Origin of the sequence: Caballeronia calidae (assembly GCF_900044055.2) — a bacterium.
GTDB classification, from domain to species: Bacteria; Pseudomonadota; Gammaproteobacteria; order Burkholderiales; family Burkholderiaceae; genus Caballeronia; species Caballeronia calidae.
Genome location: NZ_FCOX02000002.1, coordinates 1 through 57,671, shown reverse-complemented (window position 1 = coordinate 57,671; position 57,671 = coordinate 1). Strand labels below are relative to the sequence as shown.

Here is a 57,671-nt window from a genome sequence, read left to right as displayed (position 1 = left end):
GAGATCGATGCGCCCGCGATATGCCCCGACAGCGTCTCGCTCGCATAGAACGCGGCGTCGCGGAACCATGCGTCCGTTCGTGCGATGAGCGTGGGCGCGAGACGGCTGGGAAACACCACGCTGCCGACGATGCTCGCCGCCATGATGCCGAGCAGAATCTCCTCGGTGCGCGTGATCGCGAGATCGAACACGCTCGCCGGATTGGTCACGGTGGGCAGCGCGATCAGCGGCAGCGTGTAGCCCGCCAGCAGAAACACGTAGCTGCGCGCGGTGCGATCGAACATCGAGAGATAGAGCAGCGTGCCCGTCCACAGCGCGACGATCACGCTGAACAGAAACGGCGATTCGACGAAAGGCGGCACGATGAGCACGGCGCCCGCCGCGCCGATCATCGTGCCGAGCGCGCGATAGAGCGCCTTCGAGCGCGTTGCGCCGACGAACGGATTCGAGACGATATAGACGGTCGCCATCGCCCAATAGGGGCGCGGCAATTCGAGCGCGAGCGCGATATAGAGCGCGATCATCGCGGCGGCGAAGGTCTTCGCGGAAAAGAGCCACTCGCGCGCGGAAGGGAAGGGCATGGCGCTATGCTCCGCGCTTTCCGGCGGACCGGGCCGGCTTCGCGGTTTCGCCGACCGCTTCCAGGGCGGCGAGCAGCTTCGCATCCGGCGACGCGCTGAACGCGTTGAGCACACGCAGCGTCGTTTCCAGATCTTCGCGGGACACGCCCTTCAGGAGCCGCGCGCGCAGCGTGACGAGGCGCTCTTCCATGCGTGCGGTGACGGCACGGCCTTCATCGGTGAGCGTGATGGTCTTGGCGCGCTTGTCTTCGGGATCTTCGTCGCGGCGCACGAGGCCGGCCGCGCAAAGCTGATCGAGCAGCCGCACGAGCGACGGCCCCTCGATGCCGACATGCTCCGCGAGCGTCACCTGACGCACCGCTTCGCCGAGCCGGTTGGCCGTGAGCAATGGCACGGCGCATGCTTCCGACACGCCATAAGAGGCGAGCACGCCGTGGCTCGTGCGACGCCAGCGTCGCGCGGCCAGCACGAGCGTGCTGCTCACGGAGCGGCGCAGTAAGTCGAGTTGAGTCATGCGGCGGGATTATAACGAGAAGCTCATTCGTTAGCATCCTATCGACTTATGTTTTTTCTTTCAGTTTGCGTACGTCGAAGGGCGGCCGGGCACGCAAATTGTCGTGCTATCTTTTCGGCTCGACCATCTCGCGCGCGCTGCCATGCCGATCACCTATCTTCGAGGACTGACCTCGCCGAGCCGCACCGATTCCGCCAACCGGCGCCTGGGCTGCGCGCTCGCCTTCGTCGCGGGCGCGGCCAACGCGGGCGGCTTCCTCGCGGTGGGCCAATATACGTCGCACATGTCGGGGCTCGTCTCGTCGATCGCCGATAACCTCGTGCTCGGCCAGATGGCATTCGTTTTTTCCGCGATCGGCGCGGTCGGCGCGTTTCTGTGCGGCGCGGCGACTTCCGCGATGCTCATCAACTGGGGGCGGCAGCGGCGCGCGCATAGCGTGTTCGCCACGCCGCTTCTGCTCGAAGCGCTGCTGCTGCTCGTCTTCGGCGTGCTCGGCGCGAATCTGGAGGCGCATCGCGTGTGGGACGTGCCGCTGACCGTCGCATTGCTGTGCTTCGTGATGGGCCTGCAAAACGCGATGATCACGAAGATCTCGAAGGCCGAGATCAGAACGACGCACGTGACGGGGCTCGTCACGGATATCGGCATCGAGATCGGCAAGAGTCTGTACTGGAACCGTGGCATCGCGCGCGATGACGCCGGTTATGTGCGTGCCAATCACGCGCGTCTCGCGCTGCTGAGCTCGCTTTTCGCGATGTTCATCGCCGGCGGCTTCGCGGGCGCGATCGGCTTCGCGCATCTGGGCTTCGCGACCACCGTGCCGCTCGCCGCGCTGCTCTTGCTGTTCTCGTCCGTGCCGCTCGCGGACGATCTCGCCGCGGGCAGGCGTCGCGCGCGGCACTAGCCGGCGGTCTCCTTCCAATCAAAGCAAATCAATCAAAGCGAAGGATCGATTCGATGAAGTTTCGTGCGCCGGTTATTTTGGCGGCAGCCATTTTTTCTTTCGGCGTCATGTCCGGCGCCGCGCATGCGGAAGATGCAACGGCGATCAGGGCGACGGTCGATCAGACCATCGAGCCGCTGATGGCGCAGCACGGTATCGCGGGCATGGCGGTGGGCGTCGTCGTGAAGGGCGAGCCTTATGTGTTCGATTACGGCGTGGCGTCGAAGGCGACGAAGCAGCCCGTCACGCGCGATACGCTCTTCGAGCTCGGCTCGATCAGCAAGACATTCACCGCGACGCTCGCGTCCTATGCGCAAATAGAGGGCGATCTCTCGCTGAGCGATCCGGTGAGCAAGCATCTTCCGTCGCTTGCGGGAAGCGAATTCGGCAAGGTGACGCTGCTCGATCTCGGCACGCACACACCGGGCGGTCTGCCGCTGCAAGTCCCCGATGATGTCCGCAACGAAGAAGAACTGATGCAGTATTTCAAGACGTGGCGCGCGGCGCAACCGCCCGGCACGATCCGCACGTATGCGAATCCCGGCATCGGCACGCTCGGTTTGATCACGGCGAAGAGCATGCGGCAGGACTTCGACGCGCTGATAGAGACGCGCCTTTTCCCCGCGCTCGGCCTGAAGCGCAGCTATATGAACGTGCCCGCGTCGAAGCAGCGCGACTATGCGCAAGGCTACGCGAAGGACAATGCACCGATCCGCATGAAAGGCGGCGTGCTGTCCTCGGAGGCTTACGGCGTGCGCTCGACGGCCGCCGACATGACGCGCTTTCTGCAGATCAACATGAACATGGTCCCATCGATCCGGTGTTCCAGCGCGCCGTCGATGCCACGCATACCGGCTATTTCAAGGCCGGTCCGCTGACGCAGGACCTGATCTGGGAGCAGTATCCGTATCCCGTCGCGTTGCAGTCGTTGCTGGATGGAAACGCGTCGTCGATGATCCTGAACGCGACGCCCGTCACGCGTATCGATCCGCCGCAAGCTCCGCGCGATGACGTGTGGATCAACAAGACCGGCTCGACCAACGGCTTCGGTGCGTATGTCGCGTTCGTGCCGAAGGAGCGCGTGGGCATCGTGATGCTGGCGAATCGCAACATCCCGAACGAGGCGCGTGTGAAGGCCGCCTATGCGATCATCACGTCGCTGGCCGGCGCACGATAGATAACGCGCGATGAGAATCGATCCCTACAGTCTCGAGCTCTTCATCTCCGTCGTCGAGGAGGGATCGATCGCGCGCGCCGCGAGCCGCAGCCATATCGCGCCGTCGGCGTTGAGCAGGCGCATCGCCGATCTCGAAGCGGCCATCGGCGTCGCGCTTCTCATTCGCTCGCCTTCGGGCGTGCAACTGACCGAAGCGGGACAGCATGCGTATGCGAGCGCGCGTTCCATTCACGGCCAGCTCGAAAGCATGGCGCGCGAAGTTCAGTCGATGAGCGGGCAGATCGCGGGCGTCGTGCGTCTGCATGCGAATGCATCGGCCATCGTGGGCTTCTTGCCCGAACGGCTCACGTTGTTCAAGGCGCGTTATCCGCTCGTCGAGATTGCGCTGACCGAGCAGATCAGCGATGAAGTGATCCGCGCCTGTCTCGACGATCGCGCGGACGTCGGCATATCGGCGAGCAGCAAGACGCCTGCGGGCCTGGATTCATGGCACTTCGCCGACGATCCGCTGATGGTCGTTCTGCCGCCCGGTCACGAACTCGCGCCAGCCGATGTGTTGAGCTTCGCCGAAGTCACGCGCTTTCCGCTCGTCGCGTTGCAGGCGGGCGGCTCGCTCGATCAGACCTTGAAAGAACGCGCCGACGCCGCGCGCCTGCCGCTCAACATGACGGTCACCGTCAACAGTTTCGACGCGCAGTGCCGCATGGTCGAGGCGGGGCTGGGTATCGGCATCGTGCCGACGAGCGCGGCGTCCGCGTTCGCGGGCTCGCGCAACTTCGTGCGTGTTCCATTAGGCGAGACCTGGGGCAGCGGCCGATGCCTGCATGTGCATGCGCCGCGCAAGTCGTCGCGTCTGAAGGCGGTGCAGGCGTTGATCGATACTCTCGTCGATAACAAGGGTTAACGCGGACATCGCATCTCGCGATACCCCCCGTGTCGAAGCAACACTTCGTGCACGCGCGTGTGTGCGTCTAGATTGACATCGAAGGAGAATACGATGGCCAATCTGGATGTGAGCGGGCGAATCCTGTTTCTGTGCGCCGACCCGGCGAAAGTCGAGCGTCAGCTCGCGGGCGAAGATCTGACGCTCGATGAAGCGGGCGCGCTGCGCGATGACGTTTCCACCGACGAAATCACGCCGATCAGCGTGCTCACGCGCTTCGACGAGCGGCTCGGCCAGTGTCCGTATGTGGGCTTTCATGCGGGCGGCCGCAATCCCATCGCCCATGACGCGGTGCGCGCGGGCGGCTTTCGGGTGACCGTCGCGGGCAATCGCTACGGCAAGGGTTCGTCGCGCGAACATAGTCCGCTCGCCGAATATCGCGCGGGCATTCGCCTCGTGATCGCGCGCAGCTTCGAGCGCATCTATCGGCAGAACGCGGACAATCTCGGGCTGTTCACATCGACGGATTTCGGTTTGATCGAGCGCATCCGATGCGGCGAAGCGATCGATATCGATGAGCTCGTCGCGGGCCGCGATCCGTTGGCCGCCGCGATCCTGAAGAGCGGCGGCCTGCTTCGCTACGGCAAGTTGCATATGCAACGAGTACATGTCGGCGCAGCATCGAGCGATGACACGCCGCGCACGCTCGTCGAAAAGATTCTCGCGCGCCATGCATTGACGACCGATGTGACGAACGCATCGCTGGAACCGGGCAACGGCATCTTCGTGCGCGCGGACTGGCGTTTCGTCCACGAGTACTACACCGGCATGGCGGCGCACATGCTGCACGCGACATTCGGCCGTCCTTTGACGCTGCACGAGCCGCGCAGCATGCTCGCGTTCGAGGATCATCTTTCGTATTCGCATCGCAGCGAACTGCATATCCGGAACGGCCTGCTGCCGAACGTGCGCGAGTTGTCGGAGGCGCATCGCGCATTCGCGCGCGACTATGACGTGCGCAATCACGGCTATCTGAACGAAGCCGAAAGCACGACCGATGAAGGCTCGGAAGGCATCTCGCACGCGATGATGGCCGAGCGTTATGCGTTGCCTGGGCAGGTCGTCGCCGGAACGGATTCGCATACGCCGCATAGCGGCGCGCTGGGCTGCGTCGCGTTCGGCGTCGGCACGACGGACATGGCGAATGCGTTCGTGACCGGTGCGGTGCGCATGACGGTGCCGCAGTCCTTGCGCATCGAGTTGCACGGGCCGATTCCGGCGGACGTGACGGCGAAGGACATCGTGCTGCATCTTCTGGCCGATGCGCGCATTCGCGCCGGCGCGGGCGTGGGCAAAGTATTCGAGTTCGCGGGCACGGCCATCGCGAGCCTTTCGACCGACGAGCGCACGACGCTCACCAACATGACGGCCGAACTCGGCGGCTTCACCGGCATCGTCGCGCCCGACGATGAAACCGTGCGCTTCCTGAAGGAACGTCGCGGCATCGACTTCACGATCGAGCCGTGGATGCGCAGCGACGAAGGCGCGCGCTACGCCGACGTGATCGAGATCGATTGCGCGCGTCTCACGCCGATGCTCGCGGCGCCCGGCGATCCGGGCAACGGCATCGCGCTTCAGTCGCTCGATGACCGGCCGCGCATCGATATCGCGTACGGCGGCTCATGCACGGCGGGCAAGCGCGAGGACTTCGATCACTATCACGACGTGCTTTCGTGGGCCGCCGCGCGTGGCCTGCGCGTGCCGGACAACGTGAAGCTCTATCTGCAATTCGGCACGCAGGACGTGCGCGACTATTGCATCGCGCAAGGCTATGTCGATGCCTTCGAGCGCGTCGGCGCGATCCTGCTTCAGCCTTCGTGCGGTGCGTGCGCGAACTGCGGACCGGGGTCATCGACGGACGCGGCGCAGATCACCATCAGCGCGATCAATCGAAATTTTCCGGGCCGCTCGGGTCCGGGGAAAGTGTGGCTCGCGAGCCCGCCCACCGTCGCGGCGAGCGCGCTTCTGGGCAGCATCGCATCGTTCGAGGAATTGCAGCAGCGCTTCATGAAGTAAGCAGGATCGAGCCGCCATCGATGCGGCATCAAAATACATACAGGAGACAGCAATGGCCATCATGCAGGGCACCTCGCATCTGCACGACGCCGCAGGCGTCGCGCTAACGGACGCGCCCGCCGTCGCGGATACGGCAGGAATCTCGGCACGACTCGACCGGCTTCCCGCGACGCGCGCGGTGTGGAAGCTCGTCTTTCTCTTGAGCCTCGGCTTCTTCTTCGAGCTCTACGATCTGCTCTTCACCGGCTATATCGCGCCGGGGCTCGTGAAGAGCGGCATTCTCACCGCGACGACCGCGGGCCTGTTCGGCACGACGGGCGTTGCCAGCTTCATCGCCGCGTTGTTCTGCGGGCTGTTCATCGGCACGATCGCGTGCGGCTTTCTCGCGGACCGCTATGGACGCCGCGCGATCTTCACGTATTCGCTGCTCTGGTATGTCGCCGCGAATACGGTGATGGCGTTTCAGGACACGGCGCACTGGCTCAACTTCTGGCGCTTCGTCTCGGGGCTCGGCATTGGCGTGGAGCTCGTGACCATCGGCACGTACATGTCGGAACTCGCGCCGAAGCATCTGCGCGGCAGGGCGTTCGCGGTATGTCAGGCGATCGGCTTCTCCGCCGTGCCCGTGGTCGCGTTCCTTTCGTATCTGCTCGTGCCGCGTGCGCCGTTCGGTTTCGACGGCTGGCGCTGGGTCGCGCTGGCGGGCGGCGTGAGCGCGCTTTTCGTCTGGTATTTCCGCCGCAATCTGCCGGAGAGCCCGCGCTGGCTCGCGAGCAAGGGCCGCGTCGATGAGGCCGATGCGGTCCTGCGCAAGCTCGAAGACAAGGTTGCACTTCAATACGGCAAGCCGCTGCCCGCGCCGGGGCCGTCCGATCCCATCGCGAGGAAAGCTGGTTTTGCCGATATGTGGAAGCCGCCGTATCGCAAGCGCACGGTGATGCTGATCATCTTCCATATCTTTCAGACGGTGGGCTTCTACGGCTTCGCGAACTGGGTGCCGACCTTGCTCGTCAAGCAGGGCGTGACGGTGACGTCGAGCCTGCTCTATACGACCGTGATCGGGCTGGCCGCGCCCATCGGACCATTGCTCGGCTACTGGATCGCCGATCGTTTCGAGCGCAAGCATGTGATCGTGTTCATGGCGGGCGTGAATATCGTCGCGGGCTTGCTGTTCAGTCAGACGTCGGCGGCCGCGATGATCGTCGTGCTCGGCATCACGCTCACGCTCGCGGGCAACATCATCTCGTTCACGTATCACACGTATCAGCAGGAGCTTTATCCGACGTCCATACGCGCGCGCGCAGTGGGCTTCGTCTATTCATGGAGCCGCTTGTCGGCGGTGTTCAGTTCGTTCGTGATCGCGTTCGTGCTGAAGGAGGCGGGCGTGACCGGCGTGTTCGGCTTCATCGCCGGCGCGATGCTGCTCGTGATGCTTTCCATCGGTTTGATGGGACCGCGCACGCTCGGCCGATCGCTCGAAAGCATTTCTCATTGATCGAATCTAAGCGCCGCACGCGTGAATCAGGAATTGCTGCACGGCGGTCGCAGGGGCGTCCAGCACGGCGCCCTTGCGCCAGATCATGCCCGCTTCCATATGAGGAATCGCATCGTTGACGGGCCGCGCCTCGATGCGCTTGCCTTCGAGCGACCACGGCCGAAACACCATATCCGATAGCACGGTGACGCCGAAGCCGTGCGCCACCAGTCCACGCAGCGCCTCCATCGAACTCGTGCGAAACGCGATGTTCGGTTCGAGGCGCTTCTTGTGCCAATAGCGCATCGTCGATTGCTCGCCTTCGTCGACCGTAATCAGAATGTACGGATGGGCGGCGATGTCCTTCAGCGACACCGCATGCTGCTGTGCGAGCGGATGCGAAGGCGCGACCCACAATTGCCGCCGCGATCGCATCAACACCTGACTGTCGAAACGCTGCGGACGCTGCAGGTTCGATAGCAGCACGACGCCGATATCGACATCCCCATTCGCGACCGCTTCCTCGATCTGCGGCCGTTCCATATCGCGCAGATCGAAATCGATGAACGGATACGTCGCACGAAAGCGCGCGAGCAGTTCCGGCAAAAAATACCCGAGCACCGTATAGGACGCCGCGATGCGCGCGACGCCGCGCATATCGTGTGCGCGAAACGGCGGCATGTGCATCGCGTCGCGGGCGGCGTCGAGCACGCGGCGCGCGTGGTTATGAAAATCCTGGCCATCGGGCGTGAGCGCGACGCCTTGCGGCATGCGCTCGAACAACTTCGTGCCGAGCGCGCTTTCGAGTGCCTGAACTGCATTCGTGATCGCGGATTGCGATACGTGCTCGTTCGCCGCCGCCATGGAGAACTGGCCGGTTTGCGCGGCGGCCACGAAATAGCGCAATTGCCTGAGCGTGAGATCGAAGGCCATCTGATTTTCGAATACCAGAGTTGTTTATTCATGATTTTACGATGGCAAATCGGCTTCCTATACTCGGCAAAAAACAATTTCCGAATCCTGGAGACATGCCCCTCATGAATGCACCCGATCGCGCCGCGCTATCCGCCGCAGACGTTTCGCTCGACGACAAGTACACGCTGGAGAAAGGCCGCGTCTATATCAGCGGCACGCAGGCGCTCGTGCGCCTGCCGATGCTGCAAAAGGCACGCGACCGTAAGGCCGGGCTGAACACGGCGGGTTTCATTTCGGGCTATCGCGGCTCGCCGCTCGGCGCGCTCGATCAGTCGCTGTGGAAGGCGAAGAAGCATCTGAAGGATAACGACATCGTGTTTCAGCCGGGCGTGAACGAGGATCTCGCGGCGACGTCGATCTGGGGCACGCAGCAAGTGAATCTATGGCCGGGCGCGACGCGCGATGGCGTGTTCGGCATGTGGTACGGCAAGGGGCCGGGCGTGGACCGCACCGGCGATGTCTTCAAGCACGCGAACTCCGCGGGCACCGACAAGCACGGCGGCGTGCTCGTGCTCGCGGGCGACGATCACGCGGCGAAATCGTCGTCGGTTGCGCATCAGTCGGATCATGCGTTCATCGCGGCCGGTATTCCGGTGCTGTATCCGTCGAACGTGCAGGAATATCTCGACTACGGACTGCATGGCTGGGCAATGAGCCGCTATTCCGGCTTGTGGGTCGCGATGAAATGCGTGACCGACGTGGTCGAATCCACTGCGTCGATCGATCTCGATCCGGACCGCGTGGAGATCGTCACGCCCACCGATTACGCGATGCCGGAAAGCGGCCTGAATATCCGCTGGCCGGATTCGCCGCTCGCGCAGGAAGCGCGTCTGCTCGACGAGAAGTGGTACGCCGCATTGGCCTACGTGCGCGCGAACAAGCTGAACCGTGTGGTGATCGATTCGGACAAGCCGCGCTTCGGCATCATCACGGCGGGCAAGGCGTATCTCGACGTGCGTCAGGCTTTGGTCGATCTCGGTCTCGACGATGAAACCTGCGCGCAGATCGGCCTGCGCGTGCTGAAAGTGGGCTGCGTGTGGCCGCTCGATGCGCAAGACGCCCGCGCCTTCGCGACGGGTCTCGAAGAGATTCTCGTCGTCGAAGAGAAGCGGCAGATTCTCGAATATGCGCTGAAGGAAGAGCTGTACAACTGGCGCGAGGACGTGCGCCCACGCATCTACGGCAAGTTCGACGAACGCGACAACGAGGGCGGCGAATGGTCCGTGCCGCGCGGAAACTGGCTCTTGCCCGCGCATTACGAGCTATCGCCCGCGTTGATCGCGAAGGCGATCGCGCGGCGTCTCGCGCGTGCGGATCTTCCTGAGGACGTTCGCGCTCGCATGCTTGCGCGCGTCGAAACGATCGAAGCGAAGGAGCGCGAGGCCGCGAAGCCGCGTGTCGATGTGGAACGCAAGCCGTGGTTCTGCTCCGGTTGTCCGCACAACACGTCGACGCGCGTGCCGGAAGGATCGCGCGCGCTCGCGGGCATCGGCTGCCATTACATGTCGATGTGGATGGATCGCAAGACGGAGACCTTCAGCCAGATGGGCGGCGAAGGCGTCGCGTGGATCGGCCAGATGCATTTCTCCGGCGACAAGCACATGTTCGTCAATCTCGGCGACGGCACGTACTTCCATTCGGGCCTGCTCGCGGTGCGCGCGGCAATCGCGGCGAACGCGAACATCACGTACAAGATTCTTTATAACGATGCGGTCGCGATGACCGGCGGCCAGCCCGTCGACGGCGTGCTGACGGTGCCGCAGATCGCGCATCAGGTCTATGCGGAAGGGGCGAAGCGCATCGTCATCGTGACCGACGAGCCGCAAAAATACGATGCGAATGTCGTATTGCCGCAGGGCGTGAACGTGCATCATCGCGATGAGCTCGACCGCATTCAACGCGAGCTGCGCGACACGCAAGGCACGACCATCCTCATCTACGATCAGACCTGCGCGACCGAAAAGCGCCGCCGCCGCAAGCGCGGCACGTATCCCGATCCGGCGCGCCGCGCGTTCATCAACGATGCCGTGTGCGAAGGCTGCGGCGATTGCTCGGTGCAATCGAATTGCTTGTCCGTCGAGCCGATGGACACGCCGCTCGGCACGAAGCGCAAGATCAATCAGTCGTCGTGCAACAAGGACTTCTCGTGCGTGAAGGGCTTTTGCCCGAGCTTCGTCACAGCCGAAGGCGCGCAGGTTCGCAAGCCGAAAGCGGCCGGCGGCGCGAAGCCCGATTTCGATAAACTGCCTTTGCCTTCTTTGCCCGCGCTTTCGAAGCCTTACGGCATTCTGGTCACGGGTGTCGGCGGCACGGGCGTCGTGACGATCGGCGGCTTGATCGGCATGGCCGCGCATATCGAACGCAAAGGCGTGACCGTGCTCGACATGGCCGGTCTCGCGCAAAAGGGCGGCGCGGTGTTGAGCCACGTGCAGATCGCACCCGAGCCGCAAGCCTTGCATGCGACGCGCATCGCAACGGGCGAAGCACGGCTCGTGATCGGCTGCGATGCGATCGTGTCGGCATCGAACGATGTGCTGTCTCGCACGCGCAACGGCATCACGCAGGCCGCGATCAATAGCGGCGCGACGCCGACCGCCGAGTTCGTCACCAATGCGCAATGGACCTTCCCCGCGAAGCAGACGGAGCAGGCGTTGACGGATAGCATCGGCGCGGGCTGCGCATTCATCGACGCGAATGCGCTCGCCTTGAAGCTGCTCGGCGACACGATCTATTCGAATCCGCTCCTGCTCGGCTTCGCGTGGCAGAAGGGCTGGTTGCCGCTCGAACTGGCGAGCCTGAAGCGCGCGATCGAACTGAACGGCGTGGCAGTGGAGAAGAACCTGCTCGCGTTCGACTGGGGACGATACGTTGCGCAGCACGGCGTGGGCGACATGCTCAAGGCCACGCAGCATGCAATCGTGATGAAGATGCCCGAGTCGCTGGAAAACGTGATCGCAACGCGCGAAGCGCTGTTGACCGCATATCAAAGCGAAGCGTATGCGCGTTCGTATCGCAGCGTGATCGAGCGCGTGCGCGAAAAGGAAAAGCCGTTGAATGCGAAGCTGCCGCTGACGCGCGCGGTCGCCGTGAATCTGGCGAAACTGATGGCTTATAAGGACGAGTACGAAGTCGCGCGCCTTTATGCCGATCCCGCGTATCTCGACAAGCTGCGCGAGCAATTCGAAGGCGAGCCGGGCCGCGATTACAAGCTGATGTTCCATCTCGCGCCGCCGCTCTTCGCCAAGCGCGACGAGCACGGTCATCTCGTGAAGCAGCGCTTCGGCGCATGGATGCTGCCCGCATTCCGCATGCTCGCGAAGATGAAGGGCTTGCGCGGCACATCGCTCGATGTGTTCGGCAAGACGGAAGAGCGCCGCACGGAACGCCAGATGATCGCGGATTACCGCGCGCTCGTCGATGAATTCTGCGCGACGCTCGACGCGGACCGTCTCGACACCGCGTTGCAACTCGCGAAGCTGCCCGACGAAATTCGCGGCTTCGGCCATGTGAAGGAGCGCAACATGGCGGCGGCGGCGAAGAAGCGCGAGCGTCTGATCGAGCGTTATCGCGCGCCGGTGGAAGTGGCGGCGACGGCCTGAGCGCCGTACACATCGCGGGCGGCGGCGCGCAACGCATCGACCATGACTTCGGTCGCGGGCGTGAAGAGCCGGTCCGCCCGCGTGACGATGCCGAAGTCGTCCATCTGGCAATCCATCGGCAACGGCAGCATCGCAACGATGCCGTGCCGCGCGTAATACAGCGCGACATCTTCCGCGACCACGGCGATCATGTCGCTCTGTTCCAGCAATTGCGTGACGAAGAGAATCGCCGCCGTCTCCACGACATTGGACGGCGGCGCGAGGCTCGCACGCTGGAACATCAGTTCGAAGCGATGCCGCAGCACGCTGCCCGCCGGCGGCACGAGCCATGCGGCATCGCGCATATCGCTCAACGTGAGCGCTTTCTCCTTCAGCAACGGATGCCCCGCGCGCACGACCGCGCGCACCGGCTCGCCCGCAAGCTGCTCGTAACGCAACCGCACCTTGTCGTGCTCGGCTGAAAGACGGCCGATCACGATATCGAGCTTCTCTTGCGCGAGCTTTTCGAGCAGCACGTTGCTCGTATCGATCTCGACGGAAATGCGGATATCCGCATGCACGCGCTTCACCGCCGCGACCGCAGCAGGCAATAGCCGCACACCCGGCGATGTGATCGCGCCGATCGCCACATGCCCGAGCCGCCCGGACGCGAGCGCGATGAGCTCTTCCTGCGCCTGATCGAGACTGCCGAGCACGGCGCGCGCATGACGGATGATCGCGTCGCCATACAACGTGGGCCTCACGCCGCGCGGCTCGCGCTCGAACAGCGTGACTCCGAGCGTCTCTTCGAGTTCGCGCAGGAGCTTCGAAGCGGCGGGCTGCGTCATGTTCAGCACCGCCGCCGCGCGATGAACATTGCCTTCTTCCGCAAGCGCCACGACGAGCAGAAGCTGTCGCGTCTTGAGTCGATTGCGCACATACCAGGGGCTTGGATTCAGCATTTAAGGGTTTATACGAATGCTGGTTTGGATATCGATAACGTCCAACTTTTCATTGGTCGATTATCGCGCGGGCTTTTAGACTTCGCCAAATCGAATTTGACGGGGATAAGAACGATGTCCGCATCGAAGCCCAGGCTGCGCTCTGCTCAGTGGTTCGGCACCAACGACAAGAACGGCTTCATGTATCGAAGCTGGATGAAGAATCAAGGCATTCCGGACCACGAGTTCGACGGCAGGCCGATCATCGGCATCTGCAATACATGGTCGGAACTGACGCCCTGCAACGCGCACTTTCGCAAGATCGCGGAGCACGTGAAGCGCGGCGTGTATGAGGCGGGCGGCTTTCCCGTCGAGTTTCCGGTGTTCTCGAATGGCGAATCGAACCTTCGGCCGACCGCGATGCTCACGCGCAATCTCGCGGCGATGGATGTCGAAGAGGCGATACGCGGCAATCCCATCGATGCGGTCGTGCTGCTCACCGGATGCGACAAGACCACGCCCGCGCTCCTGATGGGCGCGGCGAGTTGCGACGTGCCCGCGATCGTCGTCACGGGCGGCCCGATGCTGAACGGCAAGCTCGACGGCAAGAACATCGGCTCGGGCACGGCGGTGTGGCAACTGCACGAATCGCTCAAGGCCGGCGAGATCGATCTGCATCAGTTTCTCTCTGCCGAAGCGGGGATGTCGCGCTCGGCGGGCACATGCAACACGATGGGCACGGCGTCGACCATGGCCTGCATGGCCGAAGCGCTCGGCACGTCGTTGCCGCATAACGCCGCGATTCCCGCCGTCGATTCTCGCCGCTACGTGCTCGCGCATATGTCGGGCATTCGCATCGTGGAGATGGCGCTCGAAGGTCTGACGCTCTCGAAGATTCTCACGCGCGAGGCGTTCGAGAACGCGATCCGCGCGAATGCCGCGATCGGCGGATCGACCAACGCGGTCATCCATCTGAAAGCGATTGCGGGGCGCATCGGCGTGCCGCTGGAACTGGAAGACTGGACGCGCATCGGCCGCGATACGCCGACCATCGTCGATCTGATGCCCTCGGGCCGCTTCCTGATGGAAGAGTTCTATTACGCGGGCGGCCTGCCTGCCGTGCTGCGGCGTCTTGGCGAGGCGAATCTGATTCCGCATCCCGATGCACTGACGGTGAACGGCAAGTCGCTGTGGGAGAACGTGAAGAACGCGCCCATCACCGACGACGAAGTCATTCGCAAGCTAAGCAATCCGCTCATCGACGATGGCGGCATTCGCATCCTGCGCGGCAATCTCGCGCCGCGCGGCGCGGTGCTCAAGCCATCGGCGGCGAGTCCCGAGCTGCTGAAGCATCGCGGCCGCGCGGTCGTGTTCGAGAACCTCGAGCATTACAAGGAGCGCATCGTCGATGAATCGCTCGATGTCGACAAGAACTCCGTGCTCGTGCTGAAGAACTGCGGCCCGAAAGGTTATCCGGGCATGGCCGAAGTCGGCAATATGGGCTTGCCGCCGAAGCTGCTGCGTCAGGGCGTGAAGGACATGGTGCGCATCTCGGACGCGCGCATGAGCGGCACCGCATACGGCACGGTGGTGCTGCACGTCGCGCCGGAAGCGGCGGCGGGCGGGCCGCTTGCCGCTGTGCGCGACGGCGACTGGATCGAGCTCGATTGCGACGCGGGCACCTTGCATCTCGACATCAGCGAAGAGGAACTCACGCGCCGCATGAGCGATCGCGAGCCGCCGCGCAAGCATGGCGAAGGCGGTTATCAGCGGCTCTATGTCGATCACGTATTGCAGGCCGATGAAGGTTGCGATCTGGACTTTCTCGTCGGCAAGCGCGGCGCAGCGGTGCCGAGACATTCGCACTGAGCATGAGCCTTCGATTCAATTCACTTCGGACGACAGCATGACCAGTCTCGCCAATCCACGCTATCGCGGCATCTTTCCGGTCGTGCCGACGACCTTCACCGAATCGGGCGAACTCGATCTCGACAGCCAGAAGCGCGCGGTCGATTTCATGATCGATGCAGGTTCCGATGGCCTCGCGATTCTCGCCAACTTCTCCGAGCAGTTCTCGCTCGCCGACGACGAACGCGACACGCTCACGCGCACGATTCTCGAACACGTGGCGGGCCGCGTGCCGGTGATCGTCACGACATCGCATTACGGCACGCGCGTATGCATCGAGCGCAGCCGGCGCGCGCAGGAACTCGGCGCAGCGATGATCATGGCGATGCCGCCGTATCACGGCGCGACGTTTCGCGTGCCGGAGGCATCGATTCACGAGTTCTATGCGCGCCTCTCGGATGCGTTGACGGTCCCCATCATGATCCAGGACGCGCCGGCTGCGGGCACGCCGCTGTCGGCGGCGTTTCTCGCACGCATGGCTCGCGAGATCGAGCAGGTGTCGTACTTCAAGATCGAAACGCCGGGCGCGGCGAACAAGCTGCGCGAGTTGATCAGGCTCGGCGGCGATGCCATCGAAGGTCCGTGGGATGGCGAGGAAGCGATCACGCTGCTCGCCGATCTCAACGCGGGCGCGTCCGGCTCGATGACGGGCGGCGGTTTTCCCGACGGTATTCGACCGATCATCGAGGCGCATCGCAACGGGCGCATCGATGATGCATTCGATCTGTATCAGCGCTGGCTTCCGCTCATCAATCACGAGAACCGGCAAGCGGGGCTGCTCGCGGCCAAGGCGCTGATGAAAGAGGGCGGTGTTATTGCGTGCGAACTGCCGCGTCATCCGCTGCCCGCGATGGGACGGGAAACGCGCGATGAATTGATCGCGATTGCGCGGCGTCTCGATGCGATGGTGTTGCGTTGGGGGTGATGGGGGTATCCAAGGCGGAGTATCGAAGAGTGAGCATGCGGAGATCTTTTCGTATCGATCCACCGGATTGACTTTCTATGACAATCTAGTTGGGAAGACGAAGTACGCTTATCGTCACATCAACTTTCGATCAAGGATATGCATAAATCGTTGACGTATACGGGGGATGAACCCTCCTTAGATTGGGACGATACGAAAAGGCCACGCGTTGCTGGTTTGTTTGAAGTTCGTCCACACGGTCTATCGTTCAATGCGAGACCCATCTATGATGCCGAGTTGAATATCGTGATCGGCTATCGCGATGAGGTCGCTGGCGTAACCCGCATATATGCGCTGGACGGGAGTATCACGATAAGTGAAAGGCCGCTGGAATCCCCGCTGATCGATCCGTTCGATCTATTGTTCATCGTGGGCGGTCTCTGGAGGGCGGGGTTTAGAGGTTTCACTGAGTGGGGGCAAAGGGTGTAAGCGTGGCTCTAGGGAGAGGCACGTTGTTTGGGGTGCGTAGCCGGTACCGCGCGTTGATGCAATAACCGCTGCGTTTCGCTGCGGCACCACTGGCGCATATGTCGGAGGCAGGGCGTTACGTACCGGTTCACATACTCAGGCTTGCTATCAGACATGGAAAACGTATGCCAGACCCCAAAGGCCACTCGGGAATTCTCCAATATACGTGTCCGATGATGCGTAACGGCACCCGGTATATGCTTGATGTGGTCGTTCGAGAACGTGACTACACAGTGCTTCACTTCGCTTATAAGAGCAACAGATGACGCTGCCCGCCATTTATACCTCGGCACATGTCGATTCCCGTCAGACGGTGGAATGGGATAGCGATAGCTTCACCGTACGTTGCGCGGTCGAGCATGCGTCGCCGTCTTCCTCTGAAACGGGAGGCAGCTTCAGCGAAGAACTCGAGCGGCGTTTCGACATCGTTCCACGCACGTACGTTATTACCGCAGGAACGTTATCGATGCTGCTTGACTCGGAGAAGCGACTCAAAGAACTCGATTTTTATACCAATGCCGAGAAATGGGTCGAATGTGCATTCCCGTATGTCGATGCCCTTTCGGGTACTCCGCATATCGAAGCGATATTCGATGAAAACGGACACGCGACGATGATGGACCCGGATGTGTTCTACGAGCCTCGACGCGGCACGCTTTATCTCTCGTGGAGCAATTCATCGACCTGGTGCGCGGTTGCTCCGCGCATAGCACTGGGCGTAGGGTCCGACCATCGCCTGACGCAAATTCGCCTTGATGGACTTTTTGTCGAAACAACGAAGCAAGGACCTAAAGGGCTCTGGGCAAAGCTGCTTCGGCGTGACGGCGCGGGAACCTGACGCTCTCGCTCGAACAAGAAAGTCCTTGAGCCAAAAGGAGGCATCGCATGAAACCCATCTATAAGCTCGGCGTCGTCGGCATCGGCAAGATCGCGCGCGATCAGCATCTGCCCGCCATCGCCGCGCAGCCAGGATTCGAACTCGTCGCATGCGCGAGCCGCAACGCGAGCGTCGAAGGCGTGCGGAACTATCAGGACATCGACGCGCTGCTCGCCGCCGAGCCCTCGCTCGATGCGATCTCGCTGTGCGCGCCGCCGCAAGTGCGCTACGCGCAGGCGCTGGCCGCGCTCGAAGCCGGCAAGCACGTCATGCTCGAAAAGCCTCCGGGCGCGAGCGTGAGCGAGGTCGAAGCGTTGCATGACATTGCGCGCTCACGCGGCTGCACGCTCTTCGCTTCATGGCATTCGCGTGCGGCAAGCGCCGTCGAGCCTGCGCGCGCATGGCTCGCATCGAAAGATGCAGGCGCAATTCGCGCAGTCGAAGTGCGCTGGAAAGAAGATGTGCGCCGCTGGCATCCGGGACAGCAATGGATCTGGGAGCCGGGCGGTCTCGGCGTGTTCGATCCGGGCATCAACGCGCTGTCGATCGTCACGCGCATCCTGCCGCACGAAATCGCGTTGCGCGCGGCGACGCTCACCACGCCAAGCGATACATCCACGCCCATCGCAGCGGAACTCGATTGCATCGCGACGAACGGCGCGCCGGTGCGTGCGGTATTCGACTGGCGTCATGGTCCCGTCGAGGAATGGGCTATCGATGTCGATACGGATGCGGGCCGTCTTTCGATTCGCGAAGGCGGCAAGCGTTTGTCGATCGCGGGAAAGGACATCGCGCTCGGCCCCGAACGCGAATATCCCGCGCTGTATGAGCGCTTCCACGAACTCATCGAAACGAAGCAGACGGACGTCGACGTGCGCCCGCTGCGTCTCGTCGCCGATGCGTTCCTCACAGGACGTCTCGTCGAGACCGAGGCGTTCGGTCGTTAGCAATGCAACCATCATCACCACAAAAGCCAGCATAAAGGAGACATACGACATGACCAGCACTTTCCGCCGCCTGACCCTGCGCGCCATGATGGCCGCGATGTTCGCCGCGCCGTTCGCGATGCACGGCGCCGCGCAAGCCGATGAGCCGCTCAAGATCGGCTTTCTCGTGAAGATGCCCGAGCAGGCATGGTTCATCAACGAGCAGAAGGCCGCTTCCGCGCTCGGCAAGAAAGAGAACTTCACTTCGGTGAACATCGGCACGCCGGACGGCGAGAAAGTGCTGGCCGCAATCGATAACCTCGGCGCGCAAGGTGCGCAGGGCTTCGTGATCTGCGCGCCGGACGTGCGTCTCGGACCGGCGATTCAGGCGCGTGCGAAGCGCTACAACATGAAGTTCGTATCCGTCGACGATCAGCTCGTCGATTCGTCCGGCAAGCCGCTTTCGAACGTGCCGCATCTGGGCATGTCGGCGTTCAAGATCGGCAATCAGGTCGGCGATGCGATCGCGGGCGAAATGAAACGCCGCGGCTGGAAGCCCGAAGAAGTGGGCGCATTGCGCATCACCGACTATGAATTGCCGACCGCCAAGCTGCGTACCGATGGCGCGACGCAATCGCTCATCGCGGGTGGCTTCAAGAAGGAAAACATCTTCGATGCGCCGCAGAAAACCACGGACGATGAAGGCGGCTTCAACGCGGCATCGCCGGTGCTTGCGCAGCATCCGAACATCAAGAAGTGGGTGATCTTCGCGCTCAACGAAGAAAGCGTGCTGGGCGGCGTGCGCGCCACCGAACAACTGCATATTCCCTCGGCGGATGTGATCGGCGTCGGCATCAACGGTGCGGGCGAGGCGTTCGCGGAGTTCCAGAAGAAAGAGCAGACGGGCTTCTTCGGCACCATCGCGGTGAGCTCGACCAATCACGGCAAGGACAGCGCGCAGAACCTCGTCGAGTGGATTCGCAACGGCAAGCAGCCGGCCGCCGACACGCAAACCACCGGCAAGCTGATGACGCGCGAAAACTGGAAGTCGGTGCGAACCGAACTCGGCATCTAAGGCGTCATGGATACGACGACGCTTGATGAAACGCGCGCGCCGGCGACGTCCGCCGGCTATCTCGAACTCGACGGCATCACGGTGAGCTTCCCCGGCGTGCGCGCACTCGACGGCGTATCGCTGTCGGTGCGCGCGGGCGAAGTGCACGGCTTGATGGGCGAAAACGGCGCCGGCAAATCGACGCTGCTCAAAGTGCTCTCCGGCGTGAACAAGCCTCTTTCGGGCACGCTCAGGCTGAACGGCATCGAGCAACGCTTCACGTCGACGCGCGAGGCGATCGCAGCGGGTATCGCGATCATCTATCAGGAATTGCATCTCGTGCCCGAGCTGACGGTCGCTGAAAACCTCATGCTCGGGCAGTTGCCGAATCGCGGTGGCGTGCTCGATGAACGCGCGCTCGTGCAACGCGCGATGAAGGAGCTGGAGCGGCTCGGAGAACGCATCGATCCGCGCACGCCGGTGAAGAACCTCTCCATCGGCCAGCGTCAGATGATCGAGATCGGCAAGGCGCTGATGCGCGATGCGCGCGTGATCGCGTTCGATGAACCGACGTCTTCGCTGTCCGCGCGCGAGACCGCGCAGCTCTTTCGCATCATCGACGCTTTGCGTGCCGATGGCCGCGCGATCATCTACGTCACGCACCGCATGGACGAAGTGTATGAGCTATGCGATCGCGTGACGGTGTTTCGCGACGGCAAGCGCATCGAGACGTTCGAGTCGGTCGCGGATCTCGAGCGCGATCGCCTGATCGGGTGCATGGTGGGCCGCTCGATCACGGACGTGTACGGGTATCGTCCGCGTGAAGCGGGCGATGTGATGATCGAAGCGAAGGGACTGCTCGGGCCGGGATTGTCCGAGCCGGTCTCCTTCAAGGCGCAGCGCGGGGAGATTCTCGGCTTCTTCGGGCTTGTCGGCGCAGGCCGTTCCGAACTGATGAAGCTCATCTACGGCGCGGCGAAAGCGAGCGCGGGACATGTCGAACTCAAGGGCAAGCGCGTGGCCTTTGCCAGCCCCCGCGATGCGGTGCGCGCCGGCATCGCACTGTGTCCTGAAGATCGCAAGCAGGAAGGCATCGTCGCGATTGCATCGGTGGCGGACAACCTCAATATCAGCGCGCGACGTCATTTCAGTCCCGCCCGCTTTCTGCTCGATGCACGGCGTGAGCGCGCGCTCGCGCAGGAATACATCGCGAAGCTCGCGATCAAGACGAGGAGCGGCGAGACGGCCATCGGCACGCTATCGGGCGGCAATCAGCAAAAGGTGATTCTGTCGCGATGGCTCGCCGAGCGCATCGACGTCTTTCTGATGGACGAGCCCACGCGCGGCATCGATGTCGGCGCGCGTGCCGAAATCTACAACCTGCTGTACGAGCTCGCCGAAGCGGGGCGCACGGTGATCATGGTGTCGAGCGATCTGGCCGAAGTCATCGGCGTGGCGGATCGCATCATCGTGATGAAGGAAGGTCGCATTGCCGGTGAATTGCCCAAGGCGGACGCGACCCCCGACGAACTGATCAAGCTCGCGCTGCCGCGTTGACGGCCGCGCACAGAAGGATGAACACGATATGAGCCAACTGATGCAAACTCCAGGCACTTCTTCGGCGAGCGATAGCGCCGCCCCCGTCACGCCTTCGCAGGCGCGCATGTGGGACCTCATCAACAAGTCGGGCATCGTGGTGGTGTTCCTCGTGCTGTTCGCGGTGCTGTCCGTGACGGTGCCGGGCTTTCTCACGCCGCGCAACATTCAGGGCTTGCTGCTCTCGGTGACACTGATCGGCTCCATCGCCGTGACCATGATGTTCGTGCTCGCGCTGGGCGAAGTGGACCTGTCCGTGGCATCGATCGTCGCGTTCGCCGGCGTGATGGCATCGACGGTGATCACCGCGACGCACAGCGTGACGCTCGGCATCGCGGCGGGCGTGCTCGCGGGCGGCGCGGTGGGACTGGTCAATGGCGTGCTGATCGCGCGCTTCAAGATCAACTCGCTGATCGCCACGCTCGCGATGATGGAAGCGGTGCGCGGCCTCGCGTTCCTCACATCGAACGGCGATGCCGTGATGATCTCCGAGGAAAGCTTCTTCGATCTCGGCGGCGGCTCGTTCCTCGGCATCTCGTTTCCGATCTGGAGCAATATCATCGGCTTCGTGGTGTTCGGCTTTCTGCTGAAGAAGACCGTGTTCGGCAAGAACGTGCTGGCCGTGGGCGGCAATAGCGAAGCGGCCACGCTCGCGGGCCTGCCCGTCACGCGCATCAAGATCACGGTGTTCGTGCTGCAAGGGCTCGTCACGGGCTTCGCGGGCGTGATGCTCGCATCGCGCATGAGTCTCGGCGATCCGAAGACCTCGGTCGGTCTCGAGCTCGGTGTGATCTCGGCGTGCGTGCTCGGCGGCGTGTCGTTGACAGGCGGTGTCGCGACGATTTCAGGCGTGCTCGTCGGCGTGCTGATCATGGGCGCCGTGCAGGACGCGATGAGCCTGCTCAACGTGCCGACGTTCTATCAATATCTGATTCGCGGCGGCATCCTGTTGCTGGCGGTGCTGTTCGATCAGTTCCGGCGCAGCAAGCGCGCGGTATGACGGGCGCTTTTACGAAGCGCGATAAGCCGCGCTGCGCGATGCGTTGACGGCACATACATCGCCCTCGGGCGCGGCGCGCACGTCCGCGTGCCGCGCGACGAGCGGAATGTGCCGCGCGCTGCCCGGCGCGAGATGAAACCAGTCGGTGCGCCCGTAGTAGTTGGGATCGTCCACATGCACCCAGCGCGCGAGCTGCGCCGTCTCGACGATGAGACTCCAGCCTTGCTCGTCCCGTTCGACCGACACGTTCAAGCCGATATCGCGGCGCTCGCTGATCGACGGATCGGGGAAGTGAAATGCTTCCGAGAGCACGTCGCCCGAATCGGCATTGCGCAGCACGACATGCGTCGCGTCATGCGCGCGCGGGCCGAAGCGGTACGCATAAGCGATATCGAAGAACGCGCCGATCAGCGCATTCGACGATACACGCTGCACGCTGCGCGGCTGCAACACGACATCGCGTGAACCGCCCGCGACCTTGACCGAGCCTTCACGCAAACACGCCAGTTCGACGCGTGCGCGAATCTCATGCGCAGTCTCGTTGACGAGATGCACGTCGAGGCCATCGAGTCCTTCATCGAGTATCAATGCCTGCACCGGTTGCAGCACGCGTGCGAGTCCATGCAGCGCGCTCTTCGGCGCACCGAGCACGTCGATGACACCCCAGCCCGCGCCCGGCCGCACATCGAGCAGATTCCACACGATGCCGCCCGCGCACGTCGATCCTTCGCGACGCCATTCGGAGAAGACTGCGCCGATCACATCGGCGACGACGGCCCGCGATAGCTCCAGATAGCGCTCGGGGTTTTCATAGCGCAGGCGCGGCACATCCACGCGATAAAGCGATTGCATGTAGTGCTCGCGCACATCGTCGAAGTCCCACGCAGAGCCGGGATCGCGCGGCACGCCCGCTTTCCAGCGCGGTTCATGCGCGCGCGCATTCGGCAGCGCGCGCAATGCGACATCGTCGGGCACGTTGGCGAACGCGAGGCATTCCGATGCGAAGCGCACTTGCGCGCGGCGCACATCGTCGAATGCACGCTGATACGCGGGCACGCCGTAGTAATGCGTGATGCCGCCGCGCGTGCCGAAGGGCATCGATTCGGTATCACCGGGCGCGGCGCTCGGCGAGTTCACCACGTATGCGACATCGGGACGTTGCGCTGCGACCGCGCCCGGCAACAGCTCGGTGAAGAGGCGCTGCTGATAAGCGTCGAAGGGCAGGCCGAGCATCGCGGCCTGTTGATGCACTTCGCTTCCGCCGCACATCACCGCAAGCGATGCGAAGCGGCGCGTGCGCGCGAGGAATTGTTCGGCTTCGCGTTGCACGCTGCCGCGGAAGGCTTCGTCGTCGGGATAGTCGAAGTTGGCGAATGCGAAGTCTTGCCACACGAGCACGCCGTGTTTATCGGCGAGTTCGTAGAATGTATCGGATTCGTAAAGCGTGATGCCGTTCACGCGAACGATGTTGAGGCCTGCATCGCGGATCAGCCCGAAGATGGCGTCGAGCTTCTTGCGGGGCGCATCGAGCGCGACGATATCCGCCGATGTCCAGCACGCGCCGCGTGCGAAGACGGGCACGCCGTTCACGACGATCTGAAAGCCCTTGCCGTCCGCGCCGCGATCGACTTCGATCGTGCGAAAGCCGACTTCGCCGAGTTCGATATCGCCGAGCTTCACCGCATGAAGCGATGGCTCGCCGTGCGTGTGCGGATACCACAGGCGCACATTCGGCACGCGCACGCGGCCCTTCACTGTATGCGCGTCCTGCCATTGCATCGCGCAGTTTGCGCCGCCGCATTCGAGCGTGAGCGCCATGGGCTCCTGCGCATGAAAGAAGCGCACGGTGACATCGAGCACGCCGTCGCTTCCATCGACGCTCGTGCGCATGTCGATATCGTCGATGCACGCACGCGATTCGCCGATGAGTTCCACCGCGCGCCACGGTCCCGCTGGCTGTATCGTCGGGCACCAGCCCGACATATGCCCGAGCAGGGTCGTGCGCACGTTGCGCAACGTCGCGGGCTGCGCGAGCTTCGGACGCCAGCGCGCGCGTCCGCGTTTCGCCGCGAGCGCGGGCGCAATGGAACGAAAGCACAGATGGAGCGTGTGTTCGCCATCGAGATCGACGTCGAGATCATGCGCGACGAACATGGAGTCCGTGTCGAGCAGCTTGCGACCGTCGAGCCATATCTCGGCGATGGTCGCGAGCCCGTTGAAGCGCAAGCGCCGTTTCCCCTTGCCGGAAAGCCTCACGCGATACCAGTGATCCGCATGCGCGAACGGCTGCGCGAGCGCGTCATCGACGACACCCGACGCGCGCAAGGCCGATGCGATCGTGCCCGGCACGGGCGCGTCGATCCACTGCGTGAAGCTATCGAGCGATGCGGGCGTCGCGCATGCGCCCGCGGGCGTGCTCACGCACTGCCAGCCTTCGGCGAGACGCCGCGGCGCGTGCGCGGTCAGGACGTGCATGCAACTTCCTTGTCGATGAATTCGGAAGAGAGACGCCAAAGCCGCGCATCGAATGCGCGGCTTCGGCGTTCAGAGAAAGCGCGCGGCGAGCGGCTCGATGACCTTGTCGTACGAAGCCTGCATCGATTCGAGGCAATCGTCGCACGGATCGGTGCGTGAACGCATGCGGGCGCGCGCGAGACGGAACTGCATGACCATCGCTTCGCTTGCGATAGCCTGCGCGCTCGTTTGAATCTCGCTCGGCACTTCCACACCGTGACAGTTCAGCCAGCCGAGATACTTCGAGAGCAACTCGAAGTTCGAGCCGAGCTGACGCATCACGTTGAACGTGTAGAGGTGATAGTACGCGGGATCGCGTTCGTGCAATGCGCGCAGATGCTCGGGAAACGCCGCCCGCCATTGCGCGACCGGGTTCGTCGCAGGACGATCCGCGAGGCGCAGCGCGAGCAGTTCGACCGAGCGTTGCACGAGCGCATCGCCTTCGAGCGGAGCACGCGCGCGCTTCACGAACTCCACGTACGGGAAGAGCGCCAGCACATCGCCCGCGAGGTTCGGCATGAGACGGAAGATGCCGTCGTAGTCCTCGCCGGACAACGCGAAGTAGCCCGCGTTATGGAAGTACGTGATGCGCTTCGCGTCGGTGTCGATCCTGTCGATGGCGATGGTCGTCTTCGTATGCGTCTGCCTGTACGCGGTTGCACGCGTATCCGGCAGATAGTACGAATCCACTTCGGCCACCACCATCTGCCCGCGCCGCGTCTGCTCGCGCACGTGCGCTTCCACCGTGTCGTAGATCGCGAGCTCCTGGGCCTGCAGGCCGTAGAGCCGCGCGATATCGTCGAGCGAGAACTTCGGGAACGTGAACTGATCGCCCTCGAACGCCTGCGTCACGGTGAAGTTGAGCGCTGCACGCGGATCGCAGCCGTAATGATGCAGCAGCTCGATCCACAGATCGACGTAGCAGTTCGTCTCCAGCCACACGCGCTCTTCGCGATGCAGCGCGTGCTGGCGGAATGCGTCGTCGTGAGGCGCGGACGTTTCCGCTATGGCTTCCGCCGGCGATCGTGCGTTCATGCGTCGCTTCCCAGTTTCGCGAGGCCTTCTTCGATGAGCGGCGCCTTGTCGCCCCAGAGCAACTGACGAACCTGCTCGGGCCACGCCTTGACATCGAGACCGTGATGACGGAAGAGGGCAAGCGTCGTGCGCTCCATGCCGAAGCCGACACACGCCGTATGCGCCACCTGATCGTCGGCCTGATTGATATGCCAGAGCTCGCCGAAGTGATCCTGGTGATAGTTGAACGAGAGGCACGCGGTCGGGCGATCGGGCGTCGCGACCGGCACGAGCAGTTCGAACTTCAACTGCTGCGCGCGCTGGCTGTCCGCGACGATCATGCCGCCGCGCCCGAAGAACGGATCGTTGGCCAGATCGATCTCGAAGGGCAACTGCAGCAGATTCACGAGCAGCGAGCCGCGCTCGATCCACTTCTGACGGAATGCCATCACCTGTTCGGGGCTGCCGACGCGAATGTACTCGCGCATGCGGAACATCTGCATGCGGCCCGGATCGATGGACGGCTCGTGACGGAAGCAGTACGAGAACGCATCGAAGATCGCGCCTTCTTCCGCGAGCTTGCCGCGCTTCGCGACCAGCGGATAGATCGGATAGCATGCGGCCGGCGTCAGCACGAGGCGCGTGGGCTTCTGCTGATCCATCCAGTCGTCGGAGCGCTCTTCTTCTTCGCCGATATGCACGATCTTGTCGAGTGCTTCGAGCAGGCGATGATGCCCGCGATCGTTGCCCTGGAACGAATGGATCGTGCCCGCGAGATTCGGGAAGCTCTTCAGGTACTCGCTGTCCTCGAAATCGCGGCGGCGCATCGCGGGCGGAAAGCGCAGCACTTCAGCGTGCTGGTCGGCGCCGAGCATCGTGATCGCCTGATTGAGACGCTCGACGACATCCTCGAATACTTCGCTGCGGCCATAGAGACCGTCTTCGCCCGTGTCGAGCAGAATGCCCGCTTCGATGAGGCGATCGCGCAACGTCACGTCCGATTTGTCGTACGGTGCCCGAGTCTCTTGTGATTGTGCTTGTTCGTCGGCCTGCATGATCGCGGCCTGTTCTGTCGGCATGTTCATATCGTCAAAGGGTCCCCGTTGCGGCGCGCTGCGCAAGCAGCAGATTCGCCGTGTTCAATTCGATGCGGTCATTGCTGATCATGAGAGGCGCCGAATGCAGATCGCGCAGATGGCGTCCCACGCTGAACGGCGTGTCGTTCTTGTAGCCCGCCATGCCGCAGATCATCAGCGTCTCTTGCACGACATGCACGGCCGACTGCGAAATCGCCAGCTTGAGCATGTTGAGGTCCGCGTTGATGCCGATCGACGCCGCGAGCGGCGCATCGTCGTCATTGCTCTGGCTCGCCTTGCGTGCCGCGCGTTCGGCGCTCGCCGCCTCGACGTTGGCGAGCGATTCGCGCAGGCGCGCCTGCATCATCTTGATGAGCGTGAGCACTTGCGAGAGCCGTGCGGCCGAAGGCGGCAACGCGGGCTTGCCTCGCGCCTGATTGCGGAAGAACTGATGCGCGCGATTCGCAGCGTCGCTCGCGATGCCGCACCATACCGATGACCACAGGGTATGCGATACGGGCAGCATGCTTTCGTCGGCGATCTTCGAGAACGGCGTGGGCAGAATCTGTTCGGCCACGCCGCTCGCGACGAGCCGATGCCCTTCGCTGCATGTGCCGCGCATGCCGAGCGTGTCCCACGTGCCGCGCTGCTCCAGCGTGAACGTGTCGCGCGGCGCGACGATGAGAACCTGATCCGAAGGCGGCGCATCCGGGTGACGGCGTGCCGTCACGAGAATCGCGTCCGAATACTTGCCGTACGAAATGGTCGGTGCGAGCTTCTCGATGCGGAATGCGTTGTCGACGAGATCGACCGAGCAGGCGCTCGTGCGCATGTTGCCGCCGATGTTCTCTTCCGACGTCGCCGACGCGAGCAGCAGTTGCTCGTTCACCATGCGTGCGAGAAAGTCGCGCTGCCACGGCACGTTCACGCCATGATCGACGATGCACACGACCTGGCTCTGATGCATCGCATAGATCATCGCGGAAGATGCGCAGCCTTGCGCCATCGCCTCGCACAGGCGCGCCACGCCGGTGAGCGAGAGCCCGTCGCCGCCGTGAAGCTTCGGGATCATCGCGGAGAAGAGGCGCTCCTCGCGCATCGCTGCGACCGCTTCAGCGGGAAAGCGCGCTTCCCGGTCGACCGCATCGGCGTGCTTCGCGGCGATGGCGGCGACACGCTTCGCGGCTTCGATCAACTCGCTTTCGCTGCGCGCGCTTACGCTTTGCGCGAGCTCGGCGATTTCCATCTCCTGTGCGGGCGCGTTCATGCTGCCGCCTGCGTGCGACGCAGTTCGTCGACGGCCGACGCGAGCGAATCGACGCTCGAGAAGAGACGCCGCGTGAGCATGTGATCGGGAATCTCGATGCCGAACTCGTCTTCGATCGCAAGCATCACGTGAACCGTGGCGAGCGAGGAAAGACCCGCGGCGTAGAGGTCGTCGCCGTCGGCAAGCGTGTCGATGGGCACGTCGAGACGAGCGGACTCAGCGAGGATACGGCGCAATTCAGTTTTCATTGTCTGTGTTTTCCCTTGTACCCGGCCAGCGGTGCGATTGATCCGGAGCGCGACGAAGAATTTTTTGTCGAATGTCGCATTGCTCCGGTGCGAATTGACAGCGGTGTTTTTCTATTCGTGAAGACCATTTCACGAAAGTCCTCGCACTCGCTGCCGTTCTTTTTTGTTTGATCGTATTTAACGGATTGCGAGGGCTACACGTCCGTGCGATGGCGCACGGTATGCTTCGATGAGCGATGCGGCCTTTTGTGCGCTTTCGAGCACGCATCGATTCGCTGTATTCGTTCAAACTCACGCCTGCCGCGGCATCCCGGCCATGCAGGTAACTTATGCCTGTGCCCGCGAATACGCCTTGCAAAAACTATGCTTAAATGAAAGCGTTTTGAAATCTTATCGAATGGAGTGCCGTAATTGGTATTGATCGCTTTACTGGTGGTATTCCTCGCGTTCTTCGTCGTCTGGAAGAAGCGCCGCATCGCAATCGTTCTGGTTGCGGGCACGGTGTTCTGGCTGCTCGGAAGCTTGCTCGCCGGACCGCTCGTACAACTCGCGAGTCATGGTTACGACTCGATGAACGAGCCGCGCTTCGAACCTCGCACGGCGATCATCGTCCTCGGCGGTGGAACCGGTTACGACCGTGACCGGCGTCTCGTGCCCAAGGGCGATTCCATGACGCGCATCGATCTCGCGGCATCGCTTTATAAGCGCTGCATTCAAACAGAGAAGGCGTGCTTCGTCGTCGTGAGCGGAGGCAATCCTCAGCACCATGAACAAAGCGAAGCGGATTTGTATGGAGGCTTGCTCGTGGATGCGGGCGTCAGGCGCTCGGATCTGATCATCGAGAATACGAGTCTCGACACATACGAGAACGCGCGCAATACGGAGAAAATACTACGGTCGCGGCAATACGACACTTCGGTGCTCGTGACATCGTCGCTGCATATGCGCCGCGCGCTGCTAGCGTTCAATGCGTTCGATCTGCATCCGCAGCCGGCGGTCGCGACCGTACGCAAGGCGAGAACGTGGTGGGTGCCGCGTCTGAGAGGCTGGTTCGATTCCAGCAATGCCTTGCATGAACTGGTCGGGATCGTGCGCTTTCATGTGTGGCGATGGATCGGGCTGTATTGAGCCTCGGTCATCGGGGCGAAACGTATACTTCGTGTATTCCACACGAGAGACCATCCGATGAATCAACTGATCCGGGCCATCGCGTTCGCGGCGGACAAGCATCGCAATCAGCGCCGCAAGGACGCGGAGGCGTCGCCGTACATCAATCATCCGATCGCGCTGGCGAACGTGCTCGCCAACGAAGGCGGCATCGACGACGAGCGCGTGCTGCTCGCGGCCGTTCTGCACGACACGATCGAAGATACCGACACATCACGCGATGAACTCGTGCAATGGTTCGGAGAGGATGTCGCGCGCATCGTCGATGAAGTGACGGACGACAAGTCCTTGCCGAAGGCCGAGAGAAAGCGCCTGCAGATCGAGCATGCGGCGCATATCAGTCGTCACGCACAACTCGTGAAGCTCGCGGACAAGATCTGCAATCTGCGCGACATTCTCGCGATGCCGCCTTCGGGCTGGAGCGAGCAAAGAAAGCGTGAGTACTTCGACTGGGCGAAGCGCGTCGTCGATGAACTGCGAGGCGCGCATGCGGGCCTCGAAACCGTGTTCGACGAAGCATATCGGCAAGGCGCGCCTTCAGAGCACGCGGCCTGAATCCAGCGCTTCCTTCAGGTAACGCGCCGTGCGGCTCGCGGCATGATCCGCGATGCGTTGCGGCGTGCCCGCCACGACAATCCGTCCGCCATCCTCGCCCGCGCCAGGGCCGATATCGATCACCCAGTCGGAGAGCGATGCCACGCGCATGTCGTGCTCCACGACGACCACCGTGTTGCCCGCATCGACGAGCCCTTGCAGTTGCGCCATCAGCCGGTCCACATCGGCGGGATGAAGGCCGGTCGTTGGTTCGTCGAGGATATAGAGCGTGTCGCCGCGATGCGCGCGCTGCAGCTCCGTCGCGAGCTTGATGCGCTGCGCTTCGCCGCCCGAGAGCTCCGTGGCGGGCTGTCCGAGCCGCAAATAACCGAGGCCGATGTCGCGCAGCACGGTGAGCGCGCGCATGACGTTCGGCTCGTCGGCGAAGAACTCGCATGCCGTGTCGACGCTCATGCCGAGCACGTCCGCGATGTTCTTGCCGTGCCATTCGATCGCGAGCGTCTGCGGGTTGTAACGCGAGCCGTGACACGTCGCGCAAGACGTATAGACGCTCGGCAGAAACAACAATTCGACGCTCACGAAACCTTCGCCCTCGCAGGTCGGGCAACGCCCTTGCGCCACGTTAAACGAAAAACGCCCCGCGCCGTATCGATGTTTGCGTGCGGCGGGTGTGTCGGCGAACAGCTTGCGCACGTGATCGAAGAGGCCCGTATAGGTCGCGAGGTTCGAACGCGGCGTGCGGCCGATCGGCTTCTGGTCGACGCGCACGAGACGCCGGATCGTCTCCATGCCTTCGACGATGCGTCCGCCCGCCGATGCATCGGCCTGTGCGAAGAGCGGGTCCTGCTCGTCTTCTTCGGCATCATCCAGCGCGCGTCCGAGCCGTTGCGCGACGAGTTCGGGCAACGCCTGACTGACGAGGCTCGACTTGCCCGAGCCTGAGATGCCGGTGACCGTGGTGAAGGCGCCGAGCGGAAAGGCCGCATCGATGCCATGCAGGTTATTGCGCCCGACGCCCTCGATCCGCAGCCAGCCGCGCGGCGCGCGCGCAGCGCGGTCGATGGTCCGCGTCGGCGCGAACAGATGCCTGCGCGTTTGCGATTCCTCCACCGATGCGAGACCTTCGGGCGGCCCGCTGTAGAGCACATGGCCACCTCGTTCGCCGGCAGCCGGGCCGACATCGACGAGCCAGTCTGCGCGCCGCATCGTGTTCAGATCGTGCTCGATGACGAAGAGCGAATTGCCCGCGGCCTTCAGGCGCTGCAACGCGGCGAAGAGCGCTTCGCTATCGGCGGGATGCAGGCCAGCCGATGGCTCGTCGAGCACGTACACGACGCCGAAGAGCTGCGACGCGAGCTGCGTCGCGAGCCGCAGCCGCTGCAGTTCGCCGGACGATAGCGTGGGCGTCGCGCGATCGAGCGACAGATAGCCGAGACCGAGATCGATCAGCGTGGCGAGCCGCTCGAGCAACTCGGCGGCGATGCGCTGGGCGGCTGCGCGTTTCTCATCGGAGAGATTGGCCGTGCGGCGCACGTCGGGTGCTGCCTGGTGTGCCGAGCCGCCTGCCGCGACGCGCTTCGCTGTCGCCGCGACGCGGTGCTTCTTCGCGAGCGCCGCGCCAGGCGCGTCATCATGAGCCGGCCATTCGCCGCGCGCGATGGGCGCGAGCAGATCGGCGACACGGCTCATCGGCAGCCGCGCGAACTCGGCGATATCGAGTCCCGCGAAGGTCACGGACAGCGCTTCTTTCTTGAGCCGCTTGCCGTGACACGCGGAGCAATCGCTGCCGATCATGAAGCGCGACACGCGTTTCTTCATGAGCGCGCTTTGCGTATGCGCGAAGGTGTGCAGCACGTAGCGGCGCGCGCCGGTGAACGTGCCTTGATAACTCGGTTCGGCGCCGCGCTTCAAGGCCGCTTGCGTTTCCTTCGGCGTGAGGCCGGCATAGACCGGCACGGTGGGCTGTTCCTCGGTGAAGAGGATCCAGTCACGGTCTTTCTTCGGCAAGTCGCGCCAGGGCGTATCGACGTCGTAGCCGAGCGTCACGAGGATGTCGCGCAGATTCTGTCCGTGCCACGCGGGCGGCCAGGCCGCGACGGCGCGCTCGCGGATCGTGAGCGAGTCGTCCGGCACCATCGACTTCTCCGTGACTTCGTAGACGCGCCCGAGGCCATGGCACACGGGGCACGCGCCCTGAACCGTGTTCGGCGAGAAATCTTCCGCGTAGAGCATCGGCTGCTTCGGCGGATAGCTGCCCGTTCGCGAGTACAGCATGCGCACGAGGCTCGATAGCGTCGTCACGCTGCCGACCGACGAACGCGCATTCGGCGCGCCGCGCTGCTGTTGAAGCGCGACGGCGGGTGGCAAGCCTTCGATCGAATCGACCTGCGGCACGCCGACCTGCTCGATGAGCCGCCGCGCATACGGCGCGACCGACTCGAAGTAGCGCCGCTGCGCCTCGGCGTAGAGCGTGCCGAACGCCAGCGACGACTTGCCCGAGCCCGATACGCCGGTAAATACGACGAGCGCGTCGCGCGGCACGTCGACATCGACGTTCTTCAGGTTGTGCTCGCGCGCGCCGCGAACGCGCACAAAACCTGCTCGCGATGCGGGCGCGGCATCGTCGCGTGCGGCTGAGTCTGATCGGGTTTTGCGGACATCCATATGCGGGCGGGTAGCGGTCGAAAGGGGCCGGACACGGTGACGGAATCGAAAGGCGTGCATGCAGCATGCCAGATACCAAATGGCATTTTGCGTTATGCTTCTTGCATGCGGAATGCACGAGGACGGTGGTTCAACCGATGGACGAGGAAAACATGAGAACAGCAGGATCGAGGTTCTCACTCGCGCTGACGGCGGGCATGCCGATAGGCGTGTCGGGCGCGGCGATGGCGCAATCGGGCGGCAACGGCAATGGCGGCTCGGGCGGCGGCAACGCGCACGCAGCCGCGACGGCCGGGCCGACCGCGGGCGGTGACAACACGTCCGTGCCCGGCAGCACGCACAAGGGCGGCTCTCACCTCAAGCACAAGAAGAAGGCGAAGCCCGCGATGCCGACGCAGTGACGCACCGAGACGACGGCGCGCGAGCGCCATCGTGTGGACTCCGGGTATCGCAAATCAGGCCGGGGCGCTTTCGACGTCGATATCGTCGGTGCCGAGCCGGGAGAAGATGTCGCATACCGCGCGCATCTCGGCTTCGTCGCGAATGCTGACGATCACGCGTGTGATGCCGCAAGCCGCGTCGGCATCGCCGCCGTCCGCGCCGAACGACGGGAGGATGTCGTCGCCGGAAACGTCGAAGCCGAAGGGGTATTCGTGCGTATCGACCACTCCGAGATGCTCGCCGTGGCCCGCGTATTCCGCCGCGATCCACTGCGTCTGCGAGCTGGCATTCTGTGATTGCGAGGAACGGAAATCGGCAAAGCCGCTCATCCTCGCCAGGCGGACCCGATCGCCCGCGATGCCTTCCGCGCGTAGATCTTCCAGTGCTTCATCCAGCTTACGGGAGCCAAAGAACGCTCCGCTGACTTCACGCATCATTTGCTCGTCTCCTTGCCTGCAACCCTCGATGCCGCGCCTCAGTATCGCCGTGAATCCGACGATTGTGAAGACGGGTCTGCCCCGGCTGCCGCCTGAATGACGATCGAGCGCGATGCGCGCGCCGAATGGCGTGGTCGAGCGCATAGACGCGTGCGGCGACGGCCGGTAAACCGCTGTGCTCAGGCCCGCGACTGCGCGAGAAGATGGCGAATCCAACGGATGCGGCATGGATTCGCGAGCCGGACGATAAAGCGAAGTGCGCTTCTTCCAGACGAACAGCGGCCGCCGGATGCGGCCCGATGCCGTCTGGCTTGCGCGTCTTTACTTCATGCGGTACTTGAACTTTACGCCGCAACAAACGGTTTATCAACGGTTTGTTTTGGCCCCAAACCGATGATTTGCAAGCATGTTTCGATGGCTGATGGCAGGTGTTCCGGCACCGATGATCTGGAGCGAGTGCAGATTCTAAAGATCCCAAACGGGGCGCGAGTTTGGCATTCAAAATACCGGCGGGGTCGATAGTCATCGTACAAGCTGTCGCGCGCCCTATAATGGGCCATCGAGGATACAAAGATCGGCTTTCCCATGTCCCAAGCACTCGCGTCCGGCGCGCTTCGCCGTTCCCGTAATCTCACCGAAGAAGTCGTCGCCGAATTGTCCGAGCGGATTCGCAGCGGCGCGCTGCAGCCTGGTGACAAGCTGCCGACGGAATCGGAGATCATGGCGCAGCTCGGCGTGAGCCGCACGGTCGTTCGCGAGTCGATTTCCCGCCTGCAGGCGGCGCGTCTCGTGCAGACGCGGCACGGTATCGGCACCTTCGTGCTCGAAGCAGGCGATCAGGACCGGTTCCAGATCGATTCCGCGGGCGACCTCACCGTGCGCGACGTCATGGCGATTCTCGAGTTGCGCATCAGCCTGGAAGCGGAGGCTGCCGGTCTCGCCGCCATGCGCCGCACCGATGAAAACCTCGCGCAGATGCGCCGCGCGCTCGACGATTTCGAGCGGCTGGTCGAAGCGGGCGAGGGCAATGCGGTTGCCGCCGATGTCGCGTTCCATCTCGAACTCGCGAAGGCCACGGGCAACCGCTATTTCCACAGCATCCTGAGCCAGCTCGGCAATACGATCATTCCGCGCACGCGCGTCAATTCGGCGGCGCTCGCGCACAACGATCCGGGCAGCTATCTGGATCGCGTGAATCGCGAGCACGAAGATATCTACGATGCGATCGAGCGTCGCGATCCCGAAGCGGCCCGCGCGGCGATGCGCATGCATCTGTCGAACAGCCGCGAGCGCTTGCGGCGCGCGCAGGAAGCGTCGACAAAAACGCAGGACCCTGTCTAGTCCTCGTCGAGCATGACGGCCAGCGTGCCCGCTTCGCTCTGCACGCCGGCATCGAGATCGACTTCATGCGGCGTCATCCTGGCGATCGCGCGTAAAAGACGCGGCGAAAAGCGCGCGCCGAATCGCGCAATCTCGGCTTCGCGCGCGGCGTCGTCGGCATGAGCGAGTGCGCGCAATTCACTCAATGGCAAGCCGACGAATAAATCGAGTGCATAGGGCGGCGCATCGACGTCAGCGATCGTTTGCGCCGAATCCGGCGCGCGAATGCGCAGGCCCGGCTGCAAATGCGATTCGAGTTCCATCGTCACTTCATAGTTCGCTTCCGCTTCCAGCGCCGCATGCGCTTCGCTTTGCAGGAAGGGCGCAACGGATTGCAGGCGAGCCAGTTCTTCATCGGAGAGCAGCATGAGTTTTCTCCCTGGACATCGATTCAAGTTATCACGCTAGTGCGGCACTTGCTGTGCAGGAAGGATTGACCGATGAATCGCTTTGTCATCGCGAAGGAATTTCGGTCCTCGGAGCGTCAGTGGTAAGCGTTACCTGGCGATATTGAAGAAGCGCGTCGACTATCACCAGCATGTATCATGACGCGTCTCTGCTCAGTCTGAACTCAAACGTTTGCACATCTTTGGCATTTCTTATCACCGGCTTAAGCGCCCGCGGTGCGCAGGGATTTGACGCCGGTTCGATCCGCTTCCACGATAAGATCACAAGACCGAAACTGACGAAACCGCCAGTTACGCGTCAACCAATCTCTTTCCTTAGCCGTTAGCTCGTCAGGTCATCCGGTCGCCTTCGGACCACACCAATCGACCTCAAGCGAAACATCGATTGGTCTTGTCGAGCACTGCCGGCAAAGCGCTTTCACCAAGCTTGCGAAGCTGCCATCTCTATCGATAAATCTTCTTTAAGGTTTATCAAATCCCTTGCTTTTTCTTTACGAACGACCAAGGGCAGAAAGGCATTCGAATTATTACCAAAAATTTCCGGCACATCGCTGCCGGAGTGTGGAGACCGGGCATTTGAAGATCTTACATAGCGAGTCGTCGACGGGATGGGGCGGTCAGGAGATTCGCACCCTGAAGGAGATGGTGGCTTTGCGCGAAAGCGGGCATACCGTCGAACTGATTTGCCCGAGCGGCGCGCGGCTCGGACAGCGATGCTCGGAACTCGGTTTCGCGGTTCATCACGCACGCATGCGCGGCGGCGGTGACATGCAGTCGATGCTGCGTATCAAGGCGCTCCTGCGCCGTGGCGCATTCGACGTGCTCAATACGCATAGCGGTCACGACAGTCTCGTCGCCGGCACGGCGGCGCGTCTCGCGCGTACACCGCTCATCGTTCGCACGCGTCATCTCGCATTGCCTATTTCCTCGCTTGCGACTTATACGTGGATTCCGCATCGCGTGATCGCAGTGAGCCACTACGTGCGCCGCTATCTGATTTCCGCGGGCGTCGCGGAGAAGCGCGTGCAAACGATCTATGACGGCATCCCCAAGCCGCAGCCCGTCGCGCATTCGACCTTGCGCGAGGAGCTCGGCCTCGGGCAGGACGCGTTCATCGCGTGCATGGTCGCGATCATGCGCGACAAGAAAGGCCATGAAGATCTGATCGCAGCGGTGCGCCCGCTGCTCGACACGCATCCGAACCTGCATATCGTGATGGCGGGCGATGGTCCGCTCTTCGGGCGCATCAAGGGAATCGTCGATAGCCTCGGACTCGCGCATCGCATTCATGTGCTGGGCTTTCGCACCGACGTGCCGAACATTTTTCGCGGCTCCGATCTGTTCGTGCTGCCGACGCATCAGGAAGCGCTCGGCCAGGCTTTCATCGAAGCGATGGCGGCGGGCTTGCCGGTCATCGGCACCCACGTCGATGGCGTGCCGGAGCTCATCGAAGACAACGTGAACGGACTGCTCGTTCCGCCTCACGACCCGACTGCATTGCGCGCGGCCATCGCTCGCATGATCGACGATCCCGCGTTGCGCCAGCGCCTTCGACGTGAAGGCCTGCGCATCACCGAGCGCGGCTTCACCGTCGGCGACATGGCGCACGAAACGGCGCTGTTTTATCGACGCGCGCTGCACGAGCGAGGACATCGCCGATGAGCACAAGGCAGGCGCGCGCCGTGCCCGTGTTGATGTATCACCACGTCAGCACGTCGCCCGGCATGATCACCGTGACGCCCGAGAATTTCGCCGCGCAAATGGACTACCTCGCGAGCGCGGGCTATCGCACGATCGGCTCGGCCGAGCTCGCTGCTTTCCTGAGCGGCGAGGACGTGCCCGCGAAATCCATCGTCATAACTTTCGACGATGGCTATCTCGACAACTGGGTGCATGCGCATCCGGTATTGAAGCGCCACGGCTTCACCGCGCTGTGCTTTCTCGTGAGCAGTTGGCCCGGCGAAGGCGCTGTGCGTCCGAATGCATCGCATGGAAGTTCGACGCTTCCGCCTTTGCTCGATCATCACGCGGGCGAACGCGCCATCGAGAACGGCCGCGCCGACGACGTCATTCTGCGCTGGTCCGAAATCGAAGCGATGCGCGAAGCCGGCACGTTCGAGTTTCATAGCCACACGCACACGCATGTGCGGTGGGATCGGGTCACGGGAACGTCAGGCGAGAAACGCGAGCGCTTGCGTGAAGACCTGAGCGCGGCGCGTGCCGCATTGCGCACGCGTCTAGGCGAAGTATCCGATCATCTGTGCTGGCCGCAAGGCTATTACGACGACGACTATCGCGAAGTCGCGCTGAACGCGGGCTTCAGGCACTTCTATACCTGCCATGCCGGCACGAATATCGGATCGGATCCGATGGATCGCTCCGCGTCCGTCGGTGCCGAACATAGCATCAAGCGACTGGAAGTGCGCGATCGCCCGGCGTCATGGCTGGCGTCGCGCTTATGGGTGCATACGCGGCCCGCGATCAGCCGCGCTTATCTGAGCATCAAGCGTTGATTCAACGGCGATGCGACTGCATGAAAGCGGCGATCGCATCGTTCACGGCACCGGTCGCATCGCGATGCGGCGAGTGGCGGCACTGGGCGAGTTTGACGAGTTGCGCATGAACGACCGCCGCCTTGATCTCGTCGAGTTGCAGCATCGATGCGTATTCGTCGTCATAACCTTGGATGGCAAGCAAGGGACGCCTGATCGATGCCAACTCTCCCGTGATGTCCCAATGCAGAAACGCGGGATTCAACCACGCATCGTTCCATCCGTAAAAGGCTGAATCAACGTCGTCGTGGTAAGCCTTCAGCTTCTCTTTGAACGACGTGGTCTCATAGGTGACGCGGGCTTTCTCGATGCCTTCGACGGTCATCGGCTCGACGCACACATGCGGCGCCATGACGGCGAGACCGGCGAGCGCTTCAGGAAAGGCGCTTGCATAGAGCAGCGCGATCGTGCCGCCATCGCTATGCCCGATGAGCCACATGCGCGAGCGTTCTTCGGCGTCGATATCGAGCGCATCGAGCAATGCGGGCAGAACAGCTTGTGCCTGCCGATGCAGGAACTCGACCGGCCATTTTTCTCCCTGCTGGCGCGGCGTCGAACGCCCATAACCGGGCCGCGAATAAACGAGGCCCCGGCACTTCAGGCGATCGCACAGTATTTGCGGCCAGTCTTTCCACAGCGCGATCGATCCCAGTCCTTCATGCAGGAATAGCGCGACAGGCGCATCGGCGCGTTCGGCATTCAACCACTGATACTCGACGCGCAGCGGACTGGCGCCGCCATTCAATTCGACGAACCGCGTCGTGTCGCTGCTTGCTGCTGGATTGTTCATGTTGCGGGCGGGCTGAGCATGGAGCGATAGAGATTAACAGACGCAGTGCACGCCGAATTGAAAGCGCGATAAAACCCGACCATCGCATGCATCATTTTCGATGTCAGGCATGCCACGAAATGCTGATCTGTTCAACTGAAAAGGCGCGATCTATTCAACTGATTTTTTTCTCTGGACGTCACCGAACTTTTTCTGCGAAAGTGATTCGTAAGGAACTCGCTGCACTGCAACACAGATGCGGCCCTTTTTGACCCCGGAGAGAAATGCATGAACAAACCGAAACGAATGCTATTGGAAAACATTGCCTGGGCACGCGAGACCGCGCATGCCGATGCGCAATTCTTTCCACGCCTCGCGCAAGGGCAGAGCCCCAAGGTATTGTGGATCGGGTGCGCGGATAGCCGCGTGCCGGCCGAAACCGTGACGAACGCCAATCCGGGTGATCTCTTCGTTCATCGCAACATCGCGAACCTGTTCTCTCCTTCCGATGACAACACGATGAGCGTGCTGGAATACGCGGTGCGCGTGCTGAAAGTCGATCATGTGATCGTATGCGGCCATTACGGTTGCGGCGGCGTGCGCGCCTCGCTCCTGCCGCAATCGAGCGACTTGCCGCACGTGAATCGCCGTATCGCGCCGCTCTGCGCATTGGGCGAACGGCATCGCAAAGAGCTCGATGCGTTCTCGGAACTCGATGCGCGCGCGAATCGCCTTGCTGAGCTGAATGTGCTCGAGCAAGTGCGTCTGTTGCGGCAGAACGCCGTCGTGCGCGACCGCGACGAGCCGCCGCTCGTTCACGGATGGATCTTCGGCCTTCATGACGGCCTCATCAAAGTGCTCGCTTCCGGCTATGCGGAAAAGGGCGAAACGCAAGACGCCGAACGCGTGCAGGCCGCGTCGCTTCAGGCCGCTTAGAGCGGCTCAATTCAATCGATCGCTTCCCAATGCGATGTCGCTTTCGCGACCTTCGCAGGCCCCAACTCGTTCAAAAAATCATGAACTCAAGTAACCGTCTAGCTACTTTTCCGCGCGATGTATTCGCGGGCACTGTCGTGTTTCTCGTCGCCATGCCGCTATGCTTGGGCATCGCCAATGCATCGGGCGTCGCGCCGTTCGCCGGGTTGCTGTCCGGCATCATCGGCGGCCTCGTCGTCGCGTTGCTGAGCGGCTCGCAACTGAGCGTGAGCGGCCCGGCCGCGGGTCTCATCGTGATCGTCGTCGACGGCATCGCGGGACTCGGCAGCTTTTCCGCGTTCCTGCTCGCCGTGCTGCTGTCGGGTGCGATCCAGTTCGGCTTCGGCATGCTGAAGGCAGGGCGCTTTGCCGCTTATGTGCCTTCGTCGGTCATCAAGGGCATGCTCGCCGCGATCGGCCTTTTGCTCGTCATCAAGCAGATTCCGCTGGCTGCCGGATTCGCGAATCACGGCGCGCCGGCGGCGAGCGGTCCGGGCATGTTCGGCACGCCCTTCGGCCCGATATCGATGGCAGCGTGCATGGTGGCCGTCGTATCGCTTGCGATGCTGGCAGGCTGGGAAACGCGCGCGATGCGCCGCTTCGCGCTCGTGCGTGCCGTGCCCGCGCCGCTCGCGGTGGTCGCGTTCGGCATCGGCGTGACGCTGCTGCTCGATCTGCTCGCGCCGGGCTTCGCACCGCCCGCGCAACATCGCGTCGCGCTGCCGTCGCTCGAATCGTTCGGCGCATTCACGGATGCGCTGGCATTGCCGAACTTCTCGCAGTTCGTGAATCCCGATGTGTGGCGGCTTGCGTTGACGCTCGCTATCGTCGCGAGTCTCGAAACGCTGTTGAGCCTCGAAGCCGTGGAGCAACTCGACCCGAAGAAGCGCGCGGCGCATCCGGATCGTGAACTGAAGGCGCAAGGCATCGGCAACATGATGGCCGGTGCGATCGGCGCATTGCCGATCACGTCGGTCATCGTGCGCAGCTCGGCAAACGTGCATGCGGGCGCGCAGAGCCGCTGGTCGTCGTTCGTGCATGGCGCGCTGCTGCTCATGAGCGTGTTCGCGCTGACGAGCGTGATCAACCTGATTCCGCTCGCCTGTCTCGCGGCGATCCTGATCTTCACGGGGCTGAAGCTCGCCAAGCCTTCGTTGTTCGCGGCGGTCGCGAAACAAGGCATCGAACGTTTTGCGCCGTTCATCGTGACCATTGCGGGCGTATTGCTGACGGATCTGCTGATGGGCATCCTGCTCGGCATCGCGTGCAGTCTCCTGCTCGCGATCAGCGCGAATCTGAAGCGTCCGATCACGATTGCGCAGCATGACGATCATTACCTGCTGTCGTTCCGCAAGGACGTGTCGTTTCTCGCGAAGGTCACGCTGAAGCATCATCTGCGCGCGATTCCCGATGGCGCGACGGTGATCTTCGACGCATCGCGCGCGGACTATATCGATCCCGACGTGCGCGAGGAGATCGAGAAGTTCGTGGCGGCGGCGCCTTCGCGCGGCATGCATGTCGAATGCAGGAAGCTGCCGCGTGCGCAGACGCAAGCGGGCGTGCCTGCCGTGCGCGGACGGTGGTTCGGACCGACGAGGCAGGGCATGACGTCCGAGTAGACGAGCGCGGTATCAACCCGGCGTCGATGGCGTCAGTTGTGCATAGACATCGTGCGCGAGCTCGAGCATCACCTTGCGATCGATGCCGCCCGACACCGCATAACCGAAATCGCCATCGATCCAGTAAAAGACGTTCACGGGCCCGTCCTGATACAGCTTGAATGCCGTGGTGTTCGTGCGCGTCTTGCGATGCGAGATGCAGAGCGTCACGCGCTCGCCCTTGGCATCGCGATACATGAACTGCGCGGTCGGGCCGTTTTCGCCGGGGAGAATGCGCCCGCCCATCAGTTCGAAACCGCTCTTCGTGAGCAGAGGCGGATGCATGTCGGTGCCGAGCTTGTTCGACAGATATCGAACGAAGTCCTGATCGCGGTCTCTGCCGATATCGTCGGGACGATCGACAGCGGGCATGTACACGACATGCGCGATCGCGGCCTGACGCGCCATGCCTTCCATGCCCTCGGCGCTCACGTCACGTGTGCTCGATGTATTGAGGCCGGACAGCGGCGCCGCATCGCGCCCCATGTTCGTGCCGATGCCAATGCCGATGCCGATGCCCAGCACGAGCGCCGCCGCCATGCCCGCGAAGTGCGGCCAGTTCGCCGCGCTCAGCCCGCGCCGCTTCTTCAACGTGCGCAAGCGCGCGGGTATCGGTTCGTTGAGCACGCGGTCGTAGCGCTCATGGAACATGTTGTTGAGCGCGAAGTAATCGCTCACGCGCGCGGCCAGCGCGGGATTGAGTTCGATGGCGCGCTCGACCTGTTCGCGACGCTCGGCCGGAAGCGCGCCATCGACATAAGCGTGGAGATCGTCTTCGCTGATCGGGGTTGGTCGATCGCTCATCGCACCACCTTCAGTTTCGCACTGGATTGCGTGCCGGCCATCAACGCGCGCAGGCGCTCGCGTCCGCGCGATAACCGCGACATCACAGTGCCGATGGAGATGTCGAGGGCGCTCGCCACTTCCGCATAACTCATCTCTTCGAGCCCGACGAGCAGAACGACTTCACGCTGCTCGGCGGGCAGACGCTGCAACGCGTAGTCGAGATCGCGCACTTCGAGCGAGCGGATCGGGTTGCCCGGCACGGCGAACTCGCGTTCGCTTGTCTCGTCGTCGTCGTCGTCGATCGAGACATGCATCGCACGCGCCGGCGCCTTGCGCACCTGATTTACGAACACGTTATGCATGATGGTGAATAGCCACGCGCGCAGATCGGTGCCCGCTTCGAACATGTTCGTGCGTGACAGAGCGCGCTCGATCGTGTCCTGCACGAGGTCGTCCGCGAGATCCCGGTTGGTCAGGAGCGCGCGCGCATAGCGGCGCAACCTCGGAAGGTGGTCCATCAATTCGTCGCGGATGCCCATCGCTTTATCCGTCGTCTATCGAATGGCGCGTGCATTCGCGCCGCGTCTATAGAGATATGAACAAAAGCGAGCGCGTTTTATTCCGTCTGCCGGGCCGCGAATGTCAACGCGTCGGCGGCGCGCACGAGTCCGCGGGTGTCCGCGCAACGATGCGCTAATACTCAGGACGAGCGTTTTATTCCATCGGCGATCCGATTATTTTTTCGAAAAAGAAAAAAATCCGGAACCGCCCAGGAATTATTTTTTATTGCCGCTGACGGAAAATCGTTGTAAGCGCCGTTCAGGAAACGATCGAGATCGAGAAACCGTCCCATCCCTTGCTGCCGACGGTCTGAATGGCCGTGGACGATACGTGGGCATCCCTGGCCAGCATATCGAAGAACTGGCGCACGCCGATGACGTCGGGATCGGCGCTGCCGGCGTCCGTGACGCGGCCGCCACGTATCACGTTGTCGGCGACGATCACCGTACCCGGCCGGCTGAGACGCAAGACGAGGCGCAGGTACTCGGGATAGCTTTGCTTGTCGGCATCGAGGAAGATGAAATCGAAAGGCGGAATGCCGTCGCGCGCGAAGTCTTCGAGCGTATCGGCGGCATCGCCGACGATCACCGACACGACGCCCGACAAGCCCGCACGCTCGATATTTTTCCGCGCGACATCCGCATGATGCTGGTCGGCTTCGAGCGTGAGCAGCGTGCCGTCGGCAGGCAGGGCGCGCGCGAGCCAGATCGTGCTGTAGCCGCCGAGCGTGCCGAGTTCCAGAATGCGCCGCGCGCCGCGCAGGCGTGCGAGCATCTGCAGCAGCTTGCCCTGATTCGGCGCGACGTTGATCGCGGGCAATCCCGCTTCCGCGCTGGACTTCAAGGCTGCTTCCAGCGATTCGTCGGGCGTTTGGGTCTGCTCGCACAGGTACTCGTCCATCGCAATCCATTGCTGCTCGATCATCGCATCTCCTTCGCCGTTGCCGTGGTCGCGTCAACGACACGATACAGCACGAATAAGGGCCCGTGATGTGATAAATGATTTAGATGGCCTCGTAAGTCCTTCGCAATCGGGATGACACATTCAGCGTCATAAACTCTTCTGCCCGGCGCGGCGCATGTCATGGCCGAGCTGATCGACGGTCAGACGTATCGCGTCGATCAACGCGCGTGCGGCCGGCGATGGCGTGCCGCCCGCGCGCATCGTGAGGCCGATCTCGCGCCGCGTGTTCTGCAGCGGAATGTCCATCACCACGAGCTGGCCTGATTCGCACTCGTAGTGCAACTGCTGCGCGGATACGGCGGCGAGCATATCCGTGTGCATCAGGAGGCCGCGAATGACCGCGAGATCCGCCGTTTCGACGCTGGGCATGGGCGGCTTGAGCTTCCAGCGCCTGAACTGCGCCTCGAACATGCCGCGCGCAGGCGCCTGGCTGCGCGGCAGGATCCATTGCGCGGCAATGAGATCCTTGAGCGTCAATCCGCTTGCACCGGCAAGCGGATGTCCCCGCCGCGCGATCACGACGATATCCTCCGACATCAACCGTTCGTTGACGAGCCCGCTCGATGCATCGTTCTGACGCAGCGCGCCGAGCACGAAGTCGATATCGCCCGCACGCAGTCCCGCGACGAGCGTTTCGTACGAACTCTCGTCCGTCACGATGCGCACGCCCGGATATTGCGCCGCCACGCGCGCGATTGCGCCAGGCAGGATCAGCGTTCGTCCGAGCGGCAGCGCACCCACCGTGACATAACCTTGAATGGTCCCGCGCAGCGCTGCGAGATCATCGGGAATGTGGCGCAGTTCGTTCAGCGCGCGGCGCACATGCAGGACGAAGGTTTCGCCTTCGCTCGTGAGCAGCAGTCCGCGCGGGCTGCGGTAAAACAATTGCATACCCGCGCCGGTTTCCATGATGCGAATGGCGCTGGATACCGCCGGCTGACTGAGTCCCAGCGTTTGCGCCGCACTCGGCATATGACGATGGCGCGCGAGCGCGGAGAACAGTTGCAGACGTCGCGTGTTGAGCAGAAAGGCGGGAAGCGTGCCGCCGGTCGCGCTGCGGCGGCGCGACTGCCGCGTCGCGCACCATTGCGCCAGCTCCTCCAGTTCGCCGAAGATGCGCTCGCATCTCGACAGCACCGCGCGGCCCGCGGGTGTCGGCAACATGCCCGACGAACGCCGCTCCAGCAAGGTCTCGCCGACCGCCGCTTCGAGTTCCTGCAGCGAACGCGTGACTGCCGACTGCGCGCGGAACAGGGCGGTGGCGGCGCGCGTGGCGCTGCCGGTCTGCGCGACGAGGCGGAATGCGCGCAAGTAGGCGAGGTTGAGCAGTTCGCGATTGTCCATGTGCGAAGGGCGCGTGTATGCGATGGCTATCAGTTTGATTTATCGCATGGTAACGCCTCCCGACGCACGCTCACTAGCGTCAAGCCGATACAACGGGCGTAATGGCCTTTCCGCTTGCAAAGAAGGACACGATGTTATCGATGGTGAGCTGCGCCATCGCGAGGCGCGTTTCATGCGTCGCGCTGCCGATATGCGGGCTCAGCAGGACGTTATCGAAAGCGCATAGTGGCGACGCTCCGAGCGGCTCGCATTCGAACACATCGAGCGCCGCGCCTGCTATGGCTTTACGTTCCAGCGCTTGTACGAGCGCTTTTTCATCGACGACCGAACCGCGCGCGATGTTCACGAGCACGCCCTTCGCACCGAGCGCGTCGAGCACGGCGGCATCGACGAGATGCCGTGTCTCGCTGCCGCCCGGGCACGCCGCGATCAGAATGTCGGACCAGCGTGCGAGTTCGTTCGGATGCGCGAACCATTCATACGATAGCGCCTGCTTCGAGCGTCCGTAGTACGCGATATCGACATCGAAGGGCGCGAGCCGCCGCGCGATCTCCTTGCCGATGCGCCCCATGCCGATGATGCCGACACGCTTGCCCGCAAGGCTCGACCCGAGCGCAAACGCGCCTTGCGACCACGCGCCCGAGCGCACGAAGCGATCCGCCTGCGGCAATTGCCGCAGCAGCGCGAGCATCAGCCCGATGGACAGCTCTGCAACTGCTGCATTGAGCAGATCCGGCGTATTCGCCACGACGATGCCACGCTCGCGCGCGAATTCGATTGGGATGCGATCGAAGCCCACACCGCTCGTCGCGATGATCTTCAACGAAGGCAGCCGCTCGATCAACGCAATGTCGATGTCGTAATTCGAACGCGTGACAATAGCGCCGACGCGCTCGCGCAAAGCGTCGTCCTCGTCGATATCCGCGAGCGAGACGGGCGCGAAGCGCGCTTGCAGCAGCGCATGCGCGTTCGCCGGAAACTCGCCGATGCGCAGCACCGGCGGCACGTTCACTTTCTTGTCGATGTGATCGGACATCGATGCCTCATTTATTGACGAGCCGCGCGGGCACGAACATCAGGATCAGGAGCGCCGACACCGCAAGCGAAGCCGCGACGACGAAGAGCCCCGACGATAGCGAATGCGTGACCGTCTTGAGCCAGCCGATGACAGCAGGACTGATGAAGCCCGCGAGATTGCCCGTGCAATTGATGAGCGCGATGCCCGCGGCTGCGCCCGTGCCACCCAGAAACGCGGTGGGCAGCGCCCAGAACATCGGCAAGGCGGTGATGACGCCCGCCGTCGCGAGCGTGAGCCCGAGCACCGAGATCGCGGACGATGAGCCGAACAGCGCGCACAACACGAAGCCCGATGCTGCGATGAGCGCGGGGATCGCCACATGCCAGCGCCGCTCGCGCGTGTGATCGGCATGCCTGCCTGCCACGATCATCGAAACGAGTGCGACGGAGTAGGGAATCATCGTGAGCAGGCCGATGATGAATGCATCTTCGATGCCGGTGGCACGCAGGATGGTCGGCTGCCAGAAGCCGATCGCATACGAGCCCATCACGATGCCGAAGAGGATCAGGCACATCAGATACACGCGCCCCGACGTGAACACGGCGCGCACGGAACCGTGCGTGTGCGTGGCGGTGTCGGCGGCGATTTCATCGAGGATCACGCTCTTTTCGCGTTCGGAGAGCCACGTTGCGTCGGCGACGCGATCGTCGAGATGACGCAGGATCACGAAGCCCAGCACGATCGAGGGCAGCGCTTCGATGATGAAGAGCCACTGCCAGCCCGCCATGCCCCATGTGCCCTGCATCGCATGCATGATGTAGCCCGACACGGGGCCGCCGACGAGTCCCGACACCGGATTGCCCGCCATCAGCAACGCGATCATCTTGCCGCGCCGATGCGACGGAAACCAGTACGTCAGGTACAGCACCATGCCGGGAAAGAAGCCCGCTTCCGCGACACCGAGCAGAAAGCGCACGGCATAGAACTGCATCGGTGTGGAGACCCATGCGGTGGCCATCGAAAGCAGGGCCCATGTGACCATGATCCGCGCGATCCAGCGTCGCGCGCCGATGCGATGCAAGAGCAGGTTGCTCGGCACCTCGAAGAAGAAATAGCCTACGAAGAAGAGGCCCGCGCCGAAGCCATACACCGCTTCGCTCAAGTGCAAGGTATTGAGCATTTGCAGTTTCGCGAAGCCGACATTCACGCGATCCAGATACGCGACCACATAGCCGACGAACAACAGCGGCATGAAGCGCAACGCGACGCGCTTGAAGATCGAATCGGCATCGTTCGATTCGATCGATGCGGGCAGGGATGTGCTGTTATACAAGTTTGTCTCCTGATTGAGGCAGAGCGTTGTTGTGTTTATGTGCTCGCTTGCTTGCGTATTCAGTGCGCGGCTTCGGTCGATGTTGCGAGTTCCGCCGCATGAGGTATGCGAAAACCGATCGCCGTCAGGGCGCTTTCCAGCTGCATGCGTTGCGATGCATCCAGTTCCACGAGCGGGGCACGCAACGTGGCCCAGCCTTCGTCGCCGGATTGCCATGCGATCGCGGCCTTCATCGCGGCGATCATCGGAAAGCGCTGGAACACTGCGCGCGTTTCGTCGAGACGGCGTTGCTGCGCGGGTGCATCGACGGCTTGCCAGTCGCGCGCGAGACGGGCGATCGCCGCGGCGTTCACATTGCCCGTTGCGGTGATGCAGCCCGCGCCGCCTGCCTGCAACGTGCGCAGGAGGAAGGTCTCGCTGCCCGCGAAGACTTCGAAGCCGGATGAGGAGAACGCGTCGATCAGCGCGGCCGTATTGCTCCAATCGCCGGAGCTGTCCTTGATGCCTGCTATCGAGTGCGGATACGCTTTGAGCAGACGTTCGATCAGGGGCAGACTCAGGCCGACCTGCGCGACAGGCGGAATGTGATAGAGATAGATCTTCAGACGCGCATCGCCGATTGCTTCGATCACGCTTGCATACGCGCGAAAGAGCCCTTCGTCGCTCACGCCTTTGTAGTAGAAGGGCGGCAGCATCAACACGCCCGCGCATCCGTTCGCTACCGCGTGACGCGTCAGTTCGATCGTATCGGGCAGCGCGCACGCACCCGTGCCCGGCATCATGCGCGCCGCTGGCAAACCTGCGTCGAGCAGCGCATCGAGCAGGCCGCGCTTCTCCGCGACATTCAACGAATTGGCTTCCGAATTGGTGCCGAAGACTGCGAGGCCGACGTCGTCATTCAATAGCGCGCGGCAGTGTCGAATGAAGCGCTCGGTCGAAGGCGAGCCGTCTTCGTTGAACGGCGTAAGCACCGGCGACAATGCGCCGTTGAAAGCATGCGGCGAGGTCATGATGAGGCGTCTCCTTTCAGGTTCTTTGCGATGGAGGCCAGTATCGCCGCGAGCAAAAGATGGAAGAACAGGGGGTCGCTTGCTTCAAACTCAAAAATTTTTGATGTCTTGTCTTTCGATGGCGACAGACGAAAAAAAGGCCACTCGAAAGTGGCCTCGATAACGTGATTGTCAGATGGCGTTCATCGGCGCGGCGTCACGCCTTTCGTCTGCGTTGCGCGCAGGAAATCGAAATCGACGCCCTTGTCCGCTTGCGTCACCGTGTCAAAGAACAGCTTGCGATAACCGCGATCGGCACTCGGCACGCTGACCGGCGATGCCTTCGCGCGCGCGGCGAGCTCTTCATCGCTGATCAAGAGGCTGATCTCGCGCTTCGACACGCTGAGTCGAATGCGGTCGCCCGATCGAACATGCGCGAGCGGACCGCCCACCGCCGCCTCCGGTGTCACATGCAGGACGATGGTGCCGAACGCCGTGCCGCTCATGCGTCCATCGGAGATGCGTACGATATCTTTCACGCCCTTCACCGCGAGCTTGCGCGGAATCGGGATATAGCCCGCCTCGGGCATGCCCGGCGCGCCCTTGGGCCCGATGTTCTTCAGCACGAGGATATCGTCGGGCGTGACGTCGAGCTCGTCGGCATCGATGCGCGCCGCGAGATCCGCGCCGTTCTCGAACACGACCGCGCGGCCTTCGTGCTCCATCAGCTTCGCATTCGCCGCCGATTGCTTGATGATCGCGCCGCCCGGCGCGAGATTGCCTTCGAGCACGGCGATGCCGCCTTGCGGATAGATGGGCTTATCGAACGGGCGCACGACGTCCTGCTCGAACGCGGGACCGGCTGCTTCGATCTCTTCACCGAGCGTGCGCCCGGTGACTGTCAGCGTGTTCAGGTTGAGCAGCGGCTTCAACTCGCGCAGCAACGTGGCCATGCCGCCGGCCTTGTGAAAGTCCTCCATGTAATGCGCGCCGGAAGGCTTCAGATCGAGGAGCACGGGCGTCTCGCGTCCCATGCGATCGAGCGCCTTCAGATCGACGTCATAACCCATGCGTCCCGCGATGGCGGTCAGATGCACGATGCCGTTCGTCGAGCCGCCGATCGCGAGCAATACGCGCATCGCGTTTTCGAATGCTTCGGCGGTGAGGATCTTGTCGATGGTGAGGTTATCGCGCGCCATCTGCACGGCTTGCGTGCCCGTCATTTCGGCGATGCGCATGCGATCCGACGTCACCGCCGGTGGCGATGCGCCGCCCGGCACCGTCATGCCGAGCGCTTCGGCGATGCACGCCATCGTGCTTGCCGTGCCCATCACCGAGCATGTGCCGACGCTCGCGACGAGCTGATTGTTGACCGCGGCGATCTCCGCTTCGTCGATTTCCTCCGCGCGGAAACGGCCCCAGTAGCGGCGGCAATCGGTGCATGCGCCCACGCGCTCGCCGCGATGCGAGCCCGTGAGCATCGAGCCGGTGATGAGTTGAATCGCGGGAATGCCCGCCGATGCCGCGCCCATCAGTTGCGCGGGCACGGTCTTGTCGCATCCGCCGATCAGCACGACGGCGTCCATGGGCTGCGCGCGGATCATCTCTTCCGTGTCAATCGACATCAGATTGCGCAGGTACATGCTCGTGGGTTGCGAGAACGATTCGGCGATCGATATCGTGGGGAAGTCCATCGGCAGGCCGCCCGCGAGCATCACGCCGCGCTTCACGGCTTCGATGAGTTGCGGCGCGTTGCCGTGACACGGGTTATACGCGCTGCCCGTGTTGACGATGCCGATGACCGGGCGATCGAGCGCGCTGTCGGTATAACCCGCGCCCTTGATGAACGCCTTGCGCAGAAAGAGGGAGAAGCCGTTGTCTCCATAGCTTGTCAGCGATTTGCGCAGGCCGCTCGGCTGAGTGGAATCGTCGCTGGGCTTTTTCTTGAATGTGTCAGTCATGGTTGCACTGTCGTCCGATGAGCGTTGAATGTCTCCGTGCCTTGATTATCGCGGCTTTGCGATGACTTTGAGCGCGCTCGGCGCTTGCTTCAAACGATAGAGATTTTTGCTTCCGGAAGGGAGTAACGCTAACGGATCATCGGCCATTCAATTTTGTCCGACGGATTCCGCGGCGGCGAGAAACGCTTGCACGAGGCGAAGCCGCGCGGAAGAACGTCCCCACAGCAAACCGACGAGGCGCTTGGGCGCCGCATGCGGCAAGGCCCATCGCTTCAGCGAGAGACCGCTCAATTCCTGCGATGCCCAGTCCGGTATCAGCGATATGCCAAGGCCGCGATCGACGAGCGTCGCGATGGCCGCGAGACCATCGAGCTCGCAGCGCTGATGCGGCTTGATGCCGTGTTGCCGCAGATACGCATCCGCAAGCTGCCCGCCGACGACATTGCGGTCATAACGCACGAACGGCTCGGTTTGCAGCGTGGCGTGCACATCGGTGACGTGCATCGAAGCGGGCGTCAACAGAACGAGGGATTCTTTTCTGAACGTATGCCAGTCGCAACTCTTCGGCAGATTGAAGAGCGGCTGCGCGATCACGGCCGCATCGAGGTCGCCGCTTATCACCTTGCGATAGAGATCGAGCGAGGTGCCCGGCTCCAGATAGAAATCCATCTGCGGATATCGATGCAGAAGAACCGCGAGCGCATCGGGGATGAGGCTGGCCATCATCGTCGCCATGCCGCCGAGGCGCAACTGGCCGCCGAGTTGATCGGTGTTGTCGATATCCGCGCGCAGGTCGCGGATGTCGTGCAGCACGGTGCGCGCACGCGCCAGAATGCGCTCGCCGGCTTCGGTCGCACCGACCGTGCGGCCCGAGCGGCGCACGAGCGTCGCGCCCAGTTCGGCTTCCAGCATCTTCACCCTTTGCGCCACGGCGGCGGGCGTGAGATCCAGCCTGCGCGCGGCTTCGGCAATGGAACCAAGCTCGACGACGAACACGAAACTCTGCAGGTAGCGCGAGTCCATCGATAAAAATTTTTGGGTTTGAAGAAGCCAAAGGATACTTCCTCTTGCGCCCTCGCGCCATCAAACTGATTGCATTCGCAACGAATGAAAATCAACGGAGACGACCTCATGCCCATCATCGAATCGGTCGCGGTTTGCGCGGCAGCGGTGCCGCTCGATCGCGTCACATCGTTTTCCACGCGCACGGTTTCGACGCGTCACTATGGGCTCGTCAAGGTGCGCTCGACGGATGGCGTCGAAGGTATCGGCTTTTGCTATATCGGCAGCGCGGCGGGCGAATTGCTCACGGTCGCGGTCGAGCAATTGCTCGCGCCGGTTTTGATCGGCAAGGATTCGTATGCGGTCGAAGGACTGTGGCAGGCCATGTACGACGAAGCGCTGCTTCAGGGGCGCGCGGGCACCGTGATGCGCGCATTGAGCATTCTCGATATCGCGCTATGGGACTTGAATGCGCGCACGCATGAGCTGCCGCTGCATAAGTATCTCGGCGCGAATGAACTCGCTTCGGTGCCTGCTTATGCGAGCGGCGGTTATTACCTGGATGGCAAGACGCCGGAGAAGCTCGGCGAGGAAATGGCGAGCTATGTCGATAGAGGTTTTCGCGCGGTGAAGATGAAGGGCGGCAGGTTGTCGCCGCAGGAAGAGGAGCGTCGCGTGAAGGCCGCGCGTGCGGCAGTGGGGCCGGACGTCGAACTCATGATCGACATGAACAACGGCTGGACGGACGTGACGCAGGCGCTGCAGCACGTGAGGCGTTTCGAGCAATACGACCCGTACTTCATCGAAGAGCCGTTCTCTCCCGACGATGTCGACAATCACGCGCGTCTCGCGAAAGCGACGCGCATTCCGATCGCCACCGGCGAGATCGGCTATGGCCGTTGGTATCACAAGGAACTGCTCGACAAGGGCGCGGCCGCGATTCTGCAAACGGATGCGGCCGTGTGCGGCGGCATCACCGAATGGCGCAAGATCGCGGCGACCGCGGCAAGTCATGGCGTCGTGATGTGTCCGCACTGGTTCCACGATCTGCACGCGCCGCTCGTCGCCGCGACGCCGAATGCGCGCTACGTCGAGTTCTTCTGGGACGATCAGGTGCTCAATTTCCGCAGGCTGATCGACCGGCAGCTTTCGCATCGCAATGGCCGCGTGCAATTGCACGACGCGCCCGGTCTCGGCTTCTCGTTCGACGAAAAAGAAGTCGCCAAGTATGGTCAATGGAAACGCGTCGCCTGAGTTCGAGCCATGTCAGACACAGTGAACAAAGTCATCGCGGGCCCGGTGATTCGCCTGCATCCCGAAGATAACGTCGTGATCGCGCGCACCGATGTCGCGATCGGCACCGCGGTTCCATCCGAAGACTTCATATGCAGAAGCCAGGTCGCGGCGGGCTACAAGATCGCGGCGCGCGCAATAAAGAAAGGCGATGCCGTGCGCAAGTACAACGTGACGATCGGCTTTGCGAACGCCGATATCGCGCCGGGCACGATGGTGCATAGCCATAACGTCGAGTTCCGCGAGTTCGATCGCGATCATGCGTTCTGCGCGGACTATCGCGCCGTGGAGATGATCGAGGAGCGCGAGCGCGCGACCTTCCAAGGCATCGTGCGCGAGAACGGCGAAGTCGCGACGCGCAATTACATCGGCATCCTGTCGACGGTGAATTGCTCGGCCACCGTCGCGCACAAGATCGCCGAATGGTTCACGCCTGAACGTCTCGCCGAGTATCCGAACGTCGATGGCGTGGTCGCGTTCACGCATGGCATCGGCTGCGGCATGGAGATGAGCGGCGAACCGATGGCGCTTTTACGCCGCACGATGGCCGGTTATGCGCGGCATCCCAATCTCGCGGCGGCGCTCGTCATCGGACTGGGTTGCGAACGCAATCAACTGGCCGGGTTGATGGAGCAGGAAGGCTTGAGCGCGGGTTCGCGTCTGCATACCTTCATCATGCAGGAGAGCGGCGGCACGCGAAGGACCATCGAGGCGGGCATCGAAGCGGTGCGCGCCTTGCTGCCCGATGCGAACCGCGTGCAGCGTACGACGGTCAGCGCGAGTCATCTGAAGATCGGCCTGCAATGCGGCGGCTCGGACGGCTTTTCGTCGATCACGGCGAACCCCGCGCTCGGCGCCGCCGTCGATCTGCTCGTGCGGCATGGCGGCACCGCGATCCTCTCCGAAACGCCTGAGATTTACGGGGTGGAACATACGCTGACGCGACGCGCGGTGAGCCGCGACGTCGGCGAGAAGCTGCTCGGGCGCATTCGCTGGTGGAAGGAAGAGTATTCGGTCGGACGCGACGTGCAGATCAACGGCAAGGTCAGTCCTGGCAATCAGGTGGGCGGGCTCGCGAATATCTTCGAGAAGTCGATCGGCTCGTCGATGAAGGGCGGCACGGGACCGTTGATGGAGGTCTATCGCTATGCCGAGCCGGTGACGCAGCGCGGGCTCGTCTTCATGGACACGCCCGGCTTCGATCCCGTTTCCGCGACCGGACAGATCGCGGGCGGCGCGAATCTCATCGCGTTCACGACGGGGCGCGGCTCGATGTTCGGCGCGAAGCCGGTGCCCTCGCTCAAGCTCGCGACGAATACGCCGATGTACGAGCGGCTCATCGAAGACATGGACCTGAATTGCGGCGGCATTCTCGATGGCGTCGCGTCCGTCGAGAGCACCGGCCGCGCGATCTTCGACGCGATGCTCGCGGCGGCCTCAGGCCAGCGCACGAAGAGCGAGCTGCTCGGTCTCGGCGATCACGAGTTCGTGCCGTGGCAGATCGGCATCATGAGCTGAACGACGATGCATCAGCCGTCGATCGTCTCGTGCACGCCTTGCTCGCCGCGCTTCCAGTACGCGGACGCGCGGATGCGCTTCTTGTCGATGCCGCGCTCTTCGCACAGCAGCTTGCGCACCGCGCGCATCAGCGTGGCTTCGCCCGCGGCCCACACATAGCCCTCGCCATCGGGCAGATAGGTTTCGCGCAACGCGAGCAGCAGCGCACCGCCCGGATGCTCGCTTTCATTGCGATAGCGCCACTGCGCGTAGAGATCGGCACGCGTATGGAAGTCGATGCGCGCCGAGGGATCCGCCACTTCGATCAGCGTCGCGACGCGCGTGCCTTCGGGCAATTCTTCGAGACGCCGCGCGATGGCGGGCAGCGCGGTTTCATCGCCGACCATGAGATGCCAGTCGAACTGCGTGGGAATCACGAACGAGCCGCGCGGCCCGCCGATGCCGAGACACTGGCCCGGCGCGGCTTGCATGGCCCATTCGGTCGCCGGGCCGGCTTCGTGCAGCGCGAATTCGATATCGAGTTCGCGCGTTGCGGCATCGAAACGGCGCGGCGTGAAATCGCGCGCGATCGGACGCGGCTTCGACGGATCGAACACGGGGCCGTCGGGGCCGGCTTGCGGAATCGCGGGCATCGACTCGCCCGGTTGCGGGAAGAACACCTTGATGTGATCGTCGAACGATGCGCTCACGAAATCTTCGAGCGCATCGCCGGTGAAGGTCACGCGAATGAGGTGCGGATTGAGCGCCTCGACGCGCGTGACTTGCAGCAGACGGAACCTGAGCGCGTGGCGCACGCGCGTGACTTCGAGATCGGGCCGGTCTTGCAGGATGGAATCGGTCATCGTGTATGGCTCCTTCTTACGCCTGCTTGGGCGCCGGATTCTGTTCGATTTCCGCCGTCGCGCGGGCCAGGATCGCGGCGATGCGGCGTTGCTCATCCGGCGATGCATCCGTGCGCAACAGCAACGCCTTCTTCAGCGCGCGGCGCGCTGCGATCAACTCGGGCACCCAGCCAGTGTCGCCCGATGTGTCGTCGGCGTCTTCGCCCATGTACGCGCGGCGCACCAGATCCATCTTGCGGGCGAAGTGCGTGAGCTTTGCGAGCATGATGTCCACGCGCTCGCGATTCGACGCGAGATAGTCGCGACCCGCATCGGACAGCGCATACCGCTTGCGATTGCCTTCCAGCTCGACGGTCGTATAGCCCAGCTCTTCGAGATACGTGAGCGCCGGATAGACCATGCCGGGGCTCGGCGCGTAGAAGCCGTTCGAGCGGTCTTCGAGCGCCTTGATGAGTTCATAGCCGTGACGCGGCGCTTCGGCGAGCATCGCGAGCAGCAGCAGTTGCAGATCGTCCGACGAGAACTTGCGGCCGCGCGGCATGCCGTCTTCGCCGCCGAAACCGCCCATGCCGCCCATTCCTCCGGGGCCGCCGCCGAAGCGCCCGCCGCCGCCGTGGCGATGACGGCCGACCATGCCCCAGCGTTCGAAGGCGAAGCGTTCGGCCCATTCGGGGGCGTTGAAGGGAAGATCGAAACCGAATGCGCGGAAACCGGCTTCACGCGCGCGTTGAAAGCATCGGGATTTCATGTGTGCACTCCAGATGTGTCGTAAAACATATCTAAAGATATATATCTTTAGAGTGTCTGTCAAGGCGTTTTCGGCATGGTATCGGCGCACAACATAGTCTGCAGCACGCGGAAAAAACGATTTCGAAGACAACAAAGTGTGCAGGATCGCGGAAATTGCTTGTGCGACGCACAATTTTGGACCGGCTGTTGACGATAAAAGTACCGCCTCTGGCGCCGACGATGAAAGGCTGTCAGGACGTGTGGCTCGGTTGGGGATGAAGCCTGGCAGCGGCAGGGAGCGGCATGGCGACACAGGCCGCTCGAAATAAGGGCTGCAGGGCGCTGAGTGGGAATTGCCGATGGAGAAGCCAGCCAACAACTGGGGTCGGGTCAGGCGAAGGACAAGGACAAGGGCATGTAGATGTTGCTACGATCGATGTATCTTCCGTCGCAGCGGCGTTCTCAATGTGAAGGAGGGCGGTCAAACGCCGGTGAATCCTCGATCATCGGCCATTGCGGACGTTCGTCGATCCACGCTGGGACGGCTGTTGAACGAAGGAGACCGGCCATTCATATCACAGCCGCGTTGAAAGAAAGCGCTCGTTTGCCGGCTGCGCCGAGCAGGTCAGGAAATGAGATAGCGCTACTAACTTGAGCAAAAGTCGATATTTCTCGCCGTTCCGATACAGTCGGCGAGTTCGAATGGACCGAAGCGCTCTGGGTCTATATGGATTCCTAACATACTCTTGAAACAGCCCGACGAACGTCCTCTGAGACATCACTCGCAAGGGGCAACTAGAAGATCGACGTCGGAATCGTTGTTGCACCTGCGGAGCCAATTTGATCAAACAGGTCCGCAGATCGCTGGACAGGACTGAAAAGCTCATCGTACAGCGCATCGGGCCGCGCCTTGAAACGCAAGCCGTCTGCGAGGCGTGTCAACGCGGAAAGGCCGACGATGCCCAGTCCAAAACGCTCTGCCTCTTCGACAAACGGCTCGATCTCCGCATCTGTGTGCTTTGTGACAAGGACGCCGTTCACCTGCACGTTCCCGAGCCGCTGCGCGGCAAAGCCTTCCCTTACACGTAGCACACGTTGCTGTAGTTTGGAAAGCTTCTCAGAGGAGTTGGTTACCGCTGCCGCGCACTCGATCACTACGATCCCTATAGTCGGAGTCTCACAGAAAATATCGGGTGCTTCCTGCAAGTGAGATACCTCGCCGAGATACATACAGTCGAATCCAAGTTCCTCAAGCGCGAGCGCCAAAACCCGCTCGAACGGGTGACCCCGCGAATCGCGAGACAAGAGTTCTCCGCGTAGCTTTGTGAGGTCCTTGTCGAATTGCGCAAGAAATGCCGCGCGTTGAGTGGGCAGTCGCGCTGGATCACCGACCCACCAACGGGAAATGTAGTGTCCGGCGTAACTCAGGAAGACTTGGCAAACCGGTACATCGCCAACATCTTGCTCGAATCGCGCAGCGATCAAGCCGTCATTTTGAGTTGCCCAGTCAAGCGTTGGTCCGCCTATTGCCAAACGCATAGCTTTTTGCGCCTCCGGCACATATTTCACGCCGACCTTGACCAAAGACGGATCAATACGTGGACTAGCTACGACCTTGGCTGAAAGCTTACCGTCACTGATAAACGAATCAGCCAAGACCGTCTCCGCTGGCTTTTCGAGCAAGATCTCGATGGCCGTTTCAGTACGTTGCATGACTGCGATGGACAGCAGATGCTCACTCAACAGGTCAGCCAAGCCATCGTAGGGAGTGTCGAGCGATCGTGTGCGATGCTCAAGATCGCCGGGCATCCGCGGATCCAGGTTTTTCGATCGTCCAGCCGACAACATCAGCGCCGGCGACCTTGCTTGATTTGGCTGGACTTGTGGATGGCTGTCCGGGAAAAAAGTCGCGCTGAGAGAATTCCCGTCAATCTGCGGCAGACCGTAGATCTCGCCATCGATTTCGATCTGCCCTGGCGGAGGATTCGATCAAGGTCGAACTTCACATTCGCGATATCGATTGGCACTCGCCCCACTATGATCCCGTCGAGTGCTACGACGGAAGGTTCGAGCAAAATCGGCTGAACTGTCTCGTAGACGTATCTAACTATCGCCCAGTGAAGCCACTTAGCGCCTTCCTCCTCGATGACCAGATACGACACGATGATCTGCTGCGCAGCATTCGTCCAATGCTCTGTGTATCGGCTCCGGTTGTTTGGACACGCTTTTGCAGCTCAGGCGGCCAACTTCATCAGCCTTTCCTGACGGGCTTC

Annotated in this window: 48 protein-coding genes and 1 pseudogene (1 of these 49 running past the window's edge); 23 read left to right on the top strand and 26 right to left on the bottom strand. The window is 62.6% G+C overall.

What is annotated here, in order from left to right:
• On the bottom strand, positions 1-581 hold the start of the coding sequence (locus AWB78_RS02440; RefSeq protein WP_062601875.1) for an FUSC family protein. 1,528 nt of this gene lie to the left of the window's left edge; 581 of the gene's 2,109 nt are visible here — the first part of the coding sequence; the start codon lies at positions 579-581; its stop codon lies off the left edge, out of view.
• Between the two features lie 4 nt (positions 582-585).
• Positions 586-1,095, bottom strand: coding sequence for a MarR family winged helix-turn-helix transcriptional regulator (locus AWB78_RS02435; protein WP_062601872.1), 510 nt, complete (start codon positions 1,093-1,095; stop codon positions 586-588).
• A 142-nt stretch (positions 1,096-1,237) separates the two neighbouring features.
• Between AWB78_RS02435 and AWB78_RS02430 the strand changes: the two genes are divergently transcribed.
• The 5 genes and pseudogenes from AWB78_RS02430 to AWB78_RS02410 all read left to right on the top strand — a co-directional run bounded on the left by AWB78_RS02430 (position 1,238) and on the right by AWB78_RS02410 (position 7,669).
• The gene (locus AWB78_RS02430; protein ID WP_062601870.1) at positions 1,238-1,999 is read left to right on the top strand and encodes a YoaK family protein; all 762 of its coding nucleotides are present in this window, start codon (positions 1,238-1,240) and stop codon (positions 1,997-1,999) included.
• A 53-nt stretch (positions 2,000-2,052) separates the two neighbouring features.
• Positions 2,053-3,215, top strand: a pseudogene (ampC, locus tag AWB78_RS49675) (class C beta-lactamase).
• Positions 3,216-3,225: 10 nt separating this feature from the next.
• On the top strand, positions 3,226-4,119 hold the full coding sequence (locus tag AWB78_RS02420; protein WP_062601868.1) for a LysR family transcriptional regulator: 894 nt from the start codon (positions 3,226-3,228) through the stop codon (positions 4,117-4,119).
• 93 nt (positions 4,120-4,212) lie between these two features.
• Positions 4,213-6,174 (top strand): aconitase family protein, encoded by a 1,962-nt coding sequence (locus tag AWB78_RS02415; RefSeq protein WP_062601866.1) that lies wholly within the window; start codon positions 4,213-4,215, stop codon positions 6,172-6,174.
• A 52-nt stretch (positions 6,175-6,226) separates the two neighbouring features.
• Positions 6,227-7,669 (top strand): MFS transporter, encoded by a 1,443-nt coding sequence (locus AWB78_RS02410; RefSeq protein WP_062601864.1) that lies wholly within the window; start codon positions 6,227-6,229, stop codon positions 7,667-7,669.
• 6 nt (positions 7,670-7,675) lie between these two features.
• On the opposite strand, the gene AWB78_RS02405 is transcribed toward AWB78_RS02410, so the two are convergent.
• A complete protein-coding gene (locus AWB78_RS02405; protein ID WP_062601857.1) occupies positions 7,676-8,581 on the bottom strand; it encodes a LysR family transcriptional regulator in 906 nt (301 codons plus the stop codon).
• A gap of 104 nt (positions 8,582-8,685) precedes the next feature.
• Here AWB78_RS02405 and AWB78_RS02400 point away from each other — a divergent pair, with 104 nt between their 5' ends.
• A complete protein-coding gene (locus tag AWB78_RS02400) occupies positions 8,686-12,222 on the top strand; it encodes an indolepyruvate ferredoxin oxidoreductase family protein (protein WP_062601855.1) in 3,537 nt (1,178 codons plus the stop codon).
• On the opposite strand, the gene AWB78_RS02395 is transcribed toward AWB78_RS02400, so the two are convergent.
• Positions 12,186-13,163 carry a LysR substrate-binding domain-containing protein gene (locus AWB78_RS02395; protein ID WP_062601853.1) on the bottom strand — a complete coding sequence of 326 codons (978 nt, stop codon included), beginning with the start codon at positions 13,161-13,163 and terminating at the stop codon, positions 12,186-12,188. The genes AWB78_RS02400 and AWB78_RS02395 overlap by 37 nt on opposite strands.
• Before the next feature lie 114 nt (positions 13,164-13,277).
• Here AWB78_RS02395 and AWB78_RS02390 point away from each other — a divergent pair, with 114 nt between their 5' ends.
• From AWB78_RS02390 to araH, 7 genes are all read left to right on the top strand, one after another.
• Positions 13,278-15,011, top strand: a complete 1,734-nt coding sequence (locus AWB78_RS02390; protein WP_062601851.1) for an IlvD/Edd family dehydratase — start codon at positions 13,278-13,280, stop codon at positions 15,009-15,011.
• A 37-nt stretch (positions 15,012-15,048) separates the two neighbouring features.
• The gene (locus tag AWB78_RS02385; protein WP_062601849.1) at positions 15,049-15,975 is read left to right on the top strand and encodes a dihydrodipicolinate synthase family protein; all 927 of its coding nucleotides are present in this window, start codon (positions 15,049-15,051) and stop codon (positions 15,973-15,975) included.
• 769 nt (positions 15,976-16,744) lie between these two features.
• Positions 16,745-17,320 (top strand): hypothetical protein, encoded by a 576-nt coding sequence (locus AWB78_RS45150; protein ID WP_198399193.1) that lies wholly within the window; start codon positions 16,745-16,747, stop codon positions 17,318-17,320.
• A gap of 47 nt (positions 17,321-17,367) precedes the next feature.
• On the top strand, positions 17,368-18,306 hold the full coding sequence (locus tag AWB78_RS02370; protein WP_062601847.1) for a Gfo/Idh/MocA family protein: 939 nt from the start codon (positions 17,368-17,370) through the stop codon (positions 18,304-18,306).
• A gap of 49 nt (positions 18,307-18,355) precedes the next feature.
• Positions 18,356-19,360: an arabinose ABC transporter substrate-binding protein gene (locus AWB78_RS02365; RefSeq protein ID WP_062601845.1), complete on the top strand. Its 1,005-nt coding sequence runs from the start codon at positions 18,356-18,358 to the stop codon at positions 19,358-19,360.
• A gap of 6 nt (positions 19,361-19,366) precedes the next feature.
• Positions 19,367-20,896 (top strand): L-arabinose ABC transporter ATP-binding protein AraG, encoded by a 1,530-nt coding sequence (gene araG, locus AWB78_RS02360; protein WP_062601843.1) that lies wholly within the window; start codon positions 19,367-19,369, stop codon positions 20,894-20,896.
• Positions 20,897-20,924: 28 nt separating this feature from the next.
• Positions 20,925-21,935 (top strand): L-arabinose ABC transporter permease AraH, encoded by a 1,011-nt coding sequence (araH, locus tag AWB78_RS02355; protein WP_198399192.1) that lies wholly within the window; start codon positions 20,925-20,927, stop codon positions 21,933-21,935.
• A 9-nt stretch (positions 21,936-21,944) separates the two neighbouring features.
• On the opposite strand, the gene AWB78_RS02350 is transcribed toward araH, so the two are convergent.
• From AWB78_RS02350 to AWB78_RS02330, 5 genes are all read right to left on the bottom strand, one after another.
• Positions 21,945-24,410, bottom strand: a complete 2,466-nt coding sequence (locus AWB78_RS02350; protein WP_062601841.1) for a glycosyl hydrolase 2 galactose-binding domain-containing protein — start codon at positions 24,408-24,410, stop codon at positions 21,945-21,947.
• A 69-nt stretch (positions 24,411-24,479) separates the two neighbouring features.
• A complete protein-coding gene (locus AWB78_RS02345) occupies positions 24,480-25,484 on the bottom strand; it encodes a DUF1839 family protein (protein WP_062601839.1) in 1,005 nt (334 codons plus the stop codon).
• Complete coding sequence (locus AWB78_RS02340; RefSeq protein WP_374729442.1) at positions 25,481-26,548, bottom strand: amino acid--[acyl-carrier-protein] ligase; 1,068 nt, start codon at positions 26,546-26,548, stop codon at positions 25,481-25,483. The genes AWB78_RS02345 and AWB78_RS02340 overlap by 4 nt, the downstream gene beginning before the upstream one ends.
• Positions 26,549-26,552: 4 nt before the next feature.
• Entirely contained in the window at positions 26,553-27,806 is a 1,254-nt protein-coding gene (locus AWB78_RS02335) for an acyl-CoA dehydrogenase family protein (protein WP_062601837.1), read from the bottom strand.
• The gene (locus AWB78_RS02330) at positions 27,803-28,054 is read right to left on the bottom strand and encodes an acyl carrier protein (protein WP_061159162.1); all 252 of its coding nucleotides are present in this window, start codon (positions 28,052-28,054) and stop codon (positions 27,803-27,805) included. Before AWB78_RS02330 ends, AWB78_RS02335 begins: the two co-directional genes overlap by 4 nt.
• Positions 28,055-28,465: 411 nt before the next feature.
• On the opposite strand from AWB78_RS02330, the gene AWB78_RS02325 reads away from it, so the two are divergent.
• Both AWB78_RS02325 and AWB78_RS02320 read left to right on the top strand, forming a co-directional pair.
• Positions 28,466-29,182 carry a YdcF family protein gene (locus AWB78_RS02325; RefSeq protein WP_062601835.1) on the top strand — a complete coding sequence of 239 codons (717 nt, stop codon included), beginning with the start codon at positions 28,466-28,468 and terminating at the stop codon, positions 29,180-29,182.
• 57 nt (positions 29,183-29,239) lie between these two features.
• The gene (locus AWB78_RS02320; protein ID WP_062601833.1) at positions 29,240-29,776 is read left to right on the top strand and encodes an HD domain-containing protein; all 537 of its coding nucleotides are present in this window, start codon (positions 29,240-29,242) and stop codon (positions 29,774-29,776) included.
• Here the strand turns inward: AWB78_RS02320 and AWB78_RS02315 are convergent.
• Positions 29,759-32,440, bottom strand: a complete 2,682-nt coding sequence (locus AWB78_RS02315; protein ID WP_062601831.1) for an excinuclease ABC subunit UvrA — start codon at positions 32,438-32,440, stop codon at positions 29,759-29,761. The genes AWB78_RS02320 and AWB78_RS02315 overlap by 18 nt on opposite strands.
• Before the next feature lie 152 nt (positions 32,441-32,592).
• Between AWB78_RS02315 and AWB78_RS02310 the strand changes: the two genes are divergently transcribed.
• Entirely contained in the window at positions 32,593-32,841 is a 249-nt protein-coding gene (locus AWB78_RS02310; protein ID WP_062602385.1) for a hypothetical protein, read from the top strand.
• A gap of 54 nt (positions 32,842-32,895) precedes the next feature.
• Here AWB78_RS02310 and AWB78_RS02305 read toward each other — a convergent pair whose 3' ends face one another.
• A complete protein-coding gene (locus AWB78_RS02305) occupies positions 32,896-33,318 on the bottom strand; it encodes a hypothetical protein (protein ID WP_062602383.1) in 423 nt (140 codons plus the stop codon).
• A complete protein-coding gene (locus AWB78_RS46235) occupies positions 33,308-33,844 on the bottom strand; it encodes a hypothetical protein (RefSeq protein WP_157697394.1) in 537 nt (178 codons plus the stop codon). Before AWB78_RS46235 ends, AWB78_RS02305 begins: the two co-directional genes overlap by 11 nt.
• 59 nt (positions 33,845-33,903) lie before the next feature.
• Here AWB78_RS46235 and AWB78_RS02300 point away from each other — a divergent pair, with 59 nt between their 5' ends.
• Positions 33,904-34,659 carry a FadR/GntR family transcriptional regulator gene (locus AWB78_RS02300; RefSeq protein ID WP_062601829.1) on the top strand — a complete coding sequence of 252 codons (756 nt, stop codon included), beginning with the start codon at positions 33,904-33,906 and terminating at the stop codon, positions 34,657-34,659.
• Here AWB78_RS02300 and AWB78_RS02295 read toward each other — a convergent pair.
• Entirely contained in the window at positions 34,656-35,066 is a 411-nt protein-coding gene (locus tag AWB78_RS02295; RefSeq protein ID WP_062601828.1) for a hypothetical protein, read from the bottom strand. The genes AWB78_RS02300 and AWB78_RS02295 overlap by 4 nt on opposite strands.
• 615 nt (positions 35,067-35,681) lie before the next feature.
• Here AWB78_RS02295 and AWB78_RS02290 point away from each other — a divergent pair.
• Both AWB78_RS02290 and AWB78_RS02285 read left to right on the top strand, forming a co-directional pair.
• A complete protein-coding gene (locus AWB78_RS02290; RefSeq protein WP_062601826.1) occupies positions 35,682-36,767 on the top strand; it encodes a glycosyltransferase in 1,086 nt (361 codons plus the stop codon).
• Complete coding sequence (locus tag AWB78_RS02285; protein WP_062601824.1) at positions 36,764-37,618, top strand: polysaccharide deacetylase family protein; 855 nt, start codon at positions 36,764-36,766, stop codon at positions 37,616-37,618. Before AWB78_RS02290 ends, AWB78_RS02285 begins: the two co-directional genes overlap by 4 nt.
• A 1-nt stretch (position 37,619) precedes the next feature.
• Here AWB78_RS02285 and AWB78_RS02280 read toward each other — a convergent pair whose 3' ends face one another.
• Positions 37,620-38,447 (bottom strand): alpha/beta fold hydrolase, encoded by an 828-nt coding sequence (locus tag AWB78_RS02280; protein ID WP_062601822.1) that lies wholly within the window; start codon positions 38,445-38,447, stop codon positions 37,620-37,622.
• A 267-nt stretch (positions 38,448-38,714) separates the two neighbouring features.
• Here AWB78_RS02280 and AWB78_RS02275 point away from each other — a divergent pair, with 267 nt between their 5' ends.
• Both AWB78_RS02275 and AWB78_RS02270 read left to right on the top strand, forming a co-directional pair.
• A complete protein-coding gene (locus tag AWB78_RS02275) occupies positions 38,715-39,362 on the top strand; it encodes a carbonic anhydrase (protein ID WP_062601820.1) in 648 nt (215 codons plus the stop codon).
• A gap of 80 nt (positions 39,363-39,442) precedes the next feature.
• Positions 39,443-41,020: a SulP family inorganic anion transporter gene (locus AWB78_RS02270; RefSeq protein WP_062601818.1), complete on the top strand. Its 1,578-nt coding sequence runs from the start codon at positions 39,443-39,445 to the stop codon at positions 41,018-41,020.
• Between the two features lie 12 nt (positions 41,021-41,032).
• Here AWB78_RS02270 and AWB78_RS02265 read toward each other — a convergent pair whose 3' ends face one another.
• The 9 genes from AWB78_RS02265 to AWB78_RS02225 form a co-directional block, all read right to left on the bottom strand.
• On the bottom strand, positions 41,033-41,863 hold the full coding sequence (locus tag AWB78_RS02265) for an anti-sigma factor family protein (RefSeq protein WP_062601816.1): 831 nt from the start codon (positions 41,861-41,863) through the stop codon (positions 41,033-41,035).
• Entirely contained in the window at positions 41,860-42,384 is a 525-nt protein-coding gene (locus AWB78_RS02260; protein ID WP_062601814.1) for an RNA polymerase sigma factor, read from the bottom strand. Before AWB78_RS02260 ends, AWB78_RS02265 begins: the two co-directional genes overlap by 4 nt.
• Before the next feature lie 280 nt (positions 42,385-42,664).
• The gene (locus tag AWB78_RS02255; protein ID WP_062601813.1) at positions 42,665-43,330 is read right to left on the bottom strand and encodes an O-methyltransferase; all 666 of its coding nucleotides are present in this window, start codon (positions 43,328-43,330) and stop codon (positions 42,665-42,667) included.
• Between the two features lie 126 nt (positions 43,331-43,456).
• A complete protein-coding gene (locus AWB78_RS02250) occupies positions 43,457-44,713 on the bottom strand; it encodes a LysR family transcriptional regulator (RefSeq protein ID WP_062601811.1) in 1,257 nt (418 codons plus the stop codon).
• Between the two features lie 79 nt (positions 44,714-44,792).
• Positions 44,793-45,749 carry a 2-hydroxyacid dehydrogenase gene (locus AWB78_RS02245; protein WP_062601808.1) on the bottom strand — a complete coding sequence of 319 codons (957 nt, stop codon included), beginning with the start codon at positions 45,747-45,749 and terminating at the stop codon, positions 44,793-44,795.
• Between the two features lie 7 nt (positions 45,750-45,756).
• A complete protein-coding gene (locus AWB78_RS02240) occupies positions 45,757-47,064 on the bottom strand; it encodes an MFS transporter (protein ID WP_062601806.1) in 1,308 nt (435 codons plus the stop codon).
• Positions 47,065-47,123: 59 nt separating this feature from the next.
• Complete coding sequence (locus AWB78_RS02235; RefSeq protein WP_062601804.1) at positions 47,124-48,074, bottom strand: dihydrodipicolinate synthase family protein; 951 nt, start codon at positions 48,072-48,074, stop codon at positions 47,124-47,126.
• 182 nt (positions 48,075-48,256) lie between these two features.
• Positions 48,257-50,014 carry an IlvD/Edd family dehydratase gene (locus AWB78_RS02230; protein WP_062601802.1) on the bottom strand — a complete coding sequence of 586 codons (1,758 nt, stop codon included), beginning with the start codon at positions 50,012-50,014 and terminating at the stop codon, positions 48,257-48,259.
• Positions 50,015-50,161: 147 nt separating this feature from the next.
• Positions 50,162-51,037: a LysR family transcriptional regulator gene (locus AWB78_RS02225; protein WP_062601800.1), complete on the bottom strand. Its 876-nt coding sequence runs from the start codon at positions 51,035-51,037 to the stop codon at positions 50,162-50,164.
• A 108-nt stretch (positions 51,038-51,145) separates the two neighbouring features.
• Here AWB78_RS02225 and AWB78_RS02220 point away from each other — a divergent pair, with 108 nt between their 5' ends.
• The gene (locus AWB78_RS02220; RefSeq protein WP_062602381.1) at positions 51,146-52,270 is read left to right on the top strand and encodes a mandelate racemase/muconate lactonizing enzyme family protein; all 1,125 of its coding nucleotides are present in this window, start codon (positions 51,146-51,148) and stop codon (positions 52,268-52,270) included.
• 9 nt (positions 52,271-52,279) lie between these two features.
• Entirely contained in the window at positions 52,280-53,827 is a 1,548-nt protein-coding gene (locus tag AWB78_RS02215; protein ID WP_062601798.1) for a D-arabinonate dehydratase, read from the top strand.
• A gap of 11 nt (positions 53,828-53,838) precedes the next feature.
• Here the strand turns inward: AWB78_RS02215 and AWB78_RS02210 are convergent, their stop codons facing one another.
• The 3 genes from AWB78_RS02210 to AWB78_RS02200 all read right to left on the bottom strand — a co-directional run bounded on the left by AWB78_RS02210 (position 53,839) and on the right by AWB78_RS02200 (position 57,207).
• The gene (locus AWB78_RS02210) at positions 53,839-54,669 is read right to left on the bottom strand and encodes a siderophore-interacting protein (RefSeq protein WP_062601796.1); all 831 of its coding nucleotides are present in this window, start codon (positions 54,667-54,669) and stop codon (positions 53,839-53,841) included.
• Between the two features lie 16 nt (positions 54,670-54,685).
• Positions 54,686-55,417: a PadR family transcriptional regulator gene (locus AWB78_RS02205; RefSeq protein WP_374729441.1), complete on the bottom strand. Its 732-nt coding sequence runs from the start codon at positions 55,415-55,417 to the stop codon at positions 54,686-54,688.
• A gap of 776 nt (positions 55,418-56,193) precedes the next feature.
• Positions 56,194-57,207: a hypothetical protein gene (locus AWB78_RS02200; protein ID WP_062601794.1), complete on the bottom strand. Its 1,014-nt coding sequence runs from the start codon at positions 57,205-57,207 to the stop codon at positions 56,194-56,196.
• Positions 57,208-57,671 lie beyond the last annotated feature (464 nt).

Coding starts and splice junctions, on each gene's coding strand:
- AWB78_RS02350 (WP_062601841.1), bottom strand. CDS start 24,410: ATGCACGTCCTGACCGCGCACGCGCCGCGGCGTCTCGCCGAAGGCTGG.
- AWB78_RS02400 (WP_062601855.1), top strand. CDS start 8,686: ATGAATGCACCCGATCGCGCCGCGCTATCCGCCGCAGACGTTTCGCTC.
- AWB78_RS02260 (WP_062601814.1), bottom strand. CDS start 42,384: ATGGGCATCCGCGACGAATTGATGGACCACCTTCCGAGGTTGCGCCGC.
- AWB78_RS02280 (WP_062601822.1), bottom strand. CDS start 38,447: ATGAACAATCCAGCAGCAAGCAGCGACACGACGCGGTTCGTCGAATTG.
- AWB78_RS02285 (WP_062601824.1), top strand. CDS start 36,764: ATGAGCACAAGGCAGGCGCGCGCCGTGCCCGTGTTGATGTATCACCAC.
- araH (WP_198399192.1), top strand. CDS start 20,925: ATGAGCCAACTGATGCAAACTCCAGGCACTTCTTCGGCGAGCGATAGC.
- AWB78_RS02330 (WP_061159162.1), bottom strand. CDS start 28,054: ATGAAAACTGAATTGCGCCGTATCCTCGCTGAGTCCGCTCGTCTCGAC.
- AWB78_RS02220 (WP_062602381.1), top strand. CDS start 51,146: ATGCCCATCATCGAATCGGTCGCGGTTTGCGCGGCAGCGGTGCCGCTC.
- AWB78_RS02225 (WP_062601800.1), bottom strand. CDS start 51,037: ATGGACTCGCGCTACCTGCAGAGTTTCGTGTTCGTCGTCGAGCTTGGT.
- AWB78_RS02300 (WP_062601829.1), top strand. CDS start 33,904: ATGTCCCAAGCACTCGCGTCCGGCGCGCTTCGCCGTTCCCGTAATCTC.
- AWB78_RS02395 (WP_062601853.1), bottom strand. CDS start 13,163: ATGCTGAATCCAAGCCCCTGGTATGTGCGCAATCGACTCAAGACGCGA.
- AWB78_RS02410 (WP_062601864.1), top strand. CDS start 6,227: ATGGCCATCATGCAGGGCACCTCGCATCTGCACGACGCCGCAGGCGTC.
- AWB78_RS02265 (WP_062601816.1), bottom strand. CDS start 41,863: ATGAGCGATCGACCAACCCCGATCAGCGAAGACGATCTCCACGCTTAT.
- AWB78_RS02215 (WP_062601798.1), top strand. CDS start 52,280: ATGTCAGACACAGTGAACAAAGTCATCGCGGGCCCGGTGATTCGCCTG.
- AWB78_RS02250 (WP_062601811.1), bottom strand. CDS start 44,713: ATGGACAATCGCGAACTGCTCAACCTCGCCTACTTGCGCGCATTCCGC.
- AWB78_RS02230 (WP_062601802.1), bottom strand. CDS start 50,014: ATGACTGACACATTCAAGAAAAAGCCCAGCGACGATTCCACTCAGCCG.
- AWB78_RS02270 (WP_062601818.1), top strand. CDS start 39,443: ATGAACTCAAGTAACCGTCTAGCTACTTTTCCGCGCGATGTATTCGCG.
- AWB78_RS02385 (WP_062601849.1), top strand. CDS start 15,049: ATGACCAGTCTCGCCAATCCACGCTATCGCGGCATCTTTCCGGTCGTG.
- AWB78_RS02205 (WP_374729441.1), bottom strand. CDS start 55,417: ATGAAATCCCGATGCTTTCAACGCGCGCGTGAAGCCGGTTTCCGCGCA.
- AWB78_RS02200 (WP_062601794.1), bottom strand. CDS start 57,207: ATGCCCGGCGATCTTGAGCATCGCACACGATCGCTCGACACTCCCTAC.
- AWB78_RS02345 (WP_062601839.1), bottom strand. CDS start 25,484: ATGAACGCACGATCGCCGGCGGAAGCCATAGCGGAAACGTCCGCGCCT.
- AWB78_RS02305 (WP_062602383.1), bottom strand. CDS start 33,318: ATGATGCGTGAAGTCAGCGGAGCGTTCTTTGGCTCCCGTAAGCTGGAT.
- AWB78_RS02435 (WP_062601872.1), bottom strand. CDS start 1,095: ATGACTCAACTCGACTTACTGCGCCGCTCCGTGAGCAGCACGCTCGTG.
- AWB78_RS02320 (WP_062601833.1), top strand. CDS start 29,240: ATGAATCAACTGATCCGGGCCATCGCGTTCGCGGCGGACAAGCATCGC.
- AWB78_RS02365 (WP_062601845.1), top strand. CDS start 18,356: ATGACCAGCACTTTCCGCCGCCTGACCCTGCGCGCCATGATGGCCGCG.
- AWB78_RS02340 (WP_374729442.1), bottom strand. CDS start 26,548: ATGAACATGCCGACAGAACAGGCCGCGATCATGCAGGCCGACGAACAA.
- AWB78_RS02275 (WP_062601820.1), top strand. CDS start 38,715: ATGAACAAACCGAAACGAATGCTATTGGAAAACATTGCCTGGGCACGC.
- AWB78_RS02370 (WP_062601847.1), top strand. CDS start 17,368: ATGAAACCCATCTATAAGCTCGGCGTCGTCGGCATCGGCAAGATCGCG.
- AWB78_RS45150 (WP_198399193.1), top strand. CDS start 16,745: ATGACGCTGCCCGCCATTTATACCTCGGCACATGTCGATTCCCGTCAG.
- AWB78_RS02210 (WP_062601796.1), bottom strand. CDS start 54,669: ATGACCGATTCCATCCTGCAAGACCGGCCCGATCTCGAAGTCACGCGC.
- AWB78_RS02405 (WP_062601857.1), bottom strand. CDS start 8,581: ATGGCCTTCGATCTCACGCTCAGGCAATTGCGCTATTTCGTGGCCGCC.
- AWB78_RS02235 (WP_062601804.1), bottom strand. CDS start 48,074: ATGACCTCGCCGCATGCTTTCAACGGCGCATTGTCGCCGGTGCTTACG.
- AWB78_RS46235 (WP_157697394.1), bottom strand. CDS start 33,844: ATGACTATCGACCCCGCCGGTATTTTGAATGCCAAACTCGCGCCCCGT.
- AWB78_RS02335 (WP_062601837.1), bottom strand. CDS start 27,806: ATGAACGCGCCCGCACAGGAGATGGAAATCGCCGAGCTCGCGCAAAGC.
- araG (WP_062601843.1), top strand. CDS start 19,367: ATGGATACGACGACGCTTGATGAAACGCGCGCGCCGGCGACGTCCGCC.
- AWB78_RS02245 (WP_062601808.1), bottom strand. CDS start 45,749: ATGTCCGATCACATCGACAAGAAAGTGAACGTGCCGCCGGTGCTGCGC.
- AWB78_RS02295 (WP_062601828.1), bottom strand. CDS start 35,066: ATGCTGCTCTCCGATGAAGAACTGGCTCGCCTGCAATCCGTTGCGCCC.
- AWB78_RS02390 (WP_062601851.1), top strand. CDS start 13,278: ATGTCCGCATCGAAGCCCAGGCTGCGCTCTGCTCAGTGGTTCGGCACC.
- AWB78_RS02310 (WP_062602385.1), top strand. CDS start 32,593: ATGAGAACAGCAGGATCGAGGTTCTCACTCGCGCTGACGGCGGGCATG.
- AWB78_RS02255 (WP_062601813.1), bottom strand. CDS start 43,330: ATGATCGAGCAGCAATGGATTGCGATGGACGAGTACCTGTGCGAGCAG.
- AWB78_RS02430 (WP_062601870.1), top strand. CDS start 1,238: ATGCCGATCACCTATCTTCGAGGACTGACCTCGCCGAGCCGCACCGAT.
- AWB78_RS02420 (WP_062601868.1), top strand. CDS start 3,226: ATGAGAATCGATCCCTACAGTCTCGAGCTCTTCATCTCCGTCGTCGAG.
- AWB78_RS02315 (WP_062601831.1), bottom strand. CDS start 32,440: ATGGATGTCCGCAAAACCCGATCAGACTCAGCCGCACGCGACGATGCC.
- AWB78_RS02415 (WP_062601866.1), top strand. CDS start 4,213: ATGGCCAATCTGGATGTGAGCGGGCGAATCCTGTTTCTGTGCGCCGAC.